46 protein-coding genes and 4 tRNA genes (1 of these 50 running past the window's edge) are annotated in these 56,833 nt (G+C 66.4%); 29 read left to right on the forward strand and 21 right to left on the reverse strand.

Annotated elements, in window-relative coordinates; translation table 11 throughout:
• The 6 genes from AA0Z93_RS15965 to AA0Z93_RS15990 form a co-directional block, all read left to right on the forward strand.
• Positions 1-41: the 3' end of an SDR family oxidoreductase gene (locus AA0Z93_RS15965; RefSeq protein WP_413047956.1), read on the forward strand. It extends 730 nt beyond the left edge of the window; only the last 41 of its 771 coding nucleotides appear in the window; its start codon lies beyond the left edge, outside the window; it ends in the stop codon at positions 39-41.
• 186 nt (positions 42-227) lie between these two features.
• Positions 228-303 (forward strand) — tRNA-Val (locus AA0Z93_RS15970).
• A 78-nt stretch (positions 304-381) separates the two neighbouring features.
• A tRNA-Asp gene (locus AA0Z93_RS15975) sits at positions 382-458 on the forward strand.
• A 96-nt stretch (positions 459-554) separates the two neighbouring features.
• Positions 555-631 (forward strand) — tRNA-Asp (locus AA0Z93_RS15980).
• 131 nt (positions 632-762) lie between these two features.
• A tRNA-Asp gene (locus AA0Z93_RS15985) sits at positions 763-839 on the forward strand.
• Positions 840-1,024: 185 nt separating this feature from the next.
• Entirely contained in the window at positions 1,025-1,996 is a 972-nt protein-coding gene (locus AA0Z93_RS15990; protein ID WP_413047955.1) for a DUF2242 domain-containing protein, read from the forward strand.
• Positions 1,997-2,108: 112 nt separating this feature from the next.
• On the opposite strand, the gene AA0Z93_RS15995 is transcribed toward AA0Z93_RS15990, so the two are convergent.
• Together AA0Z93_RS15995 and AA0Z93_RS16000 are read right to left on the reverse strand one after the other, a co-directional pair.
• Positions 2,109-3,224: an AraC family transcriptional regulator gene (locus AA0Z93_RS15995; protein ID WP_413047954.1), complete on the reverse strand. Its 1,116-nt coding sequence runs from the start codon at positions 3,222-3,224 to the stop codon at positions 2,109-2,111.
• A gap of 2 nt (positions 3,225-3,226) precedes the next feature.
• Complete coding sequence (locus AA0Z93_RS16000; protein WP_413047953.1) at positions 3,227-4,345, reverse strand: nitrilase-related carbon-nitrogen hydrolase; 1,119 nt, start codon at positions 4,343-4,345, stop codon at positions 3,227-3,229.
• A 274-nt stretch (positions 4,346-4,619) separates the two neighbouring features.
• On the opposite strand from AA0Z93_RS16000, the gene AA0Z93_RS16005 reads away from it, so the two are divergent.
• Positions 4,620-6,656: an NADPH-dependent 2,4-dienoyl-CoA reductase gene (locus tag AA0Z93_RS16005; protein ID WP_413047952.1), complete on the forward strand. Its 2,037-nt coding sequence runs from the start codon at positions 4,620-4,622 to the stop codon at positions 6,654-6,656.
• A 283-nt stretch (positions 6,657-6,939) separates the two neighbouring features.
• On the opposite strand, the gene AA0Z93_RS16010 is transcribed toward AA0Z93_RS16005, so the two are convergent.
• The 3 genes from AA0Z93_RS16010 to AA0Z93_RS16020 all read right to left on the reverse strand — a co-directional run bounded on the left by AA0Z93_RS16010 (position 6,940) and on the right by AA0Z93_RS16020 (position 9,950).
• A complete protein-coding gene (locus AA0Z93_RS16010; RefSeq protein WP_413047951.1) occupies positions 6,940-7,830 on the reverse strand; it encodes an alpha/beta hydrolase in 891 nt (296 codons plus the stop codon).
• 81 nt (positions 7,831-7,911) lie between these two features.
• A complete protein-coding gene (locus tag AA0Z93_RS16015; RefSeq protein ID WP_413047950.1) occupies positions 7,912-9,258 on the reverse strand; it encodes a histidine kinase sensor domain-containing protein in 1,347 nt (448 codons plus the stop codon).
• Positions 9,258-9,950, reverse strand: coding sequence for a response regulator transcription factor (locus AA0Z93_RS16020; RefSeq protein ID WP_413047949.1), 693 nt, complete (start codon positions 9,948-9,950; stop codon positions 9,258-9,260). Before AA0Z93_RS16020 ends, AA0Z93_RS16015 begins: the two co-directional genes overlap by 1 nt.
• Before the next feature lie 183 nt (positions 9,951-10,133).
• Between AA0Z93_RS16020 and AA0Z93_RS16025 the strand changes: the two genes are divergently transcribed.
• Positions 10,134-12,308, forward strand: a complete 2,175-nt coding sequence (locus AA0Z93_RS16025; protein ID WP_413047948.1) for a TonB-dependent siderophore receptor — start codon at positions 10,134-10,136, stop codon at positions 12,306-12,308.
• 500 nt (positions 12,309-12,808) lie between these two features.
• Positions 12,809-13,705 (forward strand): 1-aminocyclopropane-1-carboxylate deaminase/D-cysteine desulfhydrase, encoded by an 897-nt coding sequence (locus tag AA0Z93_RS16030; protein ID WP_413047947.1) that lies wholly within the window; start codon positions 12,809-12,811, stop codon positions 13,703-13,705.
• Here the strand turns inward: AA0Z93_RS16030 and AA0Z93_RS16035 are convergent.
• On the reverse strand, positions 13,696-14,241 hold the full coding sequence (locus tag AA0Z93_RS16035; protein WP_413047946.1) for a cytochrome b: 546 nt from the start codon (positions 14,239-14,241) through the stop codon (positions 13,696-13,698). The two genes, AA0Z93_RS16030 and AA0Z93_RS16035, sit on opposite strands and share 10 nt — an antisense overlap.
• 174 nt (positions 14,242-14,415) lie before the next feature.
• Complete coding sequence (locus AA0Z93_RS16040; RefSeq protein ID WP_413047945.1) at positions 14,416-15,438, reverse strand: DUF1853 family protein; 1,023 nt, start codon at positions 15,436-15,438, stop codon at positions 14,416-14,418.
• A 62-nt stretch (positions 15,439-15,500) separates the two neighbouring features.
• Between AA0Z93_RS16040 and AA0Z93_RS16045 the strand changes: the two genes are divergently transcribed.
• The 6 genes from AA0Z93_RS16045 to pepN all read left to right on the forward strand — a co-directional run bounded on the left by AA0Z93_RS16045 (position 15,501) and on the right by pepN (position 22,167).
• Positions 15,501-16,391, forward strand: a complete 891-nt coding sequence (locus AA0Z93_RS16045; RefSeq protein WP_313741423.1) for an NAD(+) kinase — start codon at positions 15,501-15,503, stop codon at positions 16,389-16,391.
• Positions 16,391-17,362, forward strand: a complete 972-nt coding sequence (locus AA0Z93_RS16050; RefSeq protein ID WP_413047944.1) for a metallophosphoesterase — start codon at positions 16,391-16,393, stop codon at positions 17,360-17,362. The genes AA0Z93_RS16045 and AA0Z93_RS16050 overlap by 1 nt, the downstream gene beginning before the upstream one ends.
• Entirely contained in the window at positions 17,359-18,246 is an 888-nt protein-coding gene (locus tag AA0Z93_RS16055; protein WP_413047943.1) for a rhomboid family intramembrane serine protease, read from the forward strand. The genes AA0Z93_RS16050 and AA0Z93_RS16055 overlap by 4 nt, the downstream gene beginning before the upstream one ends.
• Before the next feature lie 161 nt (positions 18,247-18,407).
• Positions 18,408-18,668 (forward strand): YeaC family protein, encoded by a 261-nt coding sequence (locus AA0Z93_RS16060; protein WP_296268707.1) that lies wholly within the window; start codon positions 18,408-18,410, stop codon positions 18,666-18,668.
• On the forward strand, positions 18,665-19,495 hold the full coding sequence (locus AA0Z93_RS16065) for a DUF2797 domain-containing protein (protein WP_413047942.1): 831 nt from the start codon (positions 18,665-18,667) through the stop codon (positions 19,493-19,495). The genes AA0Z93_RS16060 and AA0Z93_RS16065 overlap by 4 nt, the downstream gene beginning before the upstream one ends.
• A gap of 14 nt (positions 19,496-19,509) precedes the next feature.
• Positions 19,510-22,167 (forward strand): aminopeptidase N, encoded by a 2,658-nt coding sequence (gene pepN / locus AA0Z93_RS16070; protein WP_413047941.1) that lies wholly within the window; start codon positions 19,510-19,512, stop codon positions 22,165-22,167.
• A 78-nt stretch (positions 22,168-22,245) separates the two neighbouring features.
• Here pepN and AA0Z93_RS16075 read toward each other — a convergent pair whose 3' ends face one another.
• Entirely contained in the window at positions 22,246-23,181 is a 936-nt protein-coding gene (locus AA0Z93_RS16075; protein WP_413047940.1) for a GlxA family transcriptional regulator, read from the reverse strand.
• Between the two features lie 97 nt (positions 23,182-23,278).
• Here AA0Z93_RS16075 and AA0Z93_RS16080 point away from each other — a divergent pair, with 97 nt between their 5' ends.
• Complete coding sequence (locus AA0Z93_RS16080; protein ID WP_413047938.1) at positions 23,279-23,788, forward strand: cysteine hydrolase family protein; 510 nt, start codon at positions 23,279-23,281, stop codon at positions 23,786-23,788.
• Positions 23,789-23,937: 149 nt separating this feature from the next.
• Positions 23,938-24,372 (forward strand): GFA family protein, encoded by a 435-nt coding sequence (locus AA0Z93_RS16085; RefSeq protein WP_413047937.1) that lies wholly within the window; start codon positions 23,938-23,940, stop codon positions 24,370-24,372.
• Positions 24,373-24,441: 69 nt separating this feature from the next.
• Here the strand turns inward: AA0Z93_RS16085 and AA0Z93_RS16090 are convergent, their stop codons facing one another.
• The 3 genes from AA0Z93_RS16090 to AA0Z93_RS16100 form a co-directional block, all read right to left on the reverse strand.
• On the reverse strand, positions 24,442-26,865 hold the full coding sequence (locus AA0Z93_RS16090; RefSeq protein ID WP_413047936.1) for a TonB-dependent siderophore receptor: 2,424 nt from the start codon (positions 26,863-26,865) through the stop codon (positions 24,442-24,444).
• A gap of 101 nt (positions 26,866-26,966) precedes the next feature.
• A complete protein-coding gene (locus AA0Z93_RS16095) occupies positions 26,967-27,902 on the reverse strand; it encodes a FecR family protein (RefSeq protein WP_413047935.1) in 936 nt (311 codons plus the stop codon).
• Complete coding sequence (locus tag AA0Z93_RS16100; protein ID WP_413047934.1) at positions 27,899-28,417, reverse strand: sigma-70 family RNA polymerase sigma factor; 519 nt, start codon at positions 28,415-28,417, stop codon at positions 27,899-27,901. Before AA0Z93_RS16100 ends, AA0Z93_RS16095 begins: the two co-directional genes overlap by 4 nt.
• A gap of 345 nt (positions 28,418-28,762) precedes the next feature.
• Here AA0Z93_RS16100 and AA0Z93_RS16105 point away from each other — a divergent pair, with 345 nt between their 5' ends.
• The 4 genes from AA0Z93_RS16105 to AA0Z93_RS16120 all read left to right on the forward strand — a co-directional run bounded on the left by AA0Z93_RS16105 (position 28,763) and on the right by AA0Z93_RS16120 (position 33,735).
• On the forward strand, positions 28,763-29,716 hold the full coding sequence (locus AA0Z93_RS16105) for a WD40/YVTN/BNR-like repeat-containing protein (protein WP_413048419.1): 954 nt from the start codon (positions 28,763-28,765) through the stop codon (positions 29,714-29,716).
• The gene (locus AA0Z93_RS16110; protein ID WP_413047933.1) at positions 29,713-32,100 is read left to right on the forward strand and encodes an efflux RND transporter permease subunit; all 2,388 of its coding nucleotides are present in this window, start codon (positions 29,713-29,715) and stop codon (positions 32,098-32,100) included. The genes AA0Z93_RS16105 and AA0Z93_RS16110 overlap by 4 nt, the downstream gene beginning before the upstream one ends.
• 248 nt (positions 32,101-32,348) lie before the next feature.
• Positions 32,349-32,639 (forward strand): DUF5629 family protein, encoded by a 291-nt coding sequence (locus tag AA0Z93_RS16115; RefSeq protein WP_413047932.1) that lies wholly within the window; start codon positions 32,349-32,351, stop codon positions 32,637-32,639.
• Complete coding sequence (locus AA0Z93_RS16120; RefSeq protein WP_413047931.1) at positions 32,605-33,735, forward strand: lactonase family protein; 1,131 nt, start codon at positions 32,605-32,607, stop codon at positions 33,733-33,735. The genes AA0Z93_RS16115 and AA0Z93_RS16120 overlap by 35 nt, the downstream gene beginning before the upstream one ends.
• Before the next feature lie 201 nt (positions 33,736-33,936).
• Here the strand turns inward: AA0Z93_RS16120 and AA0Z93_RS16125 are convergent, their stop codons facing one another.
• The 5 genes from AA0Z93_RS16125 to AA0Z93_RS16145 all read right to left on the reverse strand — a co-directional run bounded on the left by AA0Z93_RS16125 (position 33,937) and on the right by AA0Z93_RS16145 (position 40,403).
• Complete coding sequence (locus AA0Z93_RS16125) at positions 33,937-35,184, reverse strand: NAD(P)/FAD-dependent oxidoreductase (RefSeq protein ID WP_413047930.1); 1,248 nt, start codon at positions 35,182-35,184, stop codon at positions 33,937-33,939.
• A gap of 2 nt (positions 35,185-35,186) precedes the next feature.
• Complete coding sequence (locus tag AA0Z93_RS16130; RefSeq protein ID WP_413047929.1) at positions 35,187-36,764, reverse strand: aldehyde dehydrogenase (NADP(+)); 1,578 nt, start codon at positions 36,762-36,764, stop codon at positions 35,187-35,189.
• A gap of 84 nt (positions 36,765-36,848) precedes the next feature.
• Entirely contained in the window at positions 36,849-37,796 is a 948-nt protein-coding gene (locus AA0Z93_RS16135; protein ID WP_413047928.1) for a dihydrodipicolinate synthase family protein, read from the reverse strand.
• A gap of 41 nt (positions 37,797-37,837) precedes the next feature.
• A complete protein-coding gene (locus AA0Z93_RS16140) occupies positions 37,838-38,764 on the reverse strand; it encodes a 4-hydroxyproline epimerase (RefSeq protein ID WP_413047927.1) in 927 nt (308 codons plus the stop codon).
• 22 nt (positions 38,765-38,786) lie between these two features.
• Positions 38,787-40,403 carry an APC family permease gene (locus AA0Z93_RS16145; RefSeq protein ID WP_413047926.1) on the reverse strand — a complete coding sequence of 539 codons (1,617 nt, stop codon included), beginning with the start codon at positions 40,401-40,403 and terminating at the stop codon, positions 38,787-38,789.
• 243 nt (positions 40,404-40,646) lie between these two features.
• On the opposite strand from AA0Z93_RS16145, the gene AA0Z93_RS16150 reads away from it, so the two are divergent.
• Positions 40,647-41,420 carry a helix-turn-helix domain-containing protein gene (locus AA0Z93_RS16150; RefSeq protein WP_413047925.1) on the forward strand — a complete coding sequence of 258 codons (774 nt, stop codon included), beginning with the start codon at positions 40,647-40,649 and terminating at the stop codon, positions 41,418-41,420.
• A 308-nt stretch (positions 41,421-41,728) separates the two neighbouring features.
• Here the strand turns inward: AA0Z93_RS16150 and AA0Z93_RS16155 are convergent, their stop codons facing one another.
• On the reverse strand, positions 41,729-42,424 hold the full coding sequence (locus tag AA0Z93_RS16155; RefSeq protein WP_413047924.1) for an SOS response-associated peptidase family protein: 696 nt from the start codon (positions 42,422-42,424) through the stop codon (positions 41,729-41,731).
• A 300-nt stretch (positions 42,425-42,724) separates the two neighbouring features.
• On the reverse strand, positions 42,725-43,594 hold the full coding sequence (locus AA0Z93_RS16160) for a DMT family transporter (RefSeq protein ID WP_413047923.1): 870 nt from the start codon (positions 43,592-43,594) through the stop codon (positions 42,725-42,727).
• Between the two features lie 119 nt (positions 43,595-43,713).
• Here AA0Z93_RS16160 and AA0Z93_RS16165 point away from each other — a divergent pair, with 119 nt between their 5' ends.
• Complete coding sequence (locus AA0Z93_RS16165; RefSeq protein ID WP_413047922.1) at positions 43,714-45,096, forward strand: PLP-dependent aminotransferase family protein; 1,383 nt, start codon at positions 43,714-43,716, stop codon at positions 45,094-45,096.
• A 156-nt stretch (positions 45,097-45,252) separates the two neighbouring features.
• On the opposite strand, the gene AA0Z93_RS16170 is transcribed toward AA0Z93_RS16165, so the two are convergent.
• On the reverse strand, positions 45,253-46,479 hold the full coding sequence (locus AA0Z93_RS16170; RefSeq protein ID WP_413047921.1) for an FAD-dependent oxidoreductase: 1,227 nt from the start codon (positions 46,477-46,479) through the stop codon (positions 45,253-45,255).
• A 140-nt stretch (positions 46,480-46,619) separates the two neighbouring features.
• On the opposite strand from AA0Z93_RS16170, the gene AA0Z93_RS16175 reads away from it, so the two are divergent.
• Positions 46,620-47,561, forward strand: coding sequence for a LysR family transcriptional regulator (locus AA0Z93_RS16175; RefSeq protein WP_413047920.1), 942 nt, complete (start codon positions 46,620-46,622; stop codon positions 47,559-47,561).
• Between the two features lie 47 nt (positions 47,562-47,608).
• Here the strand turns inward: AA0Z93_RS16175 and AA0Z93_RS16180 are convergent, their stop codons facing one another.
• Both AA0Z93_RS16180 and AA0Z93_RS16185 read right to left on the reverse strand, forming a co-directional pair.
• Positions 47,609-47,860 (reverse strand): hypothetical protein, encoded by a 252-nt coding sequence (locus AA0Z93_RS16180; protein ID WP_413047919.1) that lies wholly within the window; start codon positions 47,858-47,860, stop codon positions 47,609-47,611.
• A gap of 184 nt (positions 47,861-48,044) precedes the next feature.
• Positions 48,045-50,753 carry a LuxR C-terminal-related transcriptional regulator gene (locus AA0Z93_RS16185; protein ID WP_413047918.1) on the reverse strand — a complete coding sequence of 903 codons (2,709 nt, stop codon included), beginning with the start codon at positions 50,751-50,753 and terminating at the stop codon, positions 48,045-48,047.
• 206 nt (positions 50,754-50,959) lie between these two features.
• Here AA0Z93_RS16185 and AA0Z93_RS16190 point away from each other — a divergent pair, with 206 nt between their 5' ends.
• From AA0Z93_RS16190 to AA0Z93_RS16210, 5 genes are read left to right on the forward strand one after another with little or no spacing between them, the layout of a single operon-like run.
• On the forward strand, positions 50,960-51,919 hold the full coding sequence (locus tag AA0Z93_RS16190) for a thiamine pyrophosphate-dependent dehydrogenase E1 component subunit alpha (RefSeq protein ID WP_413047917.1): 960 nt from the start codon (positions 50,960-50,962) through the stop codon (positions 51,917-51,919).
• An 11-nt stretch (positions 51,920-51,930) separates the two neighbouring features.
• Positions 51,931-52,950: an alpha-ketoacid dehydrogenase subunit beta gene (locus AA0Z93_RS16195; protein ID WP_413047916.1), complete on the forward strand. Its 1,020-nt coding sequence runs from the start codon at positions 51,931-51,933 to the stop codon at positions 52,948-52,950.
• 2 nt (positions 52,951-52,952) lie between these two features.
• On the forward strand, positions 52,953-54,503 hold the full coding sequence (locus AA0Z93_RS16200; protein WP_413047915.1) for a 2-oxo acid dehydrogenase subunit E2: 1,551 nt from the start codon (positions 52,953-52,955) through the stop codon (positions 54,501-54,503).
• Positions 54,504-54,512: 9 nt separating this feature from the next.
• Entirely contained in the window at positions 54,513-55,910 is a 1,398-nt protein-coding gene (gene lpdA / locus AA0Z93_RS16205) for a dihydrolipoyl dehydrogenase (RefSeq protein WP_413047914.1), read from the forward strand.
• Positions 55,911-55,965: 55 nt separating this feature from the next.
• The gene (locus tag AA0Z93_RS16210) at positions 55,966-56,724 is read left to right on the forward strand and encodes an SDR family NAD(P)-dependent oxidoreductase (RefSeq protein ID WP_413047913.1); all 759 of its coding nucleotides are present in this window, start codon (positions 55,966-55,968) and stop codon (positions 56,722-56,724) included.
• The last annotated feature ends 109 nt before the right edge of the window (positions 56,725-56,833 follow it).

Genomic DNA, 56,833 nt, shown 5'->3' on the forward strand with positions numbered 1-56,833 from the left:
TGGTCGATGGCGGCATGACGCGCAAGATGATCTATCGCTGACCGCTATCGGAGTGCAAACACGGGGCCCTGCGCCCCGTTGCGTTTTCAAGGTGGATAGGCAAGGTTCGCAGCCTGTGCGGGCATGTAACGCCACCTGAGGATTTTGAAAAAAATTCAACGGGGGTATTGACTTAGCTTCGTCACCTGCGTAAATTTCGCGGCCTCAGCGAAGCAAACGCAACACACGGGTGATTAGCTCAGCCGGGAGAGCATCTGCCTTACAAGCAGAGGGTCGGCGGTTCGATCCCGTCATCACCCACCACTTCCTGAGACGTTCCTGAGTCTGAAAGTGCTTCACGGCACGCTTCAGTAGAGAGGAACAGGGCATTAGCCCATCTGCGCAGCGGTAGTTCAGTCGGTTAGAATACCGGCCTGTCACGCCGGGGGTCGCGGGTTCGAGTCCCGTCCGCTGCGCCACTTTTTATCCAGATGGGTGTTCACACCGGTCTGAGGTCGCCAGGCAAGCCCTGAGGCCAGATCCCAGTTTCAAGCGGGCGCAAGCCTGTACGATACGCAGCGGTAGTTCAGTCGGTTAGAATACCGGCCTGTCACGCCGGGGGTCGCGGGTTCGAGTCCCGTCCGCTGCGCCATCTTCGCATCGAGTTCCCTAGAACGACTCGACGCAGCATGAGAACCGAACCAATCGGTGTTCATGTGTGCTGCCAAGGCCTCTGTGGCCAAGCGGCAAAACGGTTCCACCGGGCGCAAGCCCATGCGATACGCAGCGGTAGTTCAGTCGGTTAGAATACCGGCCTGTCACGCCGGGGGTCGCGGGTTCGAGTCCCGTCCGCTGCGCCATATCCGCTCCAAGGTCCTTGAACGCCTTGGAGCACGAAGAAAGCGACCTCAAGGTCGCTTTTTTTGTGTCTGCCGTTTGGCAACATGGAGTGCCGACTTGGGCTCGACCAATACCGATGAGCGGTTCCTGTCCTCATGGCATGTGATGCACAATACGCCCCATTCGATTTTTCCCGGTAATGGCAATGTCTAAATCATCCGCCCTCGCTGTGCTTGGGCTAGCGCTCAGCCTGGCAGGCGCATCCGGCTGTGCCTCGAAAAAAACCGCCATCTACGAGCACGAGAACTTCGACAACTCGGGCACCTATTCGCGCAGCTTTCCCGTGAACGAAGCAGGCTCGTGCGAGGCGGCGCGGCGGGCATTGCTCAGTCAGGGCTACATCATCACCAGCAGCGATGCCAATCAGGTGGCAGGTAACAAGAGCTTCCAGCAGAACAGCGAGAACCACCTGCAGATCAGCTTCAACGTGACCTGCGCACCCGACAGCAGCGACGAGCAACGCTCGACCATGTTCGCCAACGCCTTGCAGGACCGCTACAGCCTGAAAAAATCCAATACTTCGGCCAGCCTTGGAGTCGGCATTCTCGGTTCGGTGTCGATGCCCATCGGTTCGAGCGACGACTCGATGGTCAAAGTCGCCAGCGAGACCGTAACCGCCGCGCAGTTCTACGATCGCTACTTCGCGCTGGTGGAAAGCTACCTGCCCAAGCCGAAAAAAGCGCAGAACACCCCCGCGGTGGCGCCCCCCGCCGAAGCCGCCAAAATGCCAGCCAGCGCGCCCGACCTCGGCCTGCCAGAACCGGCTTCGACACCGGCGGCCGGCAACGCTTCGGCACCCGTCGCCGACAACGCCCTGACTGCTGGCGCGCACACCGCCGCAGCTGCCGCGCCGGTGACGGCCGACAGCTCGGCCGTGCCTGCGAGCGCTGCAACGCCCGCCACCCAGGCTCCCGCGCCCGCAGCGGCCGCGCAAGCGGGCAGTCCGCAAGCTGCGCCCGCAGTCGACGACAGCCAGGGCTCGCAACCCATCGCCCCACCGGCGGCAGGCGAGCCCATTCAGATCACGCCCGAGTCGCAGACCCAGGCGGTCGAGGCGTCCCCGGCGAGCGAAACCGACAGCACCGTCACACCGGCGACTACACAACCCGCACAGTGAATCCCGATCGGCCTGCTACGTTGTTTTGAGTGTCATCACGCGTTCATCCACGTGCAATAACGTGATGCCACACACCACTCGACGACGACGGGAGCCGGGCCATGGATGATTATCAGGAAGAGTTGCTGGAAGCCCAGGCCTTCGAGGCCGAAGGGTCGGACGGCGTCGAAGACGCCACCGAGCTTTGATTCAACCGACGCTGCTGGCGTCGATAGCTTCCCGGCGTGACGCCTGTCCAGCGCTTGAACGCGCGTTGGAAGGCTTCCGCCGAGGTGAACCCCAGTACGTAAGCCACTTCACCAAAGCTCAATACCGTATCGCGAATGTAGGTCTCGGCCAGGTCGCGACGCATGCCATTGAGCAGCTCGCGAAACCCGGTGCCTTCTTCGGCCAACTGACGACGCAACGTCCAGCTCGGCAGGCCCATGCGCTGCGCTACGTCTTCCAGGTTCGGTTCGCGTCCGCCGCTCAATTGCGGGCCCAGCAGGTGGATGATGCGTTCGCGCAAGCTGCGTACGCGGGTGAGCTGGTCGAGTTCGGCTTCGCACAATTGCAGCAGATGCTGCCAGGTGCCGGGGCAGTGCACAGGGTTGCGCACATCGAGAGCGACGCGCCCCAGCCTCAGGCGATTGGCCTCGCCGCCGAACTGCACGGGATGTTCGCACAACGCCTGGTAGCGCTCGGCTTCGGCGGGCGCGGGGAATTCGATGTGCAAGCGCTCGGCGCGCAGCGGCCTGTTTGCCACGCCGGAAAGCTGCGTCAACCAGCCGCTCAGCAACGAATCCACCACGAAGCGGTTGTAGGCGTTGTAAGGACTGATGGAATAGAAATTCAACCATGCGCCGTGGGCGTCTTCCTCGAAGCTGCAGCGACCTCGGTAGTTGCTCGCGTACAGCGGTTCGAAACGCAGCAGTGCCTGGGCCGCAGCGCGCACGGTGGGCGCCTGGCCTGCGGTGACACCGGCAAGCCCGGCGTGGGCCAGGCGACTGTGGCGGCCCATGCACAGGCCTAGTCCGGGATCGCCGCACATCGCGATGGCGGCATGTCCCAGGTGCATGTAGCGCGGAATCGACAATCGCGCGCCAACCTGCGCCAGGCGCGCGGCATCCAGACCATAGCGTTGCAGCAGGGGCTCGGGATCGTAGCCAAGCTCGCGCAGCGCATCGGCCAGCGGCTGCACCAGCCCGACCGACAGGTCGCCCAGGCGTAGCGCAGCCCGGCCTTGCACGCTCACAGCCACAGATTGAGTATTCGCGCGCCCTGGCTGGGCGGGGCGGTCAGGCTCTGCCCGTCGCGGTTGACGAAGCCTTGGCCGCCGACGGTCTGCTCCCAGAACTGCCCGCGCGCGAAGACGCTGATGCTGGTCGCCTTACCGGCAGCGGCCTGGATCAGACGCTGCCAGGCGTCTCGTTCGCTGACTTCGCCACGCTGCAAGGCCAGCGCTTGCGCAGCGGCCTGATGGCGGTTGCCGCGCCAGGGCGCCTGCCATGCGTCCCGGCCGGTCACGAAGGCTGGATTGGCGATCAGTTCCACCGATTGCGCGTGCAACTGCCGATAGTTCTGCGGGTACCAACTGTCGCTACCCACCAGCACCGCCAGCCGCCCGGCCGGGGTGTCGAGCACTTGTGCAGGTGCGGCCGCGCCCGGTTCGACGAAGCGGCGCAACTCGCTGTCGGGGTAGCGCTGGCGCTGCGGCTGGCCCAACGGGCTGCCGTCGGCGGCGAACACCACGCTGGCGTTGAACAGCGGCCCGCTGCCTGCATGCAGCACACCCTCGGCGATGAAAGGCGCCGGCAAAATGATCGAACCGGCTACCAAGGTGACCTGGAAACGTTTGGCCAGCTCCCCGAACAGCTGCTGGTAATCGGCGGCCATTTGCTCGGCCTTCATGCGCAGGTGCGCGTCGGCGCGTCGGTCATCGCCGGTGGCGCGCAGCATGGCCATGCCGTAATGCAGCGGGTTGCTCAGCTCCAGCCATTGCAAGGCTTCGCGACGATGGGGCTCCTGATACAGCGCGTTCTTCTCGCCGCGTGCCCACAGCCAGGTGCCGATGTGTTCGGGCAGGACCACGACGGTACGGGGATTGATCAGGCCTTGGTCACGGGCCCGTTGCAGGTAGGCCGCAAGCTTGCGCTCCAGGCGCGCCAGGTTCTGATAGTCGCCTGGAAACAGCAAAGGCTCGACCCCCAGCAGGTTGCCACGCTCGCTCGGTTCGCCGTGGTTCAGTGCGAGCTCGACGCGCAGGTCCGACAGGTAATGCCCTTCCGGGCGTTGCAGGGTCCAAAGGCCGTAGCCGCCAAGCGCTACGAGCAACAACAGCGCCAAAGCGCCGCAAAGCAGTTTTCGCATGAAACCGTGTCTGTTCGGTGGCTGGGGCGACAAGGGTACGAGCAAACCGGCGCGGCGCAAACTCTCATCAATCGCTTTTCGTTCGCAACAAGGCCGAATACGGACCGCTGTCAAACCGATCGATGCGAGCGGGCAGTGTCAGAAGCGGTTACCCATTTGTCAGTTACGATCATTGAGGTGGCAATCATAGCTGGTTAATGTCGCTCTCATCCATGAAGAGGCCCACCTCCCGCACGAGGCCTCGCTTCCCGTGACCCTGCCATAGGACCTACCCATGACGGCCTCGCCTTACCCGCACCTGTTGGCCCCGCTCGACCTGGGCTTCACCACCTTGCGCAACCGTACCTTGATGGGCTCGATGCACACCGGCCTCGAAGAAAAGCCCGGCGGATTCGAGCGCATGGCGGCCTACTTCGCCGAGCGCGCGCGCGGTGGCGTCGGGCTGATGGTCACCGGCGGCATCGCGCCGAACGAGGAGGGCGGGGTGTACGCGGGCGCCGCCAAGCTCAGCACCGACGAGGAAGCCGAGCGCCATCGTCTGGTCACCGAGGCCGTGCACCAGGCCGGCGGCAAGATCTGCCTGCAGATCCTGCACGCCGGGCGCTACGCCTACAGCCCCAGGCAGGTCGCCCCCAGCGCGCTCAAGGCGCCGATCAATCCGTTCACGCCCAAGGCGCTGGACGACGCCGGCATCAAGCAGCAGATCGCCGACTTCGTCCGCTGCGCGATGCTGGCCCAGCGCGCCGGTTACGACGGCGTCGAGGTGATGGGCTCGGAAGGCTATTTCATCAACCAGTTCCTCGCCGCCTGCACCAACACCCGCACCGACCGCTGGGGCGGCAGCTTCGACAACCGCATGCGCCTGGCCGTGGACATCGTCGGGCGCATCCGTGAAGCGGTGGGGCCGAACTTCATCATCATCTTCCGCCTGTCGATGCTCGATCTGGTCGACGGCGGCAGCGATTGGGACGAGGTCGTGCGCCTGGCCAAGGCCATCGAACGGGCCGGTGCCACCCTGATCAACACCGGCATCGGCTGGCACGAGGCGCGCATCCCGACCATCGCCACCAAGGTGCCGCGCGCGGCTTTCAGCAAGGTCACTGCCAAGCTGCGCGGCGAAGTCGGCATTCCGCTGATCACCACCAACCGCATCAACATGCCGCAGGTGGCCGAGGCGGTGCTGGCGGCTGGGGATGCCGACATGGTGTCGATGGCCAGGCCCTTCCTGGCCGATCCTGAATTCGTCAACAAAGCGGCCGCAGGCCAGGCACAGTCCATCAACACCTGCATCGGCTGCAACCAGGCCTGCCTGGACCACACCTTCGCCGGCAAGCTGACCACCTGCCTGGTCAACCCGCGTGCCTGTTACGAAACCGAGCTCAACTACCTGCCGAGCGCCCACCCCAAGCGCATCGCCGTCGTGGGCGCAGGCCCGGCCGGGTTGGCTGCGGCGACCGTCGCCGCGCAGCGCGGCCACCGCGTGACGCTGTTCGACGCCGGCAGCGAGATCGGCGGCCAGTTCAACGTCGCCAAGCGTATTCCCGGCAAGGAGGAGTTCTACGAAACCCTGCGCTACTTCGCCGACAGGATCGAACGCACCGGCGTCGACCTGCGCCTGGGCACCCGCGTCGAGGTGCAAGCCTTGCTCGATGGCAGCTACGACGAAGTGATCCTCGCCACCGGCATCAGCCCGCGCGTGCCGGCCATCCCCGGTATCGAGCACGCCAAGGTGCTGAGCTACCTGGACGTGCTGCTCGAACGCCAGCCGGTCGGTCGGCGGGTGGCGGTGATCGGTGCCGGCGGCATCGGCTTCGATGTCAGCGAATACCTGGTGCATCAAGGTGTGGCCACCAGTCTGGACCGCGAGGCGTTCTGGAGGGAGTGGGGCATCGATACCCGGCTCGAGGCCCGCGGCGGCGTTGCCGGTATCGTGGCGCAGCCGCAGCCACCGGCGCGCGAGGTGTACCTGTTGCAGCGCAAGGCGTCGAAGGTGGGCGACGGGCTGGGCAAGACCACCGGCTGGATCCACCGTGCCGGGCTCAAGCAGCGCCAGGTGCGCATGCTCAACGGTGTCGAGTATTTGCGGGTAGACGATGCCGGGTTGCACGTACGCATCGGCGACGGCGAACCGCAGGTGCTGGCGGTGGACAATGTGGTGCTGTGTGCCGGGCAGGAACCGCTGCGCGAGCTTTACGACGGCTTGCAGGCCGCAGGGCAGTCGGTGCACCTGATCGGCGGCGCGGACGTGGCCGCCGAGCTGGACGCCAAGCGTGCCATCGGCCAGGGATCGCGGTTGGCGGCCGAGTTGTAGCGGTTGGCGGCCGGTGTGGCGATCTGCTCAAACCGGCCATACTGCCGATTGCGGTACCTGCAACACTGGCTGGCGGACCGTGGCAGGGCCATGTGCGCATTCCCGGCCGTGATGCCGGCAATGCCGACTTACGGATTTTCGCAGGGCCGCCCTCGACCCTGCCTGACCTTCGTCTCAGAACTTTTCAGACAGAGCCCGGCAGGGCAGATGCCCGCACCAATGTCTCACCCCCAGCAGTTCGGCTGCTGGTGATCAGATGACCCCATGGCGGCTTCAACCCCACTCATTGCGACATCCCTTCCACCACCCTGCGCAACGATTCCGCCAACATCGGCCCATGCCCCAGCCCTTCGAAACCCTGCACGCGCACCTTCACACCATCGATCTTCGCCAGCTGCGCTGCCAGATCACGCAGTGGCTGCCCGCCATCGCCCTGCACGCGACCTCCTGGGCTGCCAGGCTCCTCGGAGCCGCGCATCAGCAGCACGTCCGGCCGCGCGCCGCGCAGGCGCCCAGCCAAGCCCTCGACCTCTCGCCCCAGCGCACCCTCGCGCCACCACAGCGACGGACTGGCTGCGGCGTATCCGCTGAACGCGCCGGGCCGCGTGAACAGCGTGTGCAGTACCGCCAGCCCACCGTAGGAATGCCCCCACAGCGTCTGGCGTTCGGGGTCGATTGGCGCCTGCGCCGCCACCAGCGTGCGCATGCGTCCGGTCAGCAGGTCGAGAAACGCGTCCACGCCGCCGCTGGGCTGTTGGGTCAGCGGATCGCGCTGTTCGTTCAAGCCAGGCACGCTTGGCGTGTAGTCATAGGTGCGCGAGGCGCGCTCGATGCGCTGTTCGCTTTGGTAGCCCACCGCCACCAGTAGCGGCGCCTGGCCGGCGGCCAATGCGTCCAGTTGCTGGCTGTGCAAAGCGCCCAGGGCGGCATTGCCGTCGAGCATCCACAGCACCGGATAGCCTGCCGCCGGGGCTGGACGGTTCGGTTGGCCGACCCACAAGCGGTAATGACGCTGGCCGTCGCGCGAATCCAGGTCCAGTTGCTTGAAGCGGTATGCCAAGTCGGTGCGCTCGAGCAGCGAGGTGTCCATGGTTTGCATGGGGTCGGGCTGCGCCAGGGCGGCAGGTGCCACGGTAGCCAGGGCCAACGCCAGGGCCAGGGTCGTCTTGCTCATCGTTCGTCTCGTCGAGGCCGGGCAAGGGCTGCCAGGCGTGAGGGGCAGATGGTAGGCCGTCGAATGCACAGGTAAAGCGTCTTAACCTTCTAAACCGTCGCTGGCGACCGGTAAGAGCAGGTGCAGGCAAAGACCCGGCTGCGCATTGCTGGCCCACAGGCGGCCGCCTTGCAGCTCCACGGCGCGGCGGGCGATGGCCAGACCCAGGCCGAAGCCTGCGCCGCTGCCGGCCAGGCGCTGGTAGGGTTGGAAGATCCGTTCCAGTTCGCTGTCCGGCACGCCGGGGCCTTGATCGCTCAGGCGCAGGTGCCAGCACTCGCCCTCGCGCCAGCCATCGAGACGCACCTCGCCGCCGGCCGGTGAGTGGCGGATGGCGTTGCGCAGCAGGTTTTCCAGGGCCTGGGCCAGGCTGTCCAGATGCGCCTGCACGCGGCAATCGACACCCAGCGAGCAGGGCAGACGCGTGCGCGGCCAACCGCTTTCGAAGCAGATGTCCTCGCACAGCGCCTCCCACAGCGACAGCACCAGCAGCGGCTCGGTCGGCAGGCTGGGCTGTTCGGTGTCCATCCAGGCCAAGTCCAGGGTGTTTTCCAGCAGCTTCTGCATGTCGGCGACTTCACGGTCCAGGCGCTCGCGCAATTGTTCTGGCGGCAGGTCGCTGTCGTGCGCGATGCGCAACCGCGCCAGGGGCGTGCGCAACTCGTGGGACAGGGTACGCAGCAGCAGGCGCTGTTGCTCCAGGCTTTGACGCAGACGCCCGGCCATGTGTTCGAAGGCCTGGGCCAGTTCGCCCAGCTCGTCGCGGCGCCGTTGCAGGGGTAGGCCGGGGCTGTCGAGGTCGTCGGCGCGCAAGGCGTCGGCGCGGTCGCGCAGGCGGTTCAGCGGCACCACCAGATGGCGGTACAGCAACAGCCCCAACAGCAGCGCCAGCAGAGCGGGGGCCAGGCCATGGGTGACCACGTGGGTCCAGGGGGTAAGGCCGGTGGGCAGCAGGCGTTCGGGCAGTTGCATGACCAGACGACCCCGCTCGGGGTGTTCGGGAAACGCGATGCTGACGTAGGGCAGTTCGTCCTGCAGGCGGCGGCTCAGCGGCCAGTCGAGCTTGCGCATGAAGGTCAGGTGGCTGGCTTCCTCGGCGCTCAGGGGCGTGGTGCCCAGGCTTTGCAACTGTGGCCCGATCACCGCCACCCAGGTGTTTTCCTGCGACGCCAACTGCTTGCGCCACACCTGCGTTGCTGCCGCACCGCCGCGCGCCCACGTCTGTTCGGCCTGCGCCGCGTAGCGCGCCAGGTAGCCTTGGTCGTCCTGCGAGAGAAAGTAGGAGCTGCGCTCCACCGACAGGCCCCAGGTCCAGATCAGCCAGACCAGCAACAAGCAGAAGCCGACCTGCAGCAAGGCCAGCTTCCATAGCAGCGGATGGCGGCGCATCAGGGCTGCTCCGTATCGACCAGCAGGTAGCCCTGGCCGCGTACGGCCTGGATCTGCAAATGCTGGGCACCGATGTCGGCCAATTTGCGCCGCAGATTGCACACGTGCACGTCCAGGCCCCGGTCCAGACGGGTGTAGGCGCGATACAGCACGGTCTGGTACAGAAAGGCTTTGCTCAAGGCTTCGCCGGGATGTGCGTGCAGGGTGGCCAGCAGGCGGAACTCGGAGGCGGTGAGGCCGGCCGCGCGGCTTTCGTACAGGACATCCTGACGCTCGTGGTCGAGCCTGACCTCGCCGGCATCGCCAGAGGATATGGGCCGCCGGTCGAACGCCACGCGGCGCAGCAGCGCATCGACCCGGGCATCGAGCTCGGCCAGGCTGAAGGGCTTGGGCAGGTAGTCGTCGGCGCCGCGGGTGAAACCGCTGATGCGGTCCTGCTCGGCGCCTAGCGCCGACATCAGCATCACCGGCACCGCCTGGCGCTTGCGCAGCGCATCGAGCAGGCTCAGACCGTCGATGCCCGGCAGCAGGATGTCCAGGAGCACCAGCTCGAAGTCCGCGCGTTGCATGGCCGCAAGCGCTTCGGTGCCTGTGGCGCAGGCTTGCACGTCGAAGCCGCGGTTGAGGAAGTGGCGTTCGAGATCATGGCGCAGGCGCGGATCGTCTTCGGCGAGCAGGAGTGAGGTGGGCACGGCGGGCCTTGGATGAGAATTCGTATCAGTTGCGAATCATCCCATTGCCGGTGACAGGAGGGCAACGCTTGCCTGTGTTAATAAAGTTAAGCCTGCTGCACCCCCGATTTTCATTCGATATCCTTCGCAAATAACAAACTCTTTCGTTTGAGAATTTTTGCCATTTGCGCATATAGGGGCGACATGAACGGTTTTGAACGCGCGGGGAGCGTGGTACGGGTAAGGCGTTGGATCGTGGTGGGGCTGCTGGCGCCCTTTTCGCTGTCGGCGCTGGCCGAAACGGTGGCCTTGCAGGCGGGCGATGAGGGCGTGTTGGACCTGCCGGCGCTGACCATCGACGGCAATCGCCTGTACGACATGCTGCCGTCCGAAGCCACCGGCGGCTACAGCGTCGATGCCGCCACCGTGGGCACCAAGACCCCCGCCGCATTGAAGGACATTCCGCAGTCGATCACCGTCTACACCCAAGACTACGTCAAGGACCGCCAATTCGTGCACCTCGACGACCTGGCCAAATACACCGCCGGTCTGCGCACCCTGACCAACGACAGCGGGCGTTCGTCGATCTACGCCCGTGGTTACGAATACAGCGAATTCAACATCGACGGCCTGCCGGCGCCGATGGCCAGCATCTTCGGCACCGTGCCGTCGCTGGCGGCGTTCGACCGGGTCGAGATCATGCGCGGCCCGGCCGGGCTGTTCAGCAGCACCAGCGAACTGGGCGGCATCGTCAACATGGTGCGCAAGCGTCCGACCGCCGAGTTCCAGGGCCACGTCGAAGGTCGCTATGGCACCTGGGACACCAACCATGAGGAAGTCGACCTCAGCGGCCCGCTCGACCAGGCCGGTCGCGTGCGCGGGCGTTTCGTCGCCTCGCGGGACGACACCAACGGTGAGGTGGACTACAACGCCAACACCAGCAACAGCTACTACGGCGCGCTGGACATCGACCTCGACGAAGCCACCGAGCTGTCGTTCGGCCTGATCCACGAAGTGAAGAACATCACCCCGCACAACGGCTACCCGGCCACGCTGTCGGGCGAGGTGCCGGACTTCAGCCATTCGCGCTTCCTGGGCGCCGACTGGAACTCCTTCGACGGCAAGACCACCGACCTGGTCGCCGAGCTGACCCACCGCTTCGACAATGGCGGCTATGGCCGGGTCGCCGCCCGCGGCTCGCACCGCGACACCGATTACCTGTACGCCTTCACCGCCACCAACGCCGTCAACGGCGCCAACTCCGAGCGCGCCAGCGCGCGCGACTTCACTCAGGACACCTATTCGCTCGACGCCAGCTACAGCCAGCCGTTCGAAACCTTCGGCCAGGTCAGTGAGTTCGTGGTCGGCAGCGACTACAAGAACTACGACACCGAGTACCGCAACGGCACCACCAACCTGGGCGCGATCAACGTCAATACCTATTCGCCGCAGCGCTTCGCCAAACCCTCGCCCAACTACAGCACCGAGACGGGCATGCAGGAAGAGGAGTACGGGCTGTACTCGAAAGTCACCTTCCGCCCGGTCGAGCGCCTGGCGTTGATCGCCGGTGGCCGTTTCAGCTGGTACCGCGGCGACTTCTACACCACCACGTTCAAGAGTGGCGCGACGGTCGCCGACGACAAGCGCGTGGACGGCCACTTCACCCCTTATGGCGGCGTGGTCTACGACCTGAACGACAACCACGCGCTGTACGCGAGCTATTCGCAGGTGTTCAAGCCGCAATCGGAAACCGACCAGAGTGGCCGGGTGCTCAAGCCCCGGGAAGGCGAGCAGTACGAGTTCGGCCTCAAGAGCAGTTACTTCGGCGGTGACCTGAACACGCGGCTGTCGGCATTCCGCCTGACCGACGAGAACCGTGCCACTACGCTGTACGACGTCAACGGCGTGGCCACCACGGCCTCGGTGGCGTCCGGCAAGACCCGGGTCAAGGGCGCCGAAGTGGAAGTCAGCGGCAAGCTCACGCCGAACTGGGAACTGCTGGCTGGCTACACCTGGATGGACACCGAAACCGTCAAAGGCGACGCGCAGACCACCTTCTTCATCATGCCGCGCCAGCAGGCTTCATTGTGGACCAAGTACACCCTCGACCAGGGTCCGTTGCAGGGGCTGGCGATCGGCGGTGGCATCTCGGCGATGAGCGACTTCTACGCCGAAAACGGTGGCGTGCGCATCGATGCGCCGGGCTATGCCACGGTGGATGCGTTGCTCTCGTACCCGGTCACGTCCAAGCTGACCGCCACGCTGAACGTCAACAACCTGTTCGACCGCGATTACCTGTCGCGGGTGGGCTCGACCTCGACCTTCAACTTCTACGGGCCGTCGCGCAGCATGATGGTGGGTGCACGCTACGATTTCTGAGCCTGTTTGCACCTGCGTATGCACCAAGCCAGTCTGTGTCAGCCAGTGTGGACTGCCCCCAAAACTTGTGGGAGCGGCCGGTTCGGCGCTCCGATTAGCCGCGATGGCCGGCGTCGCCGGCCCACTGGCCGCAATACCTCTCGACACAGGGTTAAATGGTGCTTGATCTGGGGCGGCGATGCCGCCCATCGCGACTCTTGTGGGAGCGGCTTTAGCCGCGATGGCCGACGTCGCCGGCCTAATGGCCGCAATACCGCTCGACACAGGGTTAAACGGTGCCTGATCTGGGGCGGTGATGCCGCCCATCGCGACTCAAGTCGCTCCTACATGAGTGGACAGCTCCCAAACTTGGACTGCTCGCCAAGATGTGCCCCCTGCCGCAAGTCCGATACCCAGCCCCCTGTAGATGCGGGCGCTCAGCTGCGACTACCCGCTGTTCCCGTCCAGGTACCACGCGTCACCTGCTAGACTGCCGCCCCCGCCCAGTACCCAATGCTCGCATGCCGGTCCTCCCCGAACTCCCCGTCGCTCCCTTGCAACCCCTGAACCTGCCCTGGCTCGAACAGGCGGGCGTGCAGGCCGCGATCCTGCGCCTGGACCTGATCGACCCACTCATCGGTGGCAACAAGTGGTTCAAGTTGCGCCATCACCTGCTCGCGGCCCATGCCACCGGTGCGCCCGGCCTGATCAGCCTGGGCGGCGCCCATTCCAACCACCTGCACGCCCTGGCGGCGGCCGGCCAGCGCTTGGGGATCCCCACCGCTGGCCTGCTGCGCGGGCATGCCCAGCAAACGCCGACCGTCGAGGACCTTCGGCGTTTCGGCATGCAACTGCACTGGTTGGGCTACGGCGGCTACCGCGCGCGGCACCAGGCCGATTTCTGGATGCCTTGGCACACGCGTTATCCCGGTTGGTACTGCATCCCCGAAGGCGGTGGCGGGGTAGAGGGGGCGTTGGGTTGCCACGCCATCGTCGCGCAGGCGCGCGAGCAGTTGCCGGCGCTCGGCTGGGCCGACTACGACGCCTGGTGGCTGGCCGTGGGCACCGGCACCACGTTGGCTGGCCTGGTTCAGGCCGAGGCGGGCGCACACCCCGTGCACGGGGCACTGGCACTGCCAGCCGACCACGGTGTGGCAGCTACCGTGCGGGCTCTGGCCGGTGATCATGGCTATCGCCTGCACGACGCCAGCCGCGGCGGCTTCGCAAAGATCGACGCAGCGCTGCTGGGCTTCGTCGATGCCTGCGAGCGCGACGGCGGCGTACCGCTGGAGGCACTGTACAGCGGCAAGCTGCTGATGGCGCTGCACGACCAGGTCGCTACCGGCCAAGTCGCCCGCGGCAGCCGGCTGCTGCTGGTGCACGGCGGCGGGTTGCAAGGGCGGCGCGGTTATCGGTGAGGCAGCATGCGTCGTAACGTGTTGTCGCGGCGCACCCAGTGGTGGTACAGCCCGGCCACGGCATGCAGGCCGATCAGCCAATACCCCCAGGTGCCGATCCGCTCATGCCAGCCCTTGATGAACTTGGCAAGGTCCGGGTTGGGCTCGATCAAGGCGGGCAGTTCCAGGCCGTAGAACGGAATCGGCTTGCCTGCGGCGCTGAGGATCAGCCAGCCGGCCAGCGGCATGCCGATCAGCAACCCGTACAGCAGCAGGTGCACCAAGTGCGCCAAGCCCGTCTGCCAGGCGGGCGGCTTGGGCAGGATGGGCGGCGTCGGGTTGCGCAGGCGTGCGGCCAGGCGCAGCCATACCAGCACGAAGACGGTCAGACCGAGCATGAAGTGCAAGGCTTTCATCAGGTCGCGCTCGGCGCTGTCGCGGGGAAACAGGCCGCGAAACTCGATGCAGGCGTAGACCGCCGCCAGCAGAACGAGTGTCAGCCAGTGCAGCAGGATCGACAGCCGCGCGTAATGCGCGGGTGGGGTGGTTGTGGTCATGGGCGGGTCTCGTCATCAGGTCACGGAACGGGTCGCGCTCTGTCGGCGCTCAGCGGGCAGGCATCCAAGCGTGCCGTCGCTGAGTCTAGACGCGAGTCGGCAGCCTGGCGGCACGTGACCGAGCAGGTTCCGGACGTATTCGGTTCAGGGACCAGGACCGGCAGGCGCCGCAGGTCAGATGGACGCGTTCGTGGCAACTGCTGTGCCCAGGGTGGCTGGCGCCGGCCACTGGTCGCTCACGAGAAAGACCCGCTCGCGCTCCGTCCAAACGCCCTCGGTGTCGGGTGCCACTCTGACCAGCAGCCGCGCCGCCGCTTGCGGCTCAAGCAAGCCCAGCCACTGTTCGAGTTGCGCAGCCGACCACAACTGCGCCTGCTCCACCCGCGCCGGCGCCAGCCAGCGTTCGCGCGGCAGCGGCTGCCAATGCCCCACCGGGCGGCTGGCGACGAAACCTGCCCAGTCGCTTTGCCGAACCCAATACCCGCGTAGATGATCGGCCGCGGCGCCCATAGGCGACGCACATCCCATGGACCAGGGATAGAACAGGTAGCCCCCCAACCACAGATGCGAGCGTGGCGTGTCGATCCCCAGCGCGGCCAGGGCGGTGCGTGTCTCGGGGTGCGCCGCCATCGGCAGTTGGTGGTTGGCCAAGTGGGCAAGCTTGCTGCCCAACCGGTCGTGGCAGCCTGGCCCCAACCAATGCTCGGCCTGCTCGCCGGCGTCTTGCTCAGGGCCCAGGTAGAGCTTGATTGCCAGCTCCAGGTGCTGCACGCCGGTGCGGTCGCGCAGCAGCACGTCGAGTTCGCCCAGGGTGCGCCCGGCCGCCCGGATCGGCAGATTGCTGGCCAGCAGTTCGATGCCCGGCGCGGCGATCAGGGCGAAATGCCAGAGCCGCTCGTAATACAGGCCCAGACGCCGGCTGCCACGCTGCGCCAGCCAGGCGTCCAATGGCGCGGGGTCGTGGTCCAACGCGCGCAGCCAGGCCTCCAGCGCTTCAGGCGCGTCGGCCCAGGCGCTGGCCGCCAACGGATGGCGCTGGGCCCCGGCGCAGTGCCGCATCAGCGCCGGCGAGAGCAGCGCCCAGGCCAGGTCGCGCACGCTGTCATGCCGGAACTGGTCGGGCAGGGTGGCGAGCGTAGGGAAAGGGTGCACGCTGCCCATGCCGCTGGTTTGCCGCTGGCCGTCGGTTTCGCCCATAATTCACCCCTTAGTGCCGCAAAGGCCATTCGCAATCCGCCGTAGAGCCTAGCAGGAGCCCCATGGAGCAATTTCGCAATATCGGAATCATCGGTCGTCTCAACAGCGCCCAGGTGCTCGACACGATCCGCCGACTGAAAAAATTCCTCATCGAGCGGCACCTGCACGTGATTCTCGAAGACACCATCGCCGAGGTCCTGCCGGGGCATGGCTTGCAGACCTCGTCGCGCAAGCTGCTGGGCGAGGTCTGCGACCTGGTCATCGTGGTCGGCGGCGACGGCAGCCTGCTCGGCGCCGCACGCGCCCTGGCCCGGCACAACACGCCGGTGCTGGGCATCAACCGCGGCAACCTCGGCTTTCTCACCGACATCCGCCCCGACGAGCTGGAAACCAAGGTCGCCGAGGTGCTCGACGGCCACTATCTGGTCGAGAACCGCTTCCTGCTGCAAGCCGAAGTGCGCCACCACAACGAGGCCATCGGCCAGGGCGACGCGCTCAACGATGTGGTGCTGCACCCCGGCAAGTCGACACGCATGATCGAGTTCGAAATCTACATCGATGGCCAATTCGTGTGCAGCCAGAAGGCCGACGGCCTGATCGTCTCCACGCCCACCGGTTCCACCGCCTACGCCCTGTCGGCCGGCGGGCCGATCATGCACCCCAAGCTCGATGCCATCGTCATCGTGCCAATGTACCCGCATACCCTGTCGGGCCGGCCGATCGTGGTCGACGGCAACAGCGAGCTGAAGATCGTGGTATCCAAAGACCTGCAGATCTACCCGCAGGTGTCGTGCGACGGGCAGAACCACTTCACCTGCGCGCCGGGCGACACCGTCACGGTGAGCAAGAAGTCGCAGAAGCTGCGCCTGATCCATCCCTTGGGCCACAACTACTACGAAGTCTGCCGCACCAAGCTCGGTTGGGGCAGCCGCTTGGGCGGCAGGGACGACTGATGCTCGATCCGGCGCGCAGTTTCGACATCATCGGCGACGTGCATGGCTGTGCCCATACCCTCGAACGCCTGCTCGACGCGCTCGGCTACCGTCGCCAGGGCGGCGTGTGGCGTCACCCCCGGCGCCAGGTGCTGTTCCTTGGCGACATCGTCGACCGCGGCCCGCGCATCCGCGAGGCCCTGCACCTGGTGCACGACATGGTCGAAGCGGGCGAAGCGTTCTGCATCATGGGCAACCATGAATACAACGCCCTGGGCTGGGTCACCCCAGCGCTGCCCGGCAGCGGCAAGACCCACGTGCGCGAACACACGCCGCGCCATACCCGGCTGATCGAAGACACCCTCAGCCAGTTCGCCCAGCACCCGGCCGACTGGCACGATTTCACCCAGTGGTTCTACCGCCTGCCACTGTTCATCGACGCCGGGCGTTTCCGCCTGGTGCACGCCTGCTGGGACCCGGACCTGATCGCGCAACTGCGCAGGCAATACCCCGACGGCTGCGTGGACCCGCACTTCATCCAGGCCTCGGCGGTATCCGGCAGCTTCGCCTCCAGCGTGTGCAACCGCCTGCTGCGCGGCACCGACATGCGCCTGCCCGACGGCCTGACCCTGACCGGTGGCGATGGCTTGACCCGCGCCTTCTTCCGCACCAAATTCTGGGAAGACGACCCACAGACCTACGGCGACATCGTCTTCCAACCCGATGCGCTGCCCGACGACGTCGCCCGTACGCCGCTCGACCCGAAACAGAAGCAGGCCCTGCTGCGCTACCCGGAGGACGAGCCGCTGCTGTTCGTCGGCCACTACTGGCGCAGCGGGCCGCCCAGCCCGATCCGGCCCAACCTGGCCTGCCTGGACTACAGCGCGGTGCTGTACGGCAAGCTGGTGGCCTACCGGCTGGACCAGGAAACCCGCATCGACCCCGACAAGTTCGTCTGGGTCGACGTCGAACGCTCGCAGGGCCACCCATGACCTACATCGATGTGCTGCGCTTGCCGTTGAGCACCGACCTCGGCGCCTTCGTGCGCGACCTGCAGCGCTTGGAACTGCCGCACCGCGTGAGCGAGGAGGGCGACGTGCAGGTGCTCTGGGCGCCCGAGGCACTGGCCGGCGACGTGCGCGCGCTGTACGAACGGCATCTGCGCGGCGAGGCGCTGCCGATCGTGCCGCCACCGGGGGGCGAGCCGATGCAGCCGTCGCCGCGTCCCGCACCTTCGTTGCTGGCCCAGGCCAAGGCCTGCAAGGTCACCGCCCTGGTCATCGTGCTGTGCTTGTTGGTGGCGGGCGTCACCGGGCTTGGCGACAACCTGGACACGGTCGGCTGGTTCACCTTCCTGGAAGTACAGGTGCGGGGCGATTATCTGTATTTCACTTCTTTCGCCCAAGGTTTGGCCGATGGCCAATGGTGGCGGCTGTTGTCGCCGATGCTCCTGCATTTCGGCGTATTGCACCTGGCGATGAACAGCCTGTGGTACTGGGAGCTGGGCAAACGCATCGAACTGCGCCAGGGGCCATGGGCACTGCTGGGGCTGACCCTGCTGTTCTCGCTGGTGTCGAACCTGGCGCAGCATTTCGTCGGCGGGCCGAGCCTGTTCGGTGGCTTGTCCGGTGTGCTCTACGGGCTGCTCGGGCACGTCTGGCTGTTCCAGCGCCTGGCGCCCAATCCGTATTTCGCATTGCCCAAAGGCGTGCTGGTGATGATGCTGATCTGGCTCGTCGTGTGCCTGACCGGCGTGGTCGGCCAGCTCGGCATGGGCCAGATCGCCAACGCCGCCCACGTGGGCGGGCTGCTCATCGGTTGCTGCACGGGCCTCTTGGGTGGGGCTCTGGCGCGGCGTAAACTAGGCGCTTTCTGACGGCCGTCGGCGCCTGCGCCCACTTGAATTCGCGCGTGCAAGACTTATGTCTACACGCGTCGAGTGCGATTCCAGCCGTTCTCCTCTTTACTTCGCCTTGCGCGAGCTTCGCGCAACCCCCTTTTCCAGACCGGGCCCATCGGCTCGACCCAGGAGACGCCATGTCGACGTTCGAACAAATGATCGAAAACATCACCCCTGACATCTATCAGAGCCTGAAGACCGCAGTGGAGCTGGGCCGCTGGTCCGACGGGCGCAAGCTCACCCTGGAGCAGAAAGAGCTGTCGCTGCAGGCGGTGATCGCCTGGGAGGCCAAGCACCTGCCCGAAGACCAGCGCACCGGCTACATGGGGCCGCAGGAATGCGCCTCCAAGTCCGCGCCCATCCCCAACATCCTGTTCAAGTCGGACTCGGTACATTGATCGAACTCGCTCGTGGCTCGTTGAGCAAAATGGCCGTGCGTCTCGACGCGACGGACGCGCAATACAGTTTCCGTCTGGGCGAAACCCTGGTGCCGGTCAACCCGCTGATCGGCCAGTCGCTGCGCCTGGAATACCTGGGCGCGATCCATTGCAGCCACTGCGGCAAGCGCACCAAGACCAGCTTCAGCCAGGGCTACTGCTACCCCTGCATGACCAAGCTGGCCCAGTGCGACCTGTGCATCATGGCCCCGGAACGCTGCCACTACGACGCCGGCACCTGCCGCGATCCGTCCTGGGGCGAGCAGTTCTGCATGACCGACCACATCGTCTACTTGGCCAATTCCTCGGGCATCAAGGTCGGCATCACCCGCGCCACCCAGCTGCCCACCCGCTGGCTCGACCAGGGCGCCAGCCAGGCGCTGCCGATCCTGCGCGTGGCCACGCGCCAGCAGTCCGGGCTGGTGGAAGACCTGCTGCGTAGCCAGGTGCCCGACCGCACCAACTGGCGTGCCTTGCTCAAGGGCGAGGCCGAAACGCTGGACCTGATCGCCGTGCGCGAACGCATCTTCGACGCCTGCGCCGAGGGCCTGCGCGAGTTGCAGGGGCGCTTCGGCCTGCAGGCGATCCAGCCGCTGCCCGCCGCCGAAGTGGTGCAGATGCGCTATCCGGTGCAGGCCTACCCGCAGAAGATCGTCAGCTTCAACCTGGACAAGAACCCGGTGGTGGAGGGCACGCTGCTGGGCATCAAGGGTCAATACCTGATCTTCGACACCGGCGTGATCAACATTCGCAAGTACACGGCCTATCAACTCGCCGTGCTTCAGTAAAAAAGGACCGCCCCATGCGCACCGAACAACCGCAAGCGATCTACCTCAAGGACTACCAGGCGCCTGAGTACCTGATCGACGAGACGCACCTGACCTTCGAGCTGTTCGAGGACCACACCCTGGTCCATGCGCAACTGGTCATGCGCCGCAACCCGGCCCACGGCGACGGCTTGCCGGCGCTCGTGCTCGACGGCCAGCACCTGGAACTGCTCAGCGTGCAGCTCGACGATCGGGCTCTGAGCCCGAGCGACTACCAGCTCGACGCCGACAGCCTGACCCTGCACCCCAGCGCCGAGCGCTTCACCCTCGACACCTCGGTGCGCATCCACCCGGAACGCAACACCGCCCTCGAAGGCCTGTACAAGTCGGGCAAGATGTTCTGCACCCAGTGCGAGGCCGAGGGCTTCCGCAAGATCACCTACTACCTCGACCGCCCCGACGTGATGAGCGTGTTCACCACCACGGTGATCGCCGAGCAGCATCGCTATCCGGTGCTGCTGTCCAACGGCAACCCGGTCGACAGTGGCCCGGCCGAAGACGGCCGGCACTGGGCGACCTGGGCAGATCCGTTCATGAAACCGGCCTATCTGTTCGCGCTGGTGGCCGGCGACCTGTGGTGCGTCGAGGACAGCTTCACCCGCCAGTCCGGCCGTGAAGTGGCGCTGCGCATCTACGTCGAGCCGGAAAACCTCGACAAGTGCGACCACGCCATGGTCAGCCTGAAGAAGTCGATGCGCTGGGACGAAGAGGTGTATGGCCGCGAGTACGACCTGGACATCTTCATGATCGTCGCGGTCAACGACTTCAACATGGGCGCCATGGAAAACAAGGGCCTGAACATCTTCAACTCCAGTTGCGTGCTGGCCCGCGCCGAAACTGCCACCGACGCTGCGCACCAGCGCGTCGAAGCGGTGGTGGCCCACGAGTACTTCCACAACTGGTCGGGCAACCGCGTCACTTGCCGCGACTGGTTCCAGCTCTCGCTCAAGGAAGGCTTCACGGTGTTCCGCGACGCCGAGTTCAGCGCCGACATGAACTCGGCCACGGTCAAGCGCATCGAGGACGTCGCCTACCTGCGCACCCACCAGTTCGCCGAAGACGCCGGCCCCATGGCGCACCCGGTGCGCCCCGACAGCTTCATCGAGATTTCCAACTTCTACACCCTGACCATCTACGAGAAGGGTTCGGAAGTGGTGCGCATGGTCCGCACGCTGCTCGGCGCCGAGGGCTTCCGCAAAGGCAGCGACCTGTACTTCGAACGCCACGACGGCCAGGCCGTGACCTGCGACGACTTCATCCAGGCCATGGAAGACGCCACCGGTGCCGACCTGACCCAGTTCAAGCGCTGGTACGTGCAAGCCGGCACGCCGCGCCTGGCAGTCAGCGAAGCCTGGGACGAACCGGCGCAACGCTACAGCCTGACCTTCCGCCAGAGCTGCCCGGCCACCCCGGACGGCCGCGAGAAACTGCCGTTCGTGATCCCGGTGGAAATGGGCCTGCTGGATGCCGCCGGCCATGACCTACCACTGCAATTGCAAGGCGAAGCGGCCGCGCAAGGCAACACCCGCGTGCTGTCGGTGACCGAGGCCGAGCAGACCTTCGTCTTCGAAGGCCTGACCGCCAAGCCGCTGCCGTCGCTGCTGCGTGGCTTCAGTGCACCGGTCAAGCTGAGCTTCCCCTACGACCGCGACCAGTTGATGTTCCTTATGCAGCACGACAGCGACGGCTTCAACCGCTGGGAGGCGGGCCAGCAGTTGGCGGTGCAGGTGTTGCAGGAACTGATCGAGCAGCACCAGCGCGGTGAAGCTTTCCATCTGGACGGGCGACTGATCGCGGCACTGGGTACGGTCCTGGGCGACGAGTCGTTGGACCCGGCCATGGTCGCCGAAATGCTTTCGCTGCCGGGTGAGGCCTACCTCACCGAAATCAGCGAAGTGGCCGACGTCGACGCCATCCACGCCGCCCGCGATTTTGCCCGCCAGCAGATCGCCGAGCGGTTGCATGCCGCGCTGTGGGCGCGCTACCAGGCCAACCGCGCGGTGTCGCGCAGCACGCCTTACGTGGCGTCCGCCGAGCACTTCGCCCGTCGCGGCCTGCAGAACATCGCGCTGTCGTACCTGATGCTCACCGGCAAACCGGACGTGCTCGCCGCAACCCTCGAGCAGTTCGAGCATTGCGACAACATGACCGAGCGCCTGGCTGCATTGGCCGTGCTGGTCAACTCGCCGTTCAGCGCCGAGCGCGAGCAGGCGTTGCAGGCCTTCGCCGAGCACTTCAAGGACAACCCGCTGGTCATGGACCAGTGGTTCAGCGTGCAGGCGGCCAGCACCCAGCCGGGCGGCCTGGCACGGGTCAAGGCGCTGATGCAGCATCCGGCCTTCACCTTGAAGAACCCGAACAAGGTTCGCGCGCTGATCGGCGCCTTCGCCGGGCAGAACCTGGTCAACTTCCACGCCGCCGACGGTTCGGGCTACCGCTTCCTGGCCGATCTGGTGATCGAGCTGAACGCCCTCAACCCACAGATCGCTTCGCGGCAACTGGCGCCGCTGACCCGCTGGCGCAAGTACGACGCGGCGCGCCAGGCGCTGATGAAAGGGGAGCTGCAGCGGATTCTCGATTCCGGGGCGTTGTCCAGCGATGTCTATGAGGTGGTGAGCAAGAGTTTGGCGTAAGCCTCTCGACGCCAACCTCAGACGTCGATGCTGCCGCCGCCGCGTTTTCCGTCCTGGAAAGCGCGGCGGCTGCGGGTGCTACAGGCGATAGTCCAGCCGCTGCTTGGCCGCCCATTGCCGCGGCGACATCCCGTGTTCGCGTTTGAACGCCAGGCGCATCGCCTGCCCATCGGCGAATCCACATTGCACCGCCGTCAGCTCGATCGGGCTGCCGCGCGCCAGCAGCTCCTGCGCGCGGGCGATCCGTGCGCGTCTCAACCAGCCGCTCAAATTGTCTCCTGTGCGTGTCCGGATGTGCCGCGTCAGGCTGCGCAGGCCCACGCCTGCACGCTTGGCCAGCTCGTCCAGCGACGGTGTGTCGCGCGGGTCTTGCCAGAGCGCTTCGAGCAAGTCCGCCACGCGGTGCTCGGCGAGCGAGGCGGGCGCGGGTCGCTCGGGCAACTGCGCATGGCCGCCCGAGCGTTGCGGCGCGACGACCAGGTGGCGCGCGACGCGGTTGGCTTCGGCCTGCCCCGAAAAGCGCGCCACCAGGTGCAGGCAGCAGTCCAGCCCGGCCGCCACACCGGCGGAAGTCACCACCGTGCCTTCGTCGATGAACAGCGCGCCGGAGTCGACGTCCACGTTCGGGAAGCGCGCTGCGAAACGCTCGGCTTCGGCCCAGTGGGTGGTGGCGCGACGGCCGTCGAGCAGGCCCGCCTGGGCCAGGCCGAACGTGCCGAGGCACAGGCCCACCACCACCGCGCCGTGTGCAGCGGCTTGGCGCAGCACCTCGACCATCGCCGGCGGCACCGGCTCGCACGCATCGCGCCAGCCCGGCAGGATCAACATGTCAGCGGTGCTGGCGACGTCCAGCGAAGCCGGCACGTTGAAGCTCAACCCGCCCTGGCCCGCTACCTGACGGTCGAGCGCGCAGACAGTCACGTCATAAGCCGCGCCGGCGGCCTCGAACACCGCAAGCGGCGTGGAGAGCATGAAGGGGCTGACATGGTCGTAGGCGAGGAGGGCGATGTGCATTGGCCGAATCTAATTGAAAGATGGCCATCCGGCCAGTCGTGGTCAGACCTGCATGCGCCTAGAGTGAGGACCACCCAACCCACAGAAGGCCCCTCCCATGACCCGCGCCCTGATCGTGATCGACATCCAGAACGACTATTTCCCAGACGGTGTGCTGCCGCTGCACGACGCGCAAGCGACTGCGCAGAGGGTTCGCCAGGCGATAGCCCATGCCCGCGCGGCCGGCGACCGTGTCGTGCTGGTGCGACATCTGTCGCCGGGCAGCACCGGCTTGCTGGCCACGGGCAGTACGGGGGCTCGCATCGAGTCCTCCATACTCGAGGCCGCCGGGGAGGCGCCGGTGGTCGTCAAGCGCGTGGCCGATGCTTTTCAGGAAACGGATCTGGCGAGCCACCTCGATGGCGTCGAAACCTTGCTGGTCGGCGGGATGATGACGCAGAACTGCGTGGTGTTCACGGCCATGTCCGAAGCGGCCCGAGCCTTCGACGTGATCGTGGTCGAAGATCTCTGCGCTGCGCCCACCGAAGCCGTACACCAGGTTGCGCTCAGTGCGTTGCGCTCCAAGCTCAAGGTGCAAAGCACGCCACAGGTCTGGCCTTCGGCGTGATGGTGTGATTCACGAGGCGGGCCAGGCAGCTACGGGCACATAATCGATGCCAAGCCGATGGGCGTGTGGTTCGCCTCAGGCACGTTCGGCCTTGGCTTGCCCAGCTATGCTGACAAGCTTCAATCCACCTGCTTGCCTTCTGGTGCCCCATGACTGACCTCGATACCCGACCCCTCCACACCGGCGCCTGCCACTGCGGCGCCGTACGTTTCAGCGTGCGTCTGAGCGACGGCTTGAACAGCGCGCGGCGCTGCAACTGCTCCTTCTGCCGCATGCGCGGTGCAGTCGCGGTGTCGGCTGCTCTGGCTGATTTGCAGGTCGAGCAGGGCGAGGCGCTGCTCACGCTCTACCAGTTCAACACCGGTGAAGCCAAACACTGGTTCTGCTCGCGCTGCGGCATTTACACCTTTCACCGGCAACGTTCCTCGCCCGACCAGTACGGCATCAACGTGGCCTGCCTGGAAGGCATGAGTCCGTTCGATTTCGAGCGGGTGCCGGTCAGCCAAGGCATCGACCACCCCAAGGACCGCGCCGACGGCCAATCCCAGGTCGCCGGCTGGTTGCGTTACGAGCCGGTGCCCTGAAGTCGGCACTGGCATCGCCTCATGGCTCTTGGAAGGCCTTATCCACTTGCCGAGCCAAGAGCCCAACCCTCAGAACCGATACTCGACCTGCGTCATGAAGTTGCGTGGCTCGCCGTACACCACCCAGCTGTCGGCGTAGCCGTAATAGCGCTTGTCGAACACGTTGTTGAGGTTGAGCTTCACGCTCATCTTCGGCGTGACGTCATACCGCGTCATCAGATTGACCAGCGCATAGCTGCCTTGGGTGAAGGTCTGCAAATCCTGCCCGTACTTGCTCTGCCAGTTCACCCCACCCCCCACGGTCAGCTTGTCCCAGGCACCGGGCAGGCGGTAGGTGGTGAAGGTCTTGAGGCTGTGGCGCGGGATGTTGGTGACGATGCGTCGGTTCTCTTCATCGTTGCTCACGCTGTAGGCATAGCCGGCCATGACCTGCCAGCCCTCGCTCAAAGTGCCGTCCAGCGACAGCTCGACGCCCTGCGTGTTGGTGCCTTGCTCCAGGGTGTAGATGTCCGGGTCGCGCAGGTACACGGCCAGGTTGTCCTGCTCGATGCGGAACAGTGCCAGGCTGGCGTTGAGCGCATCGTCGTTGAAGCTGGCCTTGACCCCGAGTTCGTAGCCGACGCCTTCCTGCGGATCCAACGGCCCGCCGTTGACGCTTTTCATGCCATAGGACTGTGGATTGAAGATCTTGGTGTAGCTGCCGTACACCGACCAGGTGTCGTTCAGGTCGTAGACCAACCCGGCGTAGGGCAGGAACAGACCGTGGCGCTCTTCCACATCGCGGCTGGCCTCGCCCCCGTAGGGCGTGTTTTCACTTTCGCGCTTCCAGTCGGTGACCCGTCCGCCAAGGATCAGATGCGTGGCATCGGTGAGGCTGAAGCGCGAAGTGACGAAGGCTGCGTACTGGTCTTCGTCGATATGGTTCTTGCCCACCGGGGTGAAGTCGGGGCGTGGACCGGAGCCGTCCCACTCGAAGAAATTGCCGATGGTGCCGTCATAGCCGGTCCATGGCCCGACCCAACCACCGCGGTCCGGGGTGTGCTCCTGGTAGCGCGACAGCGTCGTGCCGACGATCAGTTCGTGCTCGCGCCCGAACAGGCTGAAGGGCCCAGTGAGGTAGGCATCGAAGGTGTTCTGCCGTGGCGTGCCGCTCCAGCGGTTGGGGTAGAGGTAGGCGCCGGCACCGGATGCCTGGTCGATCGAGCCGTTGAGGTAACTGGTGACCTGATCGAACGAATTCTGCGTGTGGCTGACCTCGGCCTTGGCGCTCCAGCCGTTGGCGAAGCTGTGCTCGAGCGAGGTGAACAGATTGGTGACCTTGCGATCGTAGTAGGCCCAATCGGGCGAGCTGTTGGTCGAGCGCGGGAAGTCGGTCTTCACGCCGTTGCTGAAATACGCCGGAAAGCCGGCGCGCACTGGTGCATTGGTATGGGTGTTGGCGAAACTGAAGCCTGCCGTGAGCAAGGTGTCTTCGGACAGGTCGAACTCGGTGATGCCGAAGACCAACGCGGCATCGGACGACATGCGGTCGACCCAGTACGACTGGTCCTTGTAGTCCAGCACCAGGCGGCCGCGCACGTTGCCCGATTCGGTCAACGGGCCAGAGGCGTCCAGACCCAGCCCATAGCGGTCCCAACTGCCGGCTTCGGCGTTCACGCTCACCTGCGGCTCGAAGGTCGGTCGTTTGCGGATCAGGTTGATGGTCGCCGAGGGTGTGCCGCTGCCGCTGATCAGGCCCGTGGCTCCGCGCACCACTTCGACGCGGTCGTACATTGCCGTGTATTGGGTCGAGTTGTCGATGCGCGACGAGGTCGGTACGCCGTCGATTTCGAAGTTGTTGATCTGGAAACCACGCGACCAGTAGGTGTTGTTCTCGGCGCCGATGCTGGTGTGCGAGGCGGTGACGCCGGGCGTCTGTTCCAGCACTTCGTTGAGGCTGGTCAGGCGTTGGTCGTCCAGGCGCTGCCGGGTCATCACCGTCAGCGACTGCGGCGTCTCTTTGGGGGTGAGGTTCAAGCGCGTGGAGCTGCTCGACGAATAGGTGGTGTACAGCCCGGTGCCCTCGGTGGTCGAACCCGGCGCCTTGCCGGAGATGCTCAGCGCGTCGAGCTGTAAACCCGGGTTGTCGCTGGGCGGCACGCTGACGACGAAGCTGGTGGCATTGGGCTGGAGCAGTTGTGCGTTGCTGTCGGCGGTCAGTGCTTCGATCGCTTCGCGCGCCGTGTATTGGCCTTTCAGGGGCGGTGCCTGGCGGCCCTGCAGTTCGGCAGCGGTGTAGATGACCTGATAGCGTGTCTGCGCGCTGTAGGCATCCAGCGCATCGGCCAGCGGTTGGGCCGCGATGTCGAAGGCGAAGCGCTGGGCTTGGGCCTGAGTGGCACCTGCTGACGCTGCATGGCTAGGTGCCGTCGCCAAGCTGGCAACGAGGCTGGCGGCGAGCAGCGCGCTCGCCAAAGGGCGGCGCGCGAACGCCGGATCGTACGGGTGCTGCATGGTCACTCCCCAAGTGTTGCAAATAATAATATTTCTTGTCTCTGGGGTGTATGACGCAGCACGAAACCATTTCCCGCATGGCACTGAAAAAAATCGACACCTCAGCGCACGATCACCCAGCGACCCAGCACCGAATGCGCCTGCAGATGCTGTTGGCTGAGCAGTGCATCGAGGGCGGCGTCTGGCTGATCCAGGTTGAAGCTGCCGCTGACCGAGCGTCGGGCTACGGCACCGTCGAGCAACACCAGGCGTTTGCCTTGGTAGCGGGTCAGGGTTTCGAGCACCTGGCCCAGCGGCAGATCGCGCGCGCGTAACTGTCCATCGCGCCAGGCCAGCGCACGTTCGGTATCGACCGGTCGTGGCGCCTCCAGTCGCTGGCCTCTGACGCGCAGTTGCTGGCCGGGCGACAGACGTTGTCGATGATCCGCGACGCTGACGTCGACGCTGCCACTGAGCAGCACGACTTCATCCTCGTCGGCATGCCGGCCGACCGTGAACTGCGTGCCCAATACGCGCACCTGCGCATCGCCGACCTCGACCACGAACGGACGGCCGTCGTGCGTTACTTCGGCGAACAGCCGGCCCTGGCGTAGACGCACCCGACGCGTCGGGCCGTGCACATCGACGTCCACCACGCTGTCGCTGTCCAGGCGTAGGTGGGAGCCGTCGGCCAGCGCGATGTCCTGGCGCTCACCGACGCGGGTCGTGTAATCGCTGCCCATGCGCTGCAACCATGGCAATGCCAGCCAGCCCACCGTCACCGCCACCAGCAGGGAGGCCGCCACGGCATAGCGCGGCGCCCGACTATGCCGAGGGGAGTGGCGCTGGGCCTTGGCCACCCGCTGTGCAGGTAGTTCCAACTGCTGCCACAGCCGCTCCACCTCAGCGTAGGCCTGGGCGTTGCCAGGCACTCGCAGCCAGGCTGCGTACGCCGCACGCTCGACGTCACTCAGCGATTCGTCGCGCAGCCGGGTGAACCAGTCGAGGGCTTGCTCGGCATTGGCGTTCGGGGCTGTAGGGTCGGGCAAGGCGGTCATTGGCGTTCGGTCTTGGGGCGTGCGCCGAGGGCGGCGGCGCAGTGTTTCAGGGCTTTGTTGAGGTGGCGCTCCACAGCGCGGGGGTCGATTCCAAGGCGTGCGGCGATGTCCTTGTAACTCAACTGCTCGACCCGGGCCAGTAAGAAGACTTCGCGTGTAGGTGAGGGCAGGCCTTCGATCAGACGTTCGAGGTGGGCCAGGGTATCGCTGGCGACCACGCTGCGTTCGGGACCGGTGTCGGTCAGCAGTTGGTCCAGAGCCTGCTCGTCCTGCACCCCACGCACCTGGACTCGCCGCGCATGGTCGATGCTCAGGTTGGTGGCAATACGGTAAAGGTAAGCCTGGGGGTTGTCGACTTGCGGCCGCTCGCGGTGCAGCAGCCGCACGAAGACATCCTGCAGCAGGTCGCGCGCCGTTTCCCGGCAACGCACGCGACGGGTAAGGAATGCCAGCAACTGACCGCGATGACGCTGGTACAGCAGGCTCAGGCTTCGGGCGTGCGGGTCGTCGGACATGGCCAGCGCGTGGAAAAGGGAAGGGCGCCGATGCTAGCGGTATTGAGAATTACTCACAAGTAAAGCGCGTCGGTCGGTGCATTCGATTCCTTGCCGGGATCGCCTCATCACCACCCCTTATGGCAGTAACAAATCAACCCGAAACGGCGTTGTGTTCCGTTCCGCTTCCCCGCTAGGATGGCCCATCGCTATCGCAGGACGTCGTGCTTCGGGGGCATGCAAGCCGCCACGCCGAACACACGCGAACCGACCCAATAACAACAACAGGGGAAGGCCATGACGGCACGAGCACGGGTTCGCGGCAGGCGCGCCGCCGCTGCGCTGATGAAAACGCTGCTGTGGGCAATGGCTTTCGCCACGGCCGCCAGCGCCGCCGAGCCTTCCTCCGAGCAGGCCGTGCCTTCGGCCCGCGCCGTGCACAGTCTGCTGATCGACGCCGCCCACGCCGGCGACCGCCTGGTGGTGGTCGGCGATCGTGGCCATATTTTGCTGTCCGACGACCAGGGCGCCACCTGGCGCCAGGCCCAGGTGCCTACCCGACAACTGCTCACGGCGGTGTATTTCGTCGACGCGCAGCACGGCTGGGCGGTCGGCCATGATGCGCAGATCCTCGCCAGCCGCGACGGCGGCGCCACCTGGAGCAAGCAGTTCGAAGACCTGGCCCGTGAGGCGCCGCTGCTCGACGTGTACTTCCTCGACCCCCAGCGAGGCTTCGCCGTCGGCGCCTACGGTGCATTGCTGCACACCGAGGACGGCGGCCAGCACTGGCAGGACGTCAGCGAACGCCTCGACAACCCCGATCAGCTCCACCTCAACGCCATTGCCGCGATCAAGGACCGTGGCCTGTTCATCGTCGGCGAGCAGGGCAGCCTGTACCGCTCCAGCGATGGCGGCCAGCAGTGGCAGCGGCTGGAAAGCCCTTACGAGGGTTCTTTGTTCGGCGTGCTCGGCACCGCCACGTCCGGCACCGTGCTGGTCTACGGGCTGCGTGGCAATCTGCTGCGCTCCGACGATTTCGGTGAGAGTTGGCACACCGTGGAGCTGCCCACCGCGCGCGGGTCGCTGGCCTTCGGCCTGGCCGGCGGCGCGCTGTTGGACGACGGCAGCGTCGCCGTGGTCGGCAACGGTGGCAGCGTGCTGCGCAGCCGCGACGACGGCCAGCATTTCACCGTGCACAACCGTGCCGACCGGCTGGCGCTGTCCGCCGTGGCGGGTCGCACCGGTGGCTTGCTACTGGTCGGGCAGGGTGGGGTGCATTTGACCGATGCCGACGGCGCAGACCAGGAGGTGCAACCATGAACCCCGTATCCCTCGAACCCGGCGACGAACAGGGCTCGTGGCTGGAGCGCCTGATCTTCACCCACCGGCCGGCAGTGATCGCGCTGTGCCTGCTGGTCAGCGCCGTACTGTTCTGGCAGGCCACCCTGATCCGCCCGTCCACCAGTTTCGAAAAGATGATCCCGCTGCAGCACCCCTTCATCGAACGCATGCTCGAACACCGTCATGACCTGGCCAACCTGGGCAACACCGTGCGCATCTCGGTCGAGGCGGTGAACGGCGACATCTTCGACCCGGCCTACATGGAAACGCTGCGCCAGGTGCATGACGAGGTGTTCTACCTGCCTGGCGTCGACCGTGGCGGGCTGAAGTCGCTGTGGAGCCCCAGCGTACGCTGGACCGAAGTCACCGAGCAGGGCTTCGCCGGCGGCGAAGTGATCCCCACCCCCTACGACGGCTCGCCGGCCAGCCTCGACGCACTGCGCGACAACGTGCTCAAGTCCGGGCAGGTGGGGCGCCTGGTGGCCAACGACTTCCGCTCCAGCATCGTCGATGTGCCGCTGCTGGAAAGCTATCCCGACCCGCAGGACCAGAGCCGCCAACTGCAACTCGACTACCGGCAGTTCTCCCACCAGCTCGAAGAAAAGGTGCGCGAGAAATTCCAGGCGCAGAACCCCAACGTCAAGGTGCACATCGTCGGCTTCGCCAAGAAGGTCGGCGACCTGATCGACGGTCTGTTGATGGTGGTGGTGTTCTTCGGTGTGGCGCTGTCGATCACCCTGGTGCTGCTGTACGGCTTCGCCCGCTGCCTGCGCAGCACCGTGGCGGTGCTCGGCACCACGCTGGTGGCGGTGGTCTGGCAACTGGGCCTGATGCATGCGCTGGGCTTCGGCCTGGACCCGTACTCGATGCTGGTGCCGTTCCTGATCTTCGCCATCGGCATTTCCCATGGCGTGCAGAAGATCAACGGTATCGCCCTGCAGTCGAGCGACGCCGAAAGCCCCTTGATCGCCGCCCGGCGCACTTTCCGCCAACTGTTCCTGCCGGGCATGATCGCCATCCTCGCCGACGCGGTGGGCTTCATCACCCTGCTGGTGATCGACATCGGTGTGATCCGCGAGCTGGCCATCGGTGCTTCGCTGGGCGTGGCGGTGATCGTGTTCACCAACCTGATCCTGCTGCCGGTGGCCATTTCCTATGTGGGCATCAGTCGCAAGGCCATCGCCCGCAGCAAGGCCGATGCGCACCGCGAACATCGCTTCTGGCGCCTGTTGGCGCATTTCGCCAGTGCGCGTGTGGCACCGGTGTCCATCGGCCTGGCGCTGCTGGCCTTCGCCGGCGGGCTCTGGTACAGCCAGCACCTGAAGATCGGCGACCTCGACCAGGGCGCGCCGGAGCTGCGCCCCGACTCGCGCTACAACCAGGACAACCGCTTCATCATCGAGCACTACTCGACCAGCTCCGACGTGCTGGTGGTGATGGTCAAGACGCCGGCCGAACAGTGCTCGGTGCACGCCACGCTGGCGCCCATCGATGAGCTGACCTGGACCTTGCAGAACACCCCCGGCGTGCAGTCGGTGATTTCGCTGGTGACCGTTTCCAAGCAAGTGATCAAGGGCATGAACGAGGGCAGCCTGAAATGGGAGAGCCTCTCGCGCAACGCCGATGTGCTGAACAACTCCATCGCTCGCGCCGACGGCCTGTACAACGCCGACTGCTCGCTGGCGCCGCTGCTGGTGTTCTTGAACGACCACAAGGCCCAGACCCTGGAGCAGGTCACCGCGGTGGCCCGCGATTTCGCCGCCAGCCATGACCGCGAGGGCTTGCAGTTCCTCCTCGCGGCAGGCAATGCCGGCATCGAGGCGGCGACCAACGAGGTGATCGCCTCGGCCGAGCTGACCATCCTGCTGCTGGTGTACCTGTGCGTGGCGGTGATGTGCCTGATCACCTTCCGCTCGTTCGCGGCGACCTTGTGCATCGTGTTGCCGCTGGTGCTGACGTCGGTGCTGGGCAACGCGCTGATGGCCTTCATGGGCATCGGCGTGAAGGTCGCGACCTTGCCGGTGGTGGCGTTGGGGGTGGGCATCGGCGTGGACTACGGCATCTACATCTACAGCCGCCTGGAGCGCTTCCTGCGCGAGGGCCTGCCGTTGCAGGAAGCCTATTACCAGACCCTGCGCTCGACCGGCAAGGCCGTGCTGTTCACCGGATTGTGCCTGGCCATCGGCGTGTGCACGTGGATCTTCTCGGCCATCAAGTTCCAGGCCGACATGGGCCTGATGCTGACCTTCATGCTGCTGTGGAACATGATCGGCGCACTGTGGCTGTTGCCGGCGCTGGCGCGTTTTCTGATCAAGCCCGAGCGCTTGGCGGGCAAGCAGGGTGGGTCGTTGTTGGCGCATTGAGCGACGATGGAACCGGCGTTTCCCCCAAGTGGCCGCAACGGGATGCGCGCGATGCGCCTGTCCAGGCCTTGAGACGGCGCGGCGCAGCCAAGTACCGGCCACGCTTCGCCCGATCCGGCACGATGTTGAGCGCGCGATACGTCTCTCCAAGTCCTGATCGGGCTTCAGGGCCTGTAGTGGTAAAGCGCAGCGCCGGCCGAGCGTTCCTACACGGTATACTGGCCGCCTTTTTTCGTTCCGGATGCCCCATGACCCTTCTCGCCGCGCTCCAATCCTGCGACATGCTGCTGATCGACGACCTGCACTGCTTCGACTTCCACCTCGACGACGACGGCCTGATGGCCGAGTGCATGGACGGGCGGCAACTGCGCCGCTGGCAGTTCAACCCGCAGCAGGTCGCTGCCGCACAACGCGAAGGCGATCAATGGCGCATCGATGGGGTCCAAGGGCAACACCGGCTGGCATGCATGAGTGCCTTACGCGCCACGGACGAGGACGACGACGATGAAGACGATCCACAAACACCTGCTCACGGCTAGCCTGCTGAGCCTCACGCTGCAGACCCAGGCCGCGACCCTGTTGGTCGGCAGCTACACCGATGGCGACAGCCACGGCATCTACCGCTACCACTTCGATCCCGCCCAGGGGCGCATCGAGCCGACGCCATTGCAAGTGGTCAAGAGCGCCAATCCGTCCTGGCTCGTGCTGTCGGCCGACCAACGCCTGCTGTACGCGGTCAACGAAGGCCGCGATGGCCAGGTGAGCAGCTTCGCCGTTGCCGGCGACGGCACCGTCAGCCCGTTGGGCCGAGTCGACAGCAAAGGGGCGGAGCCGACCCATGCCAGCCTCAGCCATGACCAACGCTATCTGTTCGTCGCCAACTACGGCGCCAAGGCACCGGGCGGCAGTCTGGTGGCCTTGCCGGTCGATCGTCAGGGCACGCTCGGCGACGCCACCCAGCACCTGCGCCATGTGCCCAGCAAGGTGAACGCCGAACGCCAGAGCGACGCCCATGTGCACTCGGTGGTGCTGGCACCCGACGGGCAGCACCTGTACGCCAGCGACCTGGGCGCCGACAAGGTGTTCATCTACCGCTACGACGGTGCCAGCGACCGGCAGCCCCTGAGCCCGGCGCTGATGGCCAGCCTGCAACTGCCTGCCGGCAGCGGGCCGCGCCATCTGCAATTCGACGCCAAAGGCGAACACGCCTACCTGACCCTGGAAATGGCCGGCGAAGTGGCGGTGCTGGACGTGAAACCCGACGGCGAGCTGCAACTGCAACAGCGTCTGCCCCTCACCGAGCAGCAAGACCCGGCTTTCAAGGCTGCCGGTGGTCTGCACCTGTCGGCCGACGGACGTTTCCTGTACGTCAGCAACCGCGGCAACGCCAACCAGATCGTCGCCTACCGCGTGGACCCGAAAGACGGCCGTCTGACCCTGCTGCAACGCCGCGCCACCGAAGGCGAGCACCCGCGTGAGTTCGCGCTGGCGCCCGACGGCAAATCCCTGTTGGTGGGCAACCAGCACAGTGACGAGATCGTGGTGCTGCAACGCGACCCACGTGAAGGCACGCTGGGCGAGGTGGTGCAACGCTTGCCGCAGGCGGCGCCATCGGACCTCAAGTTCCTCGAGTGATGTCGCCGTGAACCGGCTCGAGCCCTCTCTCGATCCAGGCGTAAGAGCGGCTTGAGCCTTCATCAATCCAGTTGTGGGAGCGGCCGATTCGGCGCTCCGATGAGCCGCGATGGGCTGCAAAGCAGCCCCAATTGATGACTCCGTTTCCGCCAAGCTGACCGACGTTGGCCGGCACCCTTCCTGCGCCCGGCTCCATACTTTTCAAAACCGCTCCAGACGGTAGGCATGCGTCATGGACGCATCGCCACCGCCTGCCAGTGCTCCCATCCACTCCGCAGTGATCGCCGCCTGGGTCAACCCCAGGTGCTGATGCCCGAACGCCAGCAACACCCGACCCTCGCATACCCGATCGATCACCGGCAACGAATCGGGCAGGGACGGCCGCATGCCCATCCACGGCGTGGCGCCTTCGGTGCTCAGCCCCTGGCGGAACAGCCCTTCGCTCAAGCGATGCAGTTGCCAGGCGCGCTGCATATTGGCCGGCGCGTGCAACCCGGCGAACTCCACCGTGCCGGCCAGGCGCAGACCGCCGTCCATGGGCGTCATGATGAACCGGCGCTCCAGGGAGGTGACGGCGAACGGCAAGCGCTGCCGTTCCTGGGGCAGCATCAGGTGGTAGCCGCGTTCGGTGTCCAGCGGTACGCGCTTGCCGGTCAGCGCGGCGGTCAGGTGCGCCGAGTGCGCGCCGCAGCAGAGCAGCACCTGACGGGCGTGCAGCGGGCCCATGTCGCTGGTCAGGCTCACGCCGTCGCCATGCAAGCGGCCGCCATCGACCCGCGCCTGGACGAAGCGCACCCCCTGGGCCTGGGCCGCTTCGAACAACGCGCACAGCACAGGGTAGGGATCGACGAAATGGCCGGTCTCGGGAAAGAACAAGCCACCGAGCAGCGCCGGATTCAACTGCGGCGCGGCGGCTTGCACATCCTGTGCGGACCACAGCTGCACCGGCACCCGTTGCTGTTGCAGGCGCGCCTTGAGCGCCAGCAGCGCTTCGCGCGACTGCCCGCGCTCGAACACCAGCAACGAGCCGTCGCGATGGAACAGCTCGCTGCGCCCGATGGAGGCCAGCAGGCGTTGCCAGGCGTCCAGGCTGCCTTCGTTCAAGGCACGGATGCCTGCGACGCTGCGCTGGAACGGCGCGGGGCGCAGGTTCAGCAGCAGGCGGGTGAACCAGGGCAGGGCCTGGGGCAGGTATTTCCAGTCCAGGCGCAGCGGCCCCATGGGGTCGAGCAGCATGCGCGGCAAGCGCTTGAGGATCGACAGATCGGCGATGGGAAACACCTGTTCGGTGGCCAGGTGCCCGGCGTTGCCCCAGGATGCGCCCTGGCCGGGCGCCTGTCGGTCCACCAGCAGCACCCGGCGACCTTGCCGGGCCAATTGCAGTGCGCAGGCGACGCCGATGATGCCGGCGCCGACCACGACGGTGTCGGTTGTGGGGGAATGCGCCATGCTCAACCTTCCCGCTTGCCGTCGAGCAGGCGCCGCAGGCGCAGTGGGTTGTCGAACTTGAGCGCCTGCGGCAGCAGCGTGTCGGGAAAGTCCTGGTAGCACACCGGCCGCAGGAAGCGCAGGATCGCCGCCGTGCCCACCGAGGTCGTGCGGGCATCGGAGGTGGCTGGGAACGGCCCGCCGTGGACCATGGCGTCGCACACTTCCACGCCGGTCGGCCAGCCGTTGACCAGAAGGCGACCGGCCTTGCGCTCGAGCGTGGGCAGCAGCGCGCGGGCCGCGTCGAAATCGGCGTCGTCCAGGTGGAACGTGGCCGTCAGTTGGCCTTCCAGATGCTCGGCCACTTCCTTGATCTGCGCGTCGCTGGCGCAGGCGACCACCAGCGACGCGGCGCCGAACACCTCGGCTTGCAAGGCCTTGTCGGCGAGGAAGGCCTGTGCGTCGGTGACGAACAACCGTGCCTGACCTTGGTGCGCCTCCTGCGCCGACTGACCGCTGGCCGCTGTGGTGGCTCGGGCATGGGCGGCCAGGGTGTCGACGCCGTGCCGGTAAGCGCTGGCGATGCCAGGGGTGAGCATGGTCTGCGCGGCGGCTTTGCCCAACTGCTCGCCAGCCGCGTCGACGAAGCGTTGCAAGGCCGGCCCCTGGCGGGCGATCACCAGCCCTGGGTTGGTGCAGAACTGGCCGGCGCCTTGGGTGAGCGAGGCGACGAAGCCCTGCGCCAGGCTTTCGGCACGCGCCTGCAGCGCGGCCTGGCACAGAAACACGGGGTTGATCGAACTCATTTCCGCATACACCGGAATCGGCTCCGGCCGCGCCTGGGCGGCACGGCACAGCGCAAGGCCGCCGCTGCGCGAGCCGGTGAAGCCCACCGCCTTGATCCGCGGGTCGCTGACCAATGCGATACCTACTTCGTTGCCCACCCCGTACAGCAGCGAGAACACGCCTTCTGGCAGGCCGCAGTGTCGTACGGCGCGTGCCACCGCCTGACCCACCAGCTCGCTGGTGCCGGGGTGGGCGCTGTGCGCCTTGACCAGCACCGGGCAGCCGGCGGCCAGCGCCGAGGCGGTGTCGCCGCCGGCCACCGAAAAGGCCAGCGGGAAGTTGCTGGCGCCGAACACCGCCACCGGGCCCAGGGCGATGTGCCGTTGGCGCAGGTCGGAGCGCGGCAGCGGTTGCCGTTCGGGTTGCGCCGGGTCGATGCGCACGTCCAGCCATTCACCGGCACGCACCACACGGGCGAACAGGCGTAACTGCCCGCAGGTGCGTCCGCGCTCGCCCTGGATGCGTGCGTGGGGTAGGCCGCTTTCGGCCACGGCACGGTCGATCAGGGTGTCGCCGAGCGCTTCGATCTGCTCGGCGATAACCTCGAGCAGATGCGCGCGTCGCTCCAGCGAGGTCTCGCGAAACACGTCGAAGGCCGACCCGGCCACGGCGCAGGCCTGGGCCACCTGCGCCGCGCTGGCGCCGGGGTAGGGTGGTTGCAGCGTCCGCCCGGTAGCCGGGTCGATGGCCTGGAGAGCGGTTTGGGTGCCGGTGACCGATGTCTGGCCGATCAGCAGATTGCCGGTGAGGGTCATGGGGCGTCCTTGGTCGTGGAAAGGGGGGCAGCGCTGCCTGACGTGACGCTCGCGCTACGCGGTCGCGCCAGACAGCCGTCGTCGTCAGGCCAGGTTCTGCTCGGCCGACCAGTTGGCGTACCAGCTGCGGAACAGCGCGTACTGCCGTTCGGCGTAGTTGCGTTGCGCGTCGGTCAGGGCATCGGTTTCGTTGAAGTGCAAGGCGTATTCGCGGTCGCCGTTGAGCACCATCAGGTGCTTGTAGTACAGCACCAGGTCGCAACCTTCATCGAACGACGACAACACGCCCAGCGCCGCTTCCAGTTCGCGCGCCAGGCGCCGGGCGCGGGCATCGCCCTTGGCCGCCTGCTTGCTCAAGTCCACCAGTTGCAGCACTTCGCGCGGCAGCGCGTTGCCGATGCCGGTGATGGCGCCGGTGGCGTTGCAGTTGACGAAGCCATGCACCACCTGGGTGTCGACGCCGACCATCAGCGTCACGGCGTCGTCCTGGGAGGTGATGTGCTCGGCGGCGTAGCGCAGGTCGGCGCCGCCGCCGAATTCCTTGAAGCCGATCAGGTTGGGGAATTCGCGGCGCAGTTCGAAGAACAGCTCGGCGCGGGTGGCGAAGCCGTAGTACGGACTGTTGTAGATCACGGCGGGCAGGTTCGGGGCGGCGGCCAGGATCGCCGAGAAGTGGTGTTTCTGCGCGATCGCGGAGGCGCCGCGGCTGAGCACCCGCGGAATCACCATCAGCCCGGCCGCGCCGACCTTGGCCGCGTGGGCGGCGTGGGACACGGCCTCACGGCTGTTCACCGCGCCCGTGCCGACGATGGTCGGCACGCCGGCCGCCACCAGCCGGGCCACGCCTTCCTGGCGCTCGGCCTCGCTCAGCAGCGGCCAGTCGCCCATCGAGCCACAGTACACCACGGCGCTCATGCCGGCTTCGATCAGTTCGCGGCCCTTGCGCACCAAGGCGTCGAAGTCCGGCGTGCGGGCGGCGGTGCAAGGGGTCATGAGGGCGGGCATGGTGCCGCTGAAGATGTTGTCGTGCATGGTGTGGCTCCTGTTCGGTTGCGAGTTGGAAAGACGCTGGGTCAGATGCCCCAGGCGAAAGGGTCCTGTTCGTCGATCAGCAGGGTGCTGTCGGCGGTCATGTAGGCGCAGCCGCTGATGAACGGGCGGATGTGCTCGCCATCGCGCTCGTAGCGGCCCTGGAACTGGCTGCCGGTGATGCTCGCCTGCACCCAGACCTCGCCCTCGGCCAACGCACCGTCGGCGGCCAGGCAGGCCAGCTTGGCGCTGGTGCCGGTGCCGCAGGGCGAGCGGTCGTAGGCCTTGCCGGGGCACATGACGAAGTTGCGGCTGTCGGCCTGGGGGTCGTCGGCGAACAGTTCGACATGGTCGATGGGCGCACCGTGTTCGCCGGTGATGCCTTGCGCCGCCAGGGCCTTGAGCAAGGCCCAGGTGTAGTCGGTGAGCGCGTCGCGGTTGTCCATTTCCAGGCGCTGGCCGTGCTCGCCGACCAGGAAGAACCAGTTGCCGCCCCAGGCGATGTCGCCGTGCACCACACCGTGGCCGGGCAGGTCGACGGCCACCTGCTGGCGGTAGCGGTAGGACGGCACGTTGCCGACGGTGACGCTGCCGTCGTCGTGCAGGGTGGCGCTGACCTGGCCGACCGGTGTGTCGATCAGGTGCACGCCGGGGGCGATGCGGCCCAGGTGCCGCAGCGAGGCGATCAGGCCGATGGTGCCGTGGCCGCACATGTTCAGGTAGCCGGCGTTGTTGAAGAAGATCACGCCGCAAGTGGCGCCGGGCGAGACGGGCGGGCAATACAGCGCGCCCACCAGCACGTCGTTGCCGCGCGGCTCCAGCAGGCAGGCGCGGCGCCAGTGGTCGTGCCGTTCGCGCAGCTCGTCGCGCTGCGCGGCCATGTCGCGGCCCAGTAGCGTCGGGAAGCCGTCGAGCACCAGGCGCGTGGGCTCGCCACCGGTGTGTGAATCGATGATGTGGATGGTCTTCATGGGCTTGTCCGTCGGCTCAGGGTCAAGGGGCCAGCGCAGCGCTGCGCTGTCCGGTGGAGGCGTCGCTGGCGGCTTCGCTTTCGTCATCGCCTTCCAGCCGCACCAGGTGCGCCGGCACGCCGGTGGCCGCGCCCCAGTAGTAGATGCCCAGGGCACAGGCGGCCACGGCCAGGGTGTCGAGCGGGTGGCCGATCACGCCCAGGCCGCCGAAGCTGCCCAGCCACGACAGCAGAATGGTCACGGCGTAGAAGCCGATCAGCCAGGCCGACGAGCGCACCTGCTGGCCCAGCGAGAGGTGCTGGGTGGGCACGAAGCGGGCGCACAGCAGGTACAGCACGAACATCAGGATCTGCAAGGCCAGCAGCCACGACACGGTGTTCCAGCCCGACCAGTACACGATCAGCGCGGCGATGATGAACGACAGCGGGCCCAGCACGCCCATGCCCTTGACCCGGAACGGGCGCGGCATGGCGGGGGCGTTGCGGCGCAGGGCGGCCACCGTCACCGGCGCCACGGCGTAGCTCAGCACCAGCGCGGCGGAGACCACGTTGATCAGCGCTTCCCACGAAGGGAACGGCAGGGTCCAGAACACCGCCAGGGCGAAGGTCAGCCACAGCGCCGGGCGCGGGATGCCCGACTGCTCGTCGATGCGGGTGAAATAGCGAAAGAAGGTACCGGTCTGCGCCCAGCCGTAGACCACCCGGGGCGTGGCGTTCATGTAGATGTTGCCGCAGCCGCTGGGCGAGATCACCGCGTCGGCCACCACCAGATACGCCAACCAGCCCACGCCCAAGGCCAGGGCGATGTCGCGGTAGGGCAGGGCCAGTTCCTTGGACACCGCGGCCCAGCCCTGGGTGAGCATCTCGGTCGGCACGCTGCCGAGAAACGCCAGTTGCAGCAGCGAATAGATGGCGGTCGACAGCAGCACCGAGAGGATCAGCGCGATGGGGATGGTACGCTGCGGATTCTTCACTTCGCTGGCCACCGAAATGATCGGCGTCAGGCCCAGGTAGGCGAAGATCACGCCGCCGGCCGACACCGCCATCTCCACGCCCGACAGGCCGAACGGGGCGAAGCCCTGCACGGCGAAGTTCTCAGGCTTGAAGAAGGTGAACAGCACGCCGATCACCAGCAGCGGCACGATGAACTTGAACACGCTGACCAGGTTGTTGGCCTTGGCGAAGGTCTTCACGCTGCGGTAGTTGAGCACGAAGAACAGCCCGAGCAAGGCGAACTGCACCAGCCAGCCGAGCACCGTGGGGTCGCTGGAGCCGGTCTTGGTCAGCTGTGGAAACCAGGCCGCCGCGTACTGGCGCGAGGCGACCACTTCGATGGCGATCAGGCTGGAAAAGGCGATCAGGGTGATGAAGCCCATCAGGTAGCCCAGCAGCGGGCCGTGGGAGTAGACCGGGTAGCGCACCACGCCACCGGCACGCGGCAGCGCGGCGCCCAGCTCGCAGTAGACGATGCCGAGCAGCAGCACGGCGAAGCCGCCGAGGAACCACGACAGAATGCCCGCCGGGCCGGCGATGGCCGACACGTGGCTGGCCGCGAACAGCCAGCCTGAGCCGAAGATGGCGCCGAGGCCGATGAACGTGAGGTCGAGCAATGACAGCTGTTTCTTGAATTTGCCTGACATGGGTTCGCCTTGTTGTTGGTTATTGGTAGGCAGGTCTGATGTCACTGGAGCTAGCGCCAGGGCCGCGTTGTTATCGTTTGCGAGGGCGGCTTGCGTGGCGCCTATCGTGAACCGAGCCGGGCGGCCGTTCTTGATGGTTTTCTGCAACGGCCATGACGAAATCGGCACAGTCGCCACAAAGCGCTGGCGCCCGCCAAGGCTGCAGGGCTAGGCTCCAGACCTCTTCGCACTAGAGCTCGCGAGATGACCGATACCCTGCTGGGCAGCCTGTTTCCTTACCTCGAGCAATACCGCCCGGCCAACCTCGAAGCCTTGCTCGCCGGGGTTTCGCTGCTGCTGCCGATCCTCGACGCCATCCCCAACGCGGCGATCTTCATCAAGGACCCCGCTGCCCGCTACGTGCTGGCCAACACCACCCTGGTGCAGCGTTGCGGGCTCAAGCGTTTGCAGCCGTTGCTGGGCAAGACCAGCGCCGAGGTGTTCCCGGCGCAACTCGGCCCCGGCTACACCGAACAGGATCGCCGTGTACTCGAGGAGGGGCGGGTGCTGGAAGACCAACTGGAGCTGCACCTGTACGGCAGCCGCGAGCCCGGCTGGTGCCTTACCCACAAGCGCCCGTTGTACGGCCAGGCCGGCGACATCATCGGTTTGGCGGGCATTTCCGTGGACGTGCAGTCGGCCGCCCACACGCACCCGGCCTACCAGCGACTGGCTGCGGTGGACGAACACATCCGCCAGCACTTCCACCAGCCGATCAGCCTCGGCGAGCTGACCCGCATCGCCGGCATCTCGGTGGCCCAGCTGGAGCGCTACTGCAAGCGCGTGTTCCACCTCACGCCGCGGCAGATGATCCACAAGGCGCGGCTGGAGCAGGCGCACCGGCTGTTGCATTCGGATCTGCCGATCACCGAGGTCGCGTTGCGCTGCGGGTATACCGACCACAGCGCATTCAGCCGGCAGTTCAAGCAATTGACGGGGTTTACGCCGCGGGAGTATCGCAGGGCGACGGAGGGGTGAAGGACAAGACTGGGTAGATGCCCGGTTATTTGATTTTTAGCAGCAGCGGATTCTGGTAACGGCGGCGGTACAGATGTTTGTCGGCATTGGCTTTGTAAAAAGCCAATGCATTGCTGACAAGGCAACAGCACAGCAGCATCAAAGGTAAGTCGGTATTCCGACCATAAAGCAGGCTTTTAATGCTTCTGTAGGAACGATCTTCAGTAGATCGACAGTGTCTTTTCGAAAAATTTCTCCTGCGGTGCTGCATGATCCTTCTCCTACCACTGTCCTGGTGTCCGTCGAGGTAGGAAAGCCTGCAGCATTACTTAGTCCGATACCACCGGTTCGATGAGCATCGCACCGTCATTGCGCACATTGCCCACCGCACCGTCCACCGCATGCCAACGAAAATCCGTCGCCCGCCGACACCCGTCGCGTACGATCGCTTCGGCGCGCGCGGCCGAGGTGCTCGGGTCCAGCCATTCCCGGGCCAGGGGCGGGGTGAGGACTAGCGGTTTGCGGTCGTGCACGTCGAGCAGGCCTTCGTCGGCGGCGCCGGTGAGGATGACGAAACCGTCGCGCGCGCGGTGTTCTGCATCGTCCGAGACCTGTGCCAGCGCCGCGAAGAACAGCGGCTCGTCATTGGCCGCATGGATGTAGTAGGGCTGCTTGCGCTTGCCGCCGTCGCGGGCGGCGACCCATTCGAACCAGCCGTTGGCCGGCGCCAGCGCTCGGCCGTGGGGCCAGAGCGATTTGAAGAAGCGCCCGGTGAGCACCGTTTCGCCACGCGCGTTGATCGGCACCGGGCCTTTACCGTTGGCCCAGTGCGGTGCCCAGCCCCAGGTCACGCGGTCGATGCTCAGGCCGTTTTGCACTTGGCGGATCAACTCGACCTTGCTGTGCGGCGCGACGTTGTAGCGGGCGATGCGCACTTCGTCATAGCCATTGACCACCGGCAGGTCGAGATCGAGCTGGCGCAGGTAGTGGTCCATGTCTTCGTACAGCGAGTAGCGTCCGCACATCGTTCACCTCGGTTCGTGGCTCGGCTGGGTACCTGCGCAGGGATCGACGGGGCAGGGGGGAAATCCATACATTTGGATGCATATACAGTCTGTGCTGGCGCGCGCTTCTTAACCACCACCTTGCGCAGCCCCCTGACGGGCGGCCCCCTGCGCTTGCCTCGGTAGGCTTTGCCGATGCCAAATAGTTTATCTCGCCCGCCACCGCCCCCTTGGAACTACCCATCTCCTTGTACGAGCCCTTCGGCTTGCGCGGCACCGGTACCCACTCGAGCGACGCACAGACATCCAGGCGAGCACCATTCACTTGGCGTATCGCTTCGCCCCGGCCACGCACGCCACCGCACCCAGCGTGATCGCCAACATCGCCCCACTGACGTGCTCGTGCAGCAGCGCCGCCGCCAGCCCAAGGCCCATGAACGGTTGCAGCAATTGCAGTTGGCCAACCGCTGCGATGCCGCCCTGGACCAGCCCGCGATACCAGAACACGAAACCGAGCAGCATGCTGAACAGCGACACGTAGACAAAGCTGAACCACGCCGGCGCGCTGACCTCGGCGAAGCTGCCCAGCGGCGGCAGGTTGGCGAGGGTCAGCGACAGCATCAGGGGCGCCGCTACCAGCAGCGCCCAGCTGATCACCTGCCAACCGCCCAGGGTGCGCGACAGACGCGCGCCCTCGGCATAGCCCAGTCCGCACACGGCCACCGCAGCCAGCATCAGCAGGTCGCCCACCACCGACGCTGGCGCGCCGTTGCTCCACGCATAGCCGACCACCAGCCCGGCGCCGATCAGCGAGAACACCCAGAACGGTGGCCGCGGGCGTTCGCCGCCGCGCAGCACGGCAAAGCCTGCCGTGCACAGCGGCAGCAGCCCGACGAAAACGATGGAGTGGGCGGAGGTGACATGCTGCAAGGCCAACGCCGTCAGCAAGGGGAAACCGATCACCACGCCCAGCGCCGTCACCACCAGTGACCCCACATCGGCGCGCCTGGGCAGCGGTTGCCGCAGCGCGAGCAGGAACAGCGCGCTGACCAGCGCAGCGATCGTCGCCCTGGCGCAGGTCAGGAAGGTGGGTTCGAAGGCGGCCACCGCCACCCGTGTGGCCGGCAGAGAGCCTGCGAAAATGGCGACGCCTATGAAGCCGTTGATCCATCCGCTTGTCGTTTTTTCCATTGGCACATCCTCGTTCAGTGCGGGCAGTACATCATCGGCAGGCGTACCCATGCCAGGCACAGTCCATTACAATCCGGCCGAACTGTTATGCCTAATCATCCACTACAGTCGAGGGCTCGATGACACGCAGCGGCACGCTCATCCAGACGGTCATGGGCGAAATCCAGTCCAGGGTGGCCTCTCGCACCTATACCCCGGGCGCGAAGGTGCCCTCGGTACGGGCCATGGCGCAGACGCTGCAGGTGTCGGTTTCTACCGTGCTCGAAGCCTACGAGCGCCTGGTGGCCGAGGGCGTACTCAGCGCACGTCCAGGCTCGGGCTTCTATGTCGCGGGGCCTGTGGCGCCGTTGGCGCTCACCGAGCTTGGTCCCAAACTCGACCATGCCGTCGACCCGCTGTGGATTTCGCGCCAGTCGCTCGAAACCTCCAACGATGCGCTGAAGCCTGGATGCGGCTGGTTGCCCGCCGCCTGGATGTACGAGGCGGGCGTGCGCAAGGCGCTGCGTGCCGTAGCGCGCGCCGACACGACGGCGCTGGCCGACTACGCTGCGCCACTCGGGCATCCGCCGCTCAGGCAGTTGCTGTCGCGGCGGCTGGCGGGCATGGGCATCGAAGCCGCGGCGGGGCAGATCCTGCTCACCGACTCCGGCACGCACGCCATCGACCTGATCTGCCGCTTTCTGCTGGCGCCGGGTGACACCGTGCTGGTCGACGATCCTTGTTACTTCAACTTCCACGCCCTGCTCAAAGCCCATCGCGTGAAGATCGTGGGCGTGCCGTACACGCCAACCGGGCCGGACGTCGAGGCCTTCGGCGCCGCCCTCGCGGCGCATGCGCCGCGGCTGTACATCACCAATTCCGGCCTGCACAACCCGACCGGTGCCAGCCTGGCACCCGTGACTGCGCACAGGCTGCTGAAGCTGGCCGACGCGTCCAACCTGGTGATCGTGGAAGACGACATCTTCGGCGACTTCGAGCACACCCCCGCGCCGCGCCTGGCCGCTTTCGACGGCCTGTCCCGGGTGATCCAGATAGGCAGCTTTTCCAAGACCGTTTCCGCCTCGGTCCGCTGCGGCTACATCGCGGCCCGCCGTGAGTGGATCGACAGCCTGGTCGATCTGAAGATCGCCACCACCTTCGGCGGCGGACGGCTGGCGGCGGACATCGTCCACCACGTCCTCACCGATGGCGGCTACCGAAAGCACATGGAAGGTGTGCGCCTCAGGCTCGCCCACGCCAGGCAGAAGACCCTGGCGCGGCTTCAGGCCATTGGCATCGAACCTTGGTTGGTGCCCCAGGCAGGTATGTATCTGTGGTGCCAGTTGCCCGCGGGCAAGGATGCGGCGACGCTGGCCAAGGCGTGCCTGGAGGAGGGCGTGATACTGGCGCCGGGCAATGCCTTCAGCCAGTCGATGACGGCGGGGGATTTTCTGCGATTCAATGTGGCCCAGTCGGAGGATGGCAGGATTTTCGAAGTGGTGAAGCGGGCGTTGGGCACCTGAACGCGTAGCGAATCCACGTTCGCTGGAAAGTCGAACCACAACGCATCGGACAGAGCCAACGGCGCCCATTGCCATGCAGCCCATTGCATCGAACGCGGGCACCGCATCTGGCACCAAGCCGACGAGGCAAACCTCATCGGCGTTCGAGCAGTGCCATCATTCGGTGCGGTACAGGCTGTCGAAGCTGCCGCTTTCCAAGGGCTTGCTGCTAACGACATCTTGCATCGGCAGGCCCTGCGCCCAACCGGCCGCCAAGGCCTGCACGTCGCGCCGAGGGTCGGACGCCTTGGCCCTTTCGTTGCGCAGGCGACAGGTTTCGGGGTCCGTGTCGAACAGGCCGCGTGCGAAAACGCGGCCTTGTTCGGCCAGCCTCGCGGTTTTTGGCGCGCGGATGTTGGCAAAGGTTTGGAAGGCGTTCTGCAAGCCTCCCCGGCTGTCCTCCAGGCACCGGGCCAGATGCCACGCATCTTCGAGCGCCTGGCAGGCGCCTTGTCCGGAAGTCGGCAACGGCGCATGCGCGGCGTCGCCGATCAGCAGGACGTTCGCTCGGCTCCAGGTGTCCAGTGGCTCCAGGTCATGTACCGCAATCAGCCGGATGGCCTGCTCCGGGGTCGCGCGGATGACCTTCGAGACCTGTTCCGGCCACTGCGCGAACAGGCTTTCGAGTTCCTTACGCGGACTGGCGGCGGGCGTGGCCGCTTGCAAAGGCCGTGTCTGCGCTGCGGCCCAATACACCAGGTCGGGGCGAACCGCGACGCAGCCAAAACGCTCGCCCGTGCCCCAGAAGTCCTGGATCGACATCTCCCCCACCAGCGCCCTTGACGCCTGTGCCACGCCGACCCAATTCACGAAGCCTTGATAAACGGGAGTGTTGTCCCCTGCGACGAACCTGCGCGCCACGGAGGCCATGCGGCCGTCGGCGCCGATGAGCAGATCCGGGCGGATGCTGGCGCCTTGTTCGAAATGGACTATGGCTTTGCCGTGATCGTCCAGCTCGATGCCCGTCGCCCGCCGTTCGAACTCCACGACGATGCCCGCCCTGGTCGCATGGTCGAGCAACACTGCCTGCAAGTGCCTGCGCAGCACGGTGTAGGTGGGGTAGCCCATGGAGCGGTCGAGCAGGCCAATGTCCAGGCCGCCCAGTGCGTTGCCCGCCGCATCGTAGCGACGCATCGCCAGCGGACGGCCGCCAAGGCGTTCGATGTCGTGCAACAACCCTAGTTGCTCCAGCACGAAGCTGGCATTGGGCCAAAGCGTCACGCCGGCACCCAGGGTCGCCGGCACCGTGCGCCGCTCGTACACCCGTGGCCGGTAACCCTGCTGGTGCAAGGCCAGCGCTGTGCTCAAACCCGCTATACCGCCGCCCAATATTGCAATGTCCACGCGGAATATCTCCTCGATCATGCCGTGCCCGATGCACGGCTGTACGCCCCGAATCGGGCGGTACCGCAGTTTGGATTTCGCCGTTACTGAGCACTAGCGTGCAAGAATGGGACGCTTTCATACCTCATACGGGATAATCGATGCGCGATGCACTCGATCTGAATACGGTGCGGGTCTATGCGGCAGTGGTCGACGAGCAGAGCTTTGTCGGCGCCTCGCGGCTGTTGGGCATGCCGTCCTCCAACGTCAGCCGCTACGTCGCGGCCCTGGAGCGCACACTCGGCGTGCGCCTGCTGGAGCGCAGCACCCGCCACTTGCGCATGACCGAAGCCGGTCGGCTGCTGTACGAACGTGCCAAGCCTTTGCTGGATGCCTTGCTGTCCACGCAGGAAGCCCTAGGCGCGGCGCAGCGCGAACTGCGCGGGCCTTTGAAAATGTGCATGCCCACGGAGGCGCCCAGGCTGCTGGCGCCCATCCTTGCCGAGTTTTGCAGCCTGCACCCTGGCATCGAGCTCGAATGCGATACCCGCATGACAGGGTTGGAAGCGCTCCGCGAGGACGTCGACCTGTCCATCGTCTTCCACAGGGGGCAGCAGGAAGACAGCGCGTTCATCACCCGCGAGCTCGCCACATTGCCCAGCATCGTAGTGGCCGCGCCTTCCTTGCTCGCCAGGACCGGCCTGCCGCGCCAGGTGCGCGAACTGAAGGCCTTGCCCTGCATCACCACCCTCAGCGCGCTGAAGGGCCAACCTTGGCAGTTCCTGGATGCCTCCGGCCGGATCGTCAAAGTGCCGGTGCGCAGTCGCTACCGCGTCAATAGCGGCGAGCTGGCCGTGGCGGGCGCACGGCAAGGCATCGGTTTCGCGATCGTGGCGGCCCATCCCTGCCAGGAGGATCTGGCCGCGGGCCGATTGCAGGAGGTGACGCTGGACTTATGCCCTGCGCCGTTGCAGTTGCTGGGTGCGTACAGCCACCGCCATTCCGTGACCCGGCGGGTCCGAGCGCTGTTGGAATTGATACAGCTGCGGTTGGCGGGAGCGGGTGGCCCGTCCACTGGCCCTGAACCTTCTGGCGCGGTCTAGATCGAGGTGACGAAGCTCGGTTGCGAGTGGCAACCCAGCGCTACGGATCAACGCCCAGCCGATTTTTCCTCGAGCCGTGCCTGCACGGCATCGTCGAACAGGATGTAGAGCGCTTCGACCTGTGGTTCGCGGATCTTCTTCGCGACCTCCATGGCATGCACGAACTCGATCTGGATTTGCGCTTCCTGGGCGATCTCGTCGGCGTCGTTGGCATCGTCCAGGGCGCGCATCAATCGTTCGATGGGGGTGCGCAGGTCTTTGGCGATGCGCAGGGTGTCCAGTTGTTCGTTGAGGTTCATACATATTCCTGGCAGATGAGGTGTTGAGGTCCGGCGTGTCATAGGGGGCGCGGCTGGTACAGGAGCGCGCGCGTGGACAGGCCAAGGCGTCCTTCTTAATGTACTGACCCTGCGCGCTGGCAAAATTCACATTCGACTTAGGTTTGCCACGAGCCAGGCACTCGCCGCAAAGGCAGCCCTCCTTTCAATCCAGCAAACTCAACGCCCGCGCCCGATGCAGCGCCTGTATCCGGCTGGTCACTTCGAGCTTGGCGTACACATTCTTCAGATGCCATTTCACCGTCTCGCTCGAAATGTCCAGGCTGCGCGCGATCTCCTTGTTCGACTGCCCCCGGGCGACCAACTGCAATGTCTGGCTTTCCCGCTCGCTGAGGTTCAAGGCTGCCCCCGGTGACGCCTCGGGCACGCTCTGCAACACCTGCTGGGCATACGTCTTGATCGAAGCGCTGAGCGTGGCGCACCGCTCCAGCAGAGGCACCACTGCGGGGCCGGCATCCAGCAGCGTCCGCTGCAAGCCTTGCCGCTGGCCCACCTCCAACACGGGGAGCATCACTTCGGCCGCGCGCTTGGCCTGGCCGCTGCACCACAAATTGGTCGCCCACTGCGTACGGGCGCGCAGGCCTTCCAGGGTCTGGCCGGCACGTTCGTCGTCCTCGGCCTGCTCCGCCCAGCGCTGCGCGGCTTCGGAGTGCTTCCCCTCAGCGGTGAGCAGCCAGGCGTGGCCGATTCGCCAGCATCGCTCGAGGGCGGGTTGGGCGTCGGTGTCGCTCGGGTGCTCAGCGCTCAGGCGCGCCAGTTGCTGGCACAGCGGCCGGGCCTGGGCAGGCGCGTTGGCCAGCACTTGTAGCCGCACCTGTTCGGCCAGCAGCAGGCCTTGCAGGCGTGGCCAGCGGCGCAGGGTGGCCAGTTGCTGGGCGTGCTCCAACAGGCGCATGGCCTGGCCGGGGTCGCCCGTTTCCAGAGCGCTGCGGGCGAGGGCGCGGTAGGCGCTGAACAGCGCGTCCAGGGGCGCGATGGCATCGATCTGTTGCAGCCGCGGTTGCAGCTCGCGGGCCAGTGCCTGCCAATCGCCGCGTTCGTACCACAGCTCGGCGAGCAGGGCGGTGAGGGTGGCGCTGCCGCTGGACTGTGCCCCGGTGAGGTGTTCGGCGTGGCTCAGGGCCTGGCGATAGTGATGCTCGCCACCCTCGAGGTCGCCTCGGCGCACGTGGGCCAAACCCAGTATGAATGCCCGGTAGACGCTGACGAACAGGTTGTCCGCCGGGCTGCTCGGGCAGGGCATGTGCCGCTGCGCCGCATGCGCATCGGCGTAGCGTCCGCGCAGCAGGTAGCCGTAGCTGAGGATGTTGCACACCAGCCCATCGACCCAACGGTCGCCGCACGGCACTTGGGCCAGCAGCGGCTCGACCAGGGCCAGACCGACACTCAAGCGCTCCGCGAACGAGGCGTTGATGGCGCAGATGACCTGACGTTTGACCAGCAGGCGCGGGCTGAGGTCTGGAGTGTTCAAGAGGGGTGCCAGGTCCAGCAGCAGCCGTTCGGCTTCTTCGAAACGAAAACGGTGGGCCAGCGCCCAGCTCAGGTTCAGTTGCAGGTCGATGCGTTGTTCGTCCGGTGCCGCCAAGGCGCTAGGGGGTAAGGCTTGCAGCCAGCGCACCAGGGTGTCGACGTCGCCTTCCTCGGCCAGCGACTGCGCGCCTTTGTCGGCACAACTTGTGGGGTTGCCCGACTGGCCGGCGGCCAAGGCATGGCGTATGGCCTCGGCCCAGTGCTGATGGGCCGCCAGCCAGTTGCTGGCGCGCAGGTGCAGCTGCGCGACGTCGAGGCCGCTGCTGGCCAGCCGCTGTTGCAGGGTCTCGGCGAACAGCGCGTGGTAGCGAAACCACTGGCCCTGACCATCGAGGCACGACACGAACAGATTGTGCCGTTCGACGAAGGCCAGCATCCGCTCGCCGTCGTCGCGTCCGGTCAGCGCATTGCACAAGTCGGGGGTGAAGCGGTTGAGAAGCGAGGTCCGCACGAGGAAATCGCGCACCTCGGCCGGCAGCGGTGCCAGCACCACGTCTTGCAGGTAGCTGCCGATCACCCGTGAACCCCGCGCCAGGTGCGCCCAGCGCTCACCGGAGGCGGCACTGGCGGCAGTGGATAGAGAAGCCATCTGGATACCGGTGATCCAGCCTTCGGTCATGTGCAACAGGCGTTGCAGTTCGGCCGCGTCAAGGCGCAGTTCGGTGGCGCAGGCGAAATAGCGCTCGGCTTCCTCGAGGGTGAAGCGCAGCTGGTCGGCGTCGATCTCGACCAGCTGCTGGCAGGCGCGCAGGCGGCTCAGCGGCAAAGCGCTGGCTGTGCGGCTGCCGAGCGCCAAGTGCAGACACGCAGGGGCGTGCAGCACCAGTTCGAGCAGGTCGTGCTCGATGGCGGGGTGGCGAACCAGATGGGCATCGTCCAGCACCAGATACAAGGGCGTCTGACGCTGCCCCAGATGGTTGATGAGGGTGCGCATGAAGCCTTCGGTTGCCGTGCTGGCAGGGCCATCGGGCGCACCCAGGCTGGGCTCGACGCTGCCCAGGGCTGCCAGTAGGTAGCGGCGGAAGTAGGTCGGGTCGTCGTCCTGTTCGTCCAGGCTCAGCCAGGCGACCTCGCGGCCCTGGTCGAGCAAGCGCTGGCGCCATTGGCTGAGCAAGGTCGTCTTGCCGAAGCCGGCGCCGCCGCAGACCAATGCCACGGTGCGCTGTTGCAGACGGTCGAGGCTGTCGAGCAGGCGCGTGCGCAGCAATTGCATGCCGGCCGCGCGGGGTGGGCCGAGTTTGGTGCCGATCAACGGCAAGCCCTGGCCGAGGCTGTGGACGCTGCGGCCATGGGCCGGGGCGCTAGGGGGTATCAGGTGATCCATGGACGGTCATCCTGCGGCGTTCGGGTGGCGATCATTGTTGTTGTAGACACGCGTTTGGCAAGGGTAATCCGCGCGGGGGGTGTTTGCCTCCCCCCCAACCGGGTGGTTATGGGCTTGGGCAGAGTTTCCTACCGTAGACCAACCCTGTCGTCGGTCGGCTGATCCGGACCGATCCTTTCTAACAACAACACAGATGAGGGCGAGCCATGCTTAGCAAGGCCCAACTGCTTCGGGCGTACCGCAAGATGCGCGAGATCCGCGTGTTCGAGGAGCGCCTGCACCACGAGAACACCACGGGGGACATCCCCGGCTTCATCCACCTCTACAGCGGCGAAGAAGCCATCGCGGTGGGCGTGTGCGAAAACCTCACCGATGCCGACTACATAGGTTCGACCCACCGCGGGCACGGCCACTGCATCGCCAAGGGCTGCGACCTGCACGGCATGATGGCCGAGATCTTCGGCAAGGCTTCCGGGCTGTGCCGCGGCAAGGGTGGCTCGATGCACATCGCCGACCTGAGCAAAGGCATGCTCGGCGCCAACGCCATCGTCGGCGGTGCGCCGCCCCTGGCCATCGGCGCGGCGCTCACGGCCAAAACCCTGGGCACGCGCAACGTGGCGGTGTCGTTCACCGGCGACGGCGGCTCCAACCAGGGCCTGGTGTTCGAAGCCATGAACATGGCCGTGGTGCTCAAGCTGCCCGCCGTGTTCGTGTTCGAGAACAACGGCTTCGGCGAGGCCACCGGGCACGACTATGCCGTGGGTGGGCGCGACATCGCCAGCCGTGCGGCAGGCTTCGGCATGCCCGCGGTGAAGGTCGACGGCACCGACTTCTTCGCCGTGTACGAGGCAGCGGCACAGGCCGTGGAGCGCGCCCGCAACGGTGAAGGGCCGAGTGCCATCGAAGCTGTGGCGCACCGCTGGCATGGCCATTTCGAAGGCGACCCGATGCTCTATCGCGCCGACGGCGAGGTGGAACGCCTGCGCCGCGAGCACGACCCCTTGCAGCACTTCATCCAGCGCATAGGCGACCAGCTGAGCGCCGAGGAACTGCGCGCCATCGACGACGAGGTCCAGGCCCAGGTCGACGACGCCGTGACCAAGGCCCGCGCCGCCGAGTACCCCTCGGTCGACAACCTGCTGACCGACGTCTACGTCGCCTACTGAGGAGCTGCACCATGGCAATGCGTACTTATCGTGAAGCGGTCAAGGAAGCCCTGGCCCAGGAAATGCAACTCGACCCCCGTGTGGTGGTGATCGGCGAAGACGTCTGCGGCGGCCAGGCCGGCACCGCTGAGGTGGGCAGCAAAGGCGAAGCCTTCGGCGGTGTGCTCGGCGTGACCAAAGGCTTGTGGAGCGAGTTCGGCTCGTCGCGGGTGATCGACACGCCGATCACCGAGTCGGCGATCATCGGCATGGCCGCCGGTGCGGCAGTGACCGGCCTGCGCCCGGTGGCCGAGCTGATGTTCATGGACTTTTTCGGCGTCTGCCACGACATGCTCTATAACCAGGCGGCGAAATTCCGCTATATGTTCGGCGGCAAGGCCAAGGCGCCCCTGGTGGTGCGCGGCATGATCGGCGCAGGCTTTTCCGCCGCCGCCCAGCATTCGCAGTCGCCCTACAACATTTTCGCCACCACGCCGGGGCTCAAGGTGGTAGTGCCGTCCAACCCCTACGACGTCAAAGGTCTGCTGATCCAGGCGATCCGCGATGACGACCCGGTGGTGTTCTGCGAGCACAAGATCCTCTACGACCTCAAGGGCGAGGTGCCCGAACACAGCTATACCATTCCCTTCGGCGTGGCCAACTACACCCGCCAAGGCACCGATGTCACCGTCATCGCCCTGGCGGCGATGGTGCACAAGGCCAACGAAGTGGCAGACAAGCTCGCCGCCGAAGGCATTTCGGTGGAAGTGGTCGACCCGCGTACCGTGTCGCCGCTGGACGAAGAGGGCATTCTCGAATCGGTGGCCTCTACCGGGCGCGTGGTGATCGTCGACGAGTCGGCCGCGCGCATCGGCTTTGCCCACGACGTGGCGGCGCTCATCGCCTCCCAGGCGTTCTACCACCTCAAGGCGCCGATCGTCCTGGTCACCCCGCCACATACCCCCGTGCCGTTTTCGCCGGTGCTGGAGCAGGCCTGGATTCCCAGCGCGCAGCGCATCGAAGCCGCCATTCGCACCGTGATGGAGGGCTGAGCATGAGTGAGATCCGCGCGATCGAAGTGCCCAAATGGGGGCTGTCGATGGAGGAGGGCACGCTGACCAGCTGGCTGATCGAAGAGGGCGCTGCCTTCGCCGAGCAGCAGGAGGTGTGCGAAATCGAAACCAGCAAGATCGCCAACGTGCTGCAGGTGCCGTTCGCCGGGGTGTTGCGGCGCAAAGTGGCACAGCCCGGTGACACCATCGCGGTCGGCGGCGTGCTGGGCGTGGTGGCCGAGGCTTCGGTCAGCGAGGCCGAGATCGATGCTTATTTGGCCCAGCGGGGTGGTGCGCCGGCCGTGGCTGACGCGGCGCCGTCCGTGGCGCCGGAGGCGATGGCAGCGCATGCGGATGCCCAGGCGGGCAAGCACGCCCAAGGCAACGATCCGTCTCGGCCCGCATTTGCCGGCGCTCGAGCGCAGCCGGCGTCCGCCCCTGCCGAAGCCGACTGGCAGATCCCCCAGGCCTTGCGCGGGGTCAGTGCGGAGGATACCTTCGCCACGCCCCATGCCCTCAAGCTGGCCGCCCAGCTCGGCCTCGACCTGGGCCAGGTGGCTGGCTCGGGCCGGGACGCTCGGATCAGCGTCGCCGACATCGAGGCCGCTGTGCGCGCCGCCGGCGGTCGGGTCGCCAGCCGTGCGCCCGTACACAAGGCCACACAGCCGGCAGCATCGCGCGCCGACGACAGCCAGGTCGCCGCCACGCCCCTGGCCCGGCGTCTGGCCCAGCAATGGGGCATCAACCTGCACGATTGTCGCGCCACCGGCAGCCGTGGCCGGGTGTGCAAGGCAGACGTGCAGGCCCAACGCAGCACCGTCGCGCCGTCGCCGAGCAGCGCTGCGCAGCCTGCCAGCGCGGCCGCAGCGTTCGACACCCTGCCCATGAACGGCATGCGCAAGGCCATCGCGGCGCGCTTGCAGGCTTCCAAACGTGAAGCGCCGCATTTCCGCCTGCATGCCGATTTCGACCTGGAACGTTTGCTGGCGCTGCGCAGTGAAATCAACGCCGCGGTGCCGGCGGTCAAGCTGTCGGTCAACGACCTGTTGATCAAGGCCTGCGCCCAGGCGCTGGTGGAGGTGCCTGGGGTCAACGTGCAGTACGACGCCGAGCGCCAGGAGATCCGCCGCTATGCCGATGCCGACATCGCCGTTGCGGTGGCGCTGGACGGCGGTCTCATCACGCCGATCGTACGCCAGGCCAACCGCAAGCGCCTGGCCGAGGTGTCGGCCGAAATGCTCGCCCTGGCCACTCAGGCCAAGGCCGGCACACTCAAGCCCGAGCAGTTCCAGGGCGGCACCTTCAGCCTGTCCAACCTGGGCATGCTGGGCGTGCGCCGGTTCGACGCCATCATCAACCCGCCGCAAGGCGCGATCCTCGCCATCGGCGCAGGCGAACAGCGGGTGGTGGTGCACGAGGGGCAACCGGCGGTGCGCATGCAGATGAGCGTGACCCTGTCGTGCGACCATCGGGTGATCGACGGGGCGCTGGGCGCGGCCTTCCTCAACGCGCTCAAGCAGCGGGTGGAAAATCCCACCCTGATGCTGGTCTAGGAGGCCGCCATGCACGACACATTCGATGTATTGATCGTCGGCGGCGGGCCCGGTGGCTACGTGGCGGCGATCCGCGCGGCGCAGCTGGGCCTGCGCACCGCGCTGGTGGAAAAGCAGCACCTGGGCGGCATCTGCCTGAACTGGGGCTGCATTCCCACCAAGGCCATGCTCAAGGGTGCCGAGGTGGCGCACACCCTGCGCCACCTCGGCACCTTCGGCTTCAGCGCCGACAACGTGCAGTTCGACATTCGCACCTTGGTGGCGCACAGCCGCCAAGTGTCCACCACCCTCACGGGCGGGATCGCCCATCTGCTGAAGAAGAACGGGGTGACGCTGCTCGAAGGGCGCGCCCGGCTGACCGGCAAGGGGCAGGTCAGCGTGTCCTCGGCCGAAGGCGAACAGGCGTTGCGGGCCAAGCACGTCATCCTCGCCACCGGCGCCCGCCCGCGGCCGCTGCCGGGCCTGGTACCGGACGGCGAACGGATCTGGAGCTATTTCGAGGCGCTGGTGCCGCAGCAGGTGCCAGCCTCACTGCTGGTGGTCGGTTCCGGCGCGATCGGTGTGGAGTTCGCCAGTCTCTATGCCGACCTCGGTAGCGCCGTGACCCTGGTGGAACTGGCAGGGCAGATCCTGCCCGCCGAAGACCACGAGGTGGCCGGCCTGGTCCAGCGCGAGTTCGCCCGGCGCGGAATCCGGGTGCTGACCCAGACGAGCGTCGGTGCCGTGCGCAGCGAGGGCGAACAGGTGCACTGCAGCGTGCGGCTGGCCGATGGCCGCGAAGAGCGGCTCAGCGTCGAACGCGTGCTGCTCGCAGCGGGTATCCAAGCCAACAGCGAAGACCTTGGCCTCGAGGCGCTGGGGGTGGAGATCGAGCGCGGGTTCGTCAAGACCGATGCCTGGTGCCGCACCAACGTGGCCGGCCTCTACGCCATCGGTGACGTCGCCGGTGCGCCGTGCCTGGCGCACAAGGCCAGCCACGAAGGGGTGCTGTGCGTGGAGAAACTGGCCGGGGTGGACGGCGTGCATCCGCTCGACAAGGCCTTCGTGCCCGGCTGCACCTACGCCCGGCCCCAGGTCGCCAGCCTGGGCCTGACCGAGGCAGCGGCGCGGGCCACCGGCAGATCGTTGAAAATCGGGCGCTTCGACTACCAGGCCAACGGCAAGGCCTTGGCCATGGGCGAGGCGCAAGGTTTCGTGAAGACCCTCTTCGATGCCGACAGCGGCGAGCTGCTCGGCGCGCACATGGTCGGCCCGGAAGTAACCGAGCAGATTCAGGGCTTCGGTATCGCCCACGCGCTGGAGGCCACCGAACAGGCCCTGGGTCAGGTGGTGTTCGCCCACCCGACCTTGAGCGAGGCCATGCACGAGGCGGTCCTGGCCGCCAGTGGCCGGGCCTTGCACCGGTAACCCCCGTACGGCGCCAGCGGGCGCCGTGCCCATTCGTTCGCACAAGGACACCGCGATGCTTCGATTCCACGACAAAGTCGTATTGGTCACCGGCGCCGCCGCCGGTATTGGCGAAGCCACGGCGCGACGCTTCGCCGGGGAGGGCGCGCAGGTGGTACTGGCCGACTGGAACCTGGCCAAAGCCCAGGCCGTAGCCTCCGAGCTGCCGGCCGAGCGCGTCCTGGCCTTGCAAGTGGACGTCTCGGACCTGGCGTCGGTGCAACGGATGGTCGAGGCCACCGTGGCGCGCTTCGGCGGGTTGGACGTGCTGGTCAACAACGCAGGCGTGCACATCCCCGGCACCACGCTTGAGACCAGCGAGGCCGACTGGCGCAAGATCGCTTCGGTGAACATCGACGGGGTGATCTTCTGCAGCAAGTTGGCCCTGCCGCACTTGATCGAGCGCCGCGGCAATATCGTCAGCACGGCTTCGGTGTCGGGCCTGGGCGGGGACTGGGGCGCGGCTTTCTACTGCGCCAGCAAGGGTGCGGTAGTCAACTACACCCGCGCACTGGCGCTCGACCACGGCGCCCAGGGCGTGCGCGCCAATGCGGTGTGCCCGAGCCTGACCCGCACGGCGATGACCTGGGGCTGGGAGCAGTCGATCCGCGACAGGTTCAACGAGCGCATTCCCTTGCAGCGCGAAGCCTTGCCCAGCGAAGTGGCCGCGGTGATCGCCTTCCTGGCCAGCGACGACGCCAGCTTCGTCAACGGCGTCAACCTGCCGGTGGACGGCGGCGTGACGGCCTCGGACGGTCAGCCCAAAGTGTCCTGAGCAGCGAGTGGGGCCGTTGCGTTGCAGGGGGCGGCGGGGGTTTTCGCCCCACCGAGGGCGACGACGAGAGCTGGCTGGGCCGTGTGTATCACTTTTCGCCCGGCGAAGA

This window comes from Pseudomonas phoenicis, assembly GCF_047302395.1.
Taxonomy (GTDB): domain Bacteria; phylum Pseudomonadota; class Gammaproteobacteria; order Pseudomonadales; family Pseudomonadaceae; genus Aquipseudomonas.

Bases quoted from the DNA above. Each gene is read 5' to 3' on its own strand.
- AA0Z93_RS15990 (WP_413047955.1), top strand. From the start codon at position 1,025: ATGTCTAAATCATCCGCCCTCGCTGTGCTTGGGCTAGCGCTCAGCCTG.
- AA0Z93_RS16000 (WP_413047953.1), bottom strand. From the start codon at position 4,345: ATGCGAAAACTGCTTTGCGGCGCTTTGGCGCTGTTGTTGCTCGTAGCG.
- AA0Z93_RS16210 (WP_413047913.1), top strand. From the start codon at position 55,966: ATGCTTCGATTCCACGACAAAGTCGTATTGGTCACCGGCGCCGCCGCC.
- pepN (WP_413047941.1), top strand. From the start codon at position 19,510: ATGCGCACCGAACAACCGCAAGCGATCTACCTCAAGGACTACCAGGCG.
- AA0Z93_RS16160 (WP_413047923.1), bottom strand. From the start codon at position 43,594: ATGGAAAAAACGACAAGCGGATGGATCAACGGCTTCATAGGCGTCGCC.
- AA0Z93_RS16195 (WP_413047916.1), top strand. From the start codon at position 51,931: ATGGCAATGCGTACTTATCGTGAAGCGGTCAAGGAAGCCCTGGCCCAG.
- lpdA (WP_413047914.1), top strand. From the start codon at position 54,513: ATGCACGACACATTCGATGTATTGATCGTCGGCGGCGGGCCCGGTGGC.
- AA0Z93_RS16125 (WP_413047930.1), bottom strand. From the start codon at position 35,184: ATGGCGCATTCCCCCACAACCGACACCGTCGTGGTCGGCGCCGGCATC.
- AA0Z93_RS16155 (WP_413047924.1), bottom strand. From the start codon at position 42,424: ATGTGCGGACGCTACTCGCTGTACGAAGACATGGACCACTACCTGCGC.
- AA0Z93_RS16005 (WP_413047952.1), top strand. From the start codon at position 4,620: ATGACGGCCTCGCCTTACCCGCACCTGTTGGCCCCGCTCGACCTGGGC.
- AA0Z93_RS16040 (WP_413047945.1), bottom strand. From the start codon at position 15,438: ATGGGCGAAACCGACGGCCAGCGGCAAACCAGCGGCATGGGCAGCGTG.
- AA0Z93_RS16095 (WP_413047935.1), bottom strand. From the start codon at position 27,902: ATGACCGCCTTGCCCGACCCTACAGCCCCGAACGCCAATGCCGAGCAA.
- AA0Z93_RS16030 (WP_413047947.1), top strand. From the start codon at position 12,809: ATGCCGGTCCTCCCCGAACTCCCCGTCGCTCCCTTGCAACCCCTGAAC.
- AA0Z93_RS16180 (WP_413047919.1), bottom strand. From the start codon at position 47,860: ATGAACCTCAACGAACAACTGGACACCCTGCGCATCGCCAAAGACCTG.
- AA0Z93_RS16045 (WP_313741423.1), top strand. From the start codon at position 15,501: ATGGAGCAATTTCGCAATATCGGAATCATCGGTCGTCTCAACAGCGCC.
- AA0Z93_RS16165 (WP_413047922.1), top strand. From the start codon at position 43,714: ATGACACGCAGCGGCACGCTCATCCAGACGGTCATGGGCGAAATCCAG.
- AA0Z93_RS16190 (WP_413047917.1), top strand. From the start codon at position 50,960: ATGCTTAGCAAGGCCCAACTGCTTCGGGCGTACCGCAAGATGCGCGAG.
- AA0Z93_RS16150 (WP_413047925.1), top strand. From the start codon at position 40,647: ATGACCGATACCCTGCTGGGCAGCCTGTTTCCTTACCTCGAGCAATAC.
- AA0Z93_RS16145 (WP_413047926.1), bottom strand. From the start codon at position 40,403: ATGTCAGGCAAATTCAAGAAACAGCTGTCATTGCTCGACCTCACGTTC.
- AA0Z93_RS16200 (WP_413047915.1), top strand. From the start codon at position 52,953: ATGAGTGAGATCCGCGCGATCGAAGTGCCCAAATGGGGGCTGTCGATG.
- AA0Z93_RS16050 (WP_413047944.1), top strand. From the start codon at position 16,391: ATGCTCGATCCGGCGCGCAGTTTCGACATCATCGGCGACGTGCATGGC.
- AA0Z93_RS16110 (WP_413047933.1), top strand. From the start codon at position 29,713: ATGAACCCCGTATCCCTCGAACCCGGCGACGAACAGGGCTCGTGGCTG.
- AA0Z93_RS16010 (WP_413047951.1), bottom strand. From the start codon at position 7,830: ATGAGCAAGACGACCCTGGCCCTGGCGTTGGCCCTGGCTACCGTGGCA.
- AA0Z93_RS16015 (WP_413047950.1), bottom strand. From the start codon at position 9,258: ATGCGCCGCCATCCGCTGCTATGGAAGCTGGCCTTGCTGCAGGTCGGC.
- AA0Z93_RS16135 (WP_413047928.1), bottom strand. From the start codon at position 37,796: ATGCACGACAACATCTTCAGCGGCACCATGCCCGCCCTCATGACCCCT.
- AA0Z93_RS16025 (WP_413047948.1), top strand. From the start codon at position 10,134: ATGAACGGTTTTGAACGCGCGGGGAGCGTGGTACGGGTAAGGCGTTGG.
- AA0Z93_RS16060 (WP_296268707.1), top strand. From the start codon at position 18,408: ATGTCGACGTTCGAACAAATGATCGAAAACATCACCCCTGACATCTAT.
- AA0Z93_RS16130 (WP_413047929.1), bottom strand. From the start codon at position 36,764: ATGACCCTCACCGGCAATCTGCTGATCGGCCAGACATCGGTCACCGGC.
- AA0Z93_RS16085 (WP_413047937.1), top strand. From the start codon at position 23,938: ATGACTGACCTCGATACCCGACCCCTCCACACCGGCGCCTGCCACTGC.
- AA0Z93_RS16105 (WP_413048419.1), top strand. From the start codon at position 28,763: ATGGCTTTCGCCACGGCCGCCAGCGCCGCCGAGCCTTCCTCCGAGCAG.
- AA0Z93_RS16185 (WP_413047918.1), bottom strand. From the start codon at position 50,753: ATGGATCACCTGATACCCCCTAGCGCCCCGGCCCATGGCCGCAGCGTC.
- AA0Z93_RS16115 (WP_413047932.1), top strand. From the start codon at position 32,349: ATGACCCTTCTCGCCGCGCTCCAATCCTGCGACATGCTGCTGATCGAC.
- AA0Z93_RS16080 (WP_413047938.1), top strand. From the start codon at position 23,279: ATGACCCGCGCCCTGATCGTGATCGACATCCAGAACGACTATTTCCCA.
- AA0Z93_RS16100 (WP_413047934.1), bottom strand. From the start codon at position 28,417: ATGTCCGACGACCCGCACGCCCGAAGCCTGAGCCTGCTGTACCAGCGT.
- AA0Z93_RS16075 (WP_413047940.1), bottom strand. From the start codon at position 23,181: ATGCACATCGCCCTCCTCGCCTACGACCATGTCAGCCCCTTCATGCTC.
- AA0Z93_RS16090 (WP_413047936.1), bottom strand. From the start codon at position 26,865: ATGCAGCACCCGTACGATCCGGCGTTCGCGCGCCGCCCTTTGGCGAGC.
- AA0Z93_RS16120 (WP_413047931.1), top strand. From the start codon at position 32,605: ATGAAGACGATCCACAAACACCTGCTCACGGCTAGCCTGCTGAGCCTC.
- AA0Z93_RS16175 (WP_413047920.1), top strand. From the start codon at position 46,620: ATGCGCGATGCACTCGATCTGAATACGGTGCGGGTCTATGCGGCAGTG.
- AA0Z93_RS16055 (WP_413047943.1), top strand. From the start codon at position 17,359: ATGACCTACATCGATGTGCTGCGCTTGCCGTTGAGCACCGACCTCGGC.
- AA0Z93_RS16035 (WP_413047946.1), bottom strand. From the start codon at position 14,241: ATGACCACAACCACCCCACCCGCGCATTACGCGCGGCTGTCGATCCTG.
- AA0Z93_RS16140 (WP_413047927.1), bottom strand. From the start codon at position 38,764: ATGAAGACCATCCACATCATCGATTCACACACCGGTGGCGAGCCCACG.